This is a genomic window from Pseudomonas sp. B14(2017) (genome assembly GCF_002113255.1).
Classification (GTDB): Bacteria; Pseudomonadota; Gammaproteobacteria; order Pseudomonadales; family Pseudomonadaceae; genus Aquipseudomonas; species Aquipseudomonas putida_Z.
This window is the reverse complement of sequence record NZ_NEJY01000015.1, coordinates 115343-173013: the sequence shown is the minus strand read 5'-3', so window position 1 is coordinate 173013 and position 57671 is coordinate 115343. Positions and strand designations below refer to the sequence as shown.

Here is a 57671-nt window from a genome sequence, read left to right as displayed (position 1 = left end):
GGCGCATTATAAGGGGATTCGAAACCCCGTCAACCCTTAATTTCAAGAAACTTTAATATCGCTGAAAAACAAAGCGGGGCGGCCTGTCGGCCTCCCCGCTTCTATATAGCTACACCTACCGACTATCACTCAGCCTTGAGGGTAACCCGGGCAAACGACTTCTTGCCCGCCTGACACACATGGGTAGCACCCAGCGCAAACACGAAGTCACGATCAACCACCGCACCATCGACCTTCACCGCACCACCACTCAGCAAGTCCCGCGCCTGAGCCGAGTTCTTCACCAGGCCAGCCCGGTTGAGTACGGCAGCAATCGGTAGGCTTTCGCCCGCAGCCACTTCAATTTCCGGCAGATCTTCCGGCAGCTCGCCTTCCTTCATACGGTTACCCGCGGCACGGTGAGCATTGGCCGCAGCCTCCTCGCCATGGAAGCGCGCAACGATCTCTTCCGCCAGCTTGATCTTGATATCGCGGGGGTTGGCACCACTGGCGACGTCGGCACGGAACTGCTCGATCTCTTCCATCGAACGGAAGCTCAGCAGTTCGAAGTAGCGCCACATCAGGGTATCCGGGATCGACACCAGCTTGCTGTACATCACCCCCGGCGCTTCCTGGATACCTACATAGTTACCCAGCGACTTGGACATCTTCTTCACGCCGTCGAGCCCTTCGAGCAGCGGCATGGTCACGATGTTCTGCGCTTCCTGGCCATAGGCGCGCTGCAGCTCACGCCCCATCAGCAGGTTGAACTTCTGGTCAGTACCACCCAGCTCGACATCCGCCTTCAGCGCCACCGAGTCATAGCCCTGCACCAGCGGGTACAGGAACTCATGGATGGCAATAGGCTGGTTGGTGGTGTAGCGCTTGTCGAAGTCATCGCGCTCGAGCATGCGCGCCACGGTGTACTGCGACGCCAGGCGAATGAAGTCGGCCGGGGTCAGCTTGTCCATCCAGGTGGAGTTGAACGCGACCTCGGTCTTGGCCGGGTCGAGGATCTTGAACACCTGCTGCTTGTAGGTTTCGGCGTTTTCCAGCACCTGCTCGCGGGTCAGCGGCGGGCGCGTGGCGCTCTTGCCGCTCGGGTCACCGATCATGCCGGTGAAGTCACCGATCAGGAAGATGACCTGGTGCCCCAGGTCCTGGAACTGGCGCAGCTTGTTGATCAGCACCGTGTGCCCAAGGTGCAGGTCAGGCGCGGTCGGGTCGAAGCCGGCCTTGATGCGCAGAGGCTGGCCGCGCTTGAGCTTCTCCACCAGTTCCGACTCGACCAGTACTTCTTCCGCACCGCGCTTGATAAGCGCCAGCTGCTCTTCAACCGACTTCATAGACAAACCCGCAAGGCTCAGATTCAGGGGGAGCCAACCATACAAGATCGGCCGTCAATTACAAGTTTCGCAAAGGAATGTGACCCGAACACGGGGTTGCGGCGTCTACGCGCCCTTGCGCGAAAATGGATTTGGTTATATTTTATACAGTTATTTCATCTTCATCATGTCATTCATCTTTTCCATTTCACCTTTTTCAAAGTCACCTTGCCCATGACCAACGAACCGCCTAAAGCGCCCCCGCTTTATCCGAAAAGCCATCTGTTGGCCGCCAGCGGCATCGCCGCCCTGCTCAGCCTGGCCCTGCTGGTGTTTCCCTCCAGCGAAGTGGAAGCCAAGAAAACCACCCTCAACCTCGAGCTGGAGAGCCCTGCCGAGCAGTTGAAGGACGAATCCCGCGCTGCGCCCCTGGTGCAGGCAGAAGGTGAGCAAGGCTCGCCATTCGCCCAGATCGAAGAGGCCGCCCCCGAGACCCAGAAGGCCGAGCAGGAAGCCCCTGCCGCCGAACCGGTCGTCGAAGCCGCCAAGCAACCCAGCCACCGCGAAGTCACCGTAGCCCGGGGCGATACCCTGTCCACCCTGTTCGCCAAGGTCGGCCTGCCGACCAATGCGGTGCACGACCTGCTGGCCAGCAACAAGCAGGCCAAGCAGTTCAGCCAGCTCAAGCACGGCCAGGTGCTGCAGTTCGAGCTCGACAAGGACGGCCAGCTGGCCAGCCTGCACAGCAAGGTCAGCAACCTCGAAACCATTCGCCTGACCAAGACCGACAAGGGCTATACCTTCAACCGCGAAATCAGCAAGCCGGTAGTGCGTACCGCTTACGCCCACGGCGTGATCAAAAGCTCGCTGTCGGCCTCGGCCCAGCGCGCCGGCCTGTCCCACAGCATGACCATGGACATGGCCCGCGTGCTGGGTTACGACATCGATTTCGCCCAGGACATTCGCCCGGGCGATGAATTCGACGTGGTCTACGAGCAGAAGGTGATGGACGGCAAGGTCGTCGGCACCGGTAACATCTTGTCCGCGCGCTTCACCAACCGCGGCAAGACCTACACCGCCGTGCGCTATACCAACAAGCAGGGCAACACCAGCTACTACACCGCTGATGGCAACAGCCTGCGCAAGGCCTTCATCCGCACCCCGGTCGACTTCGCCCGCATCAGCTCGCGCTTCTCCGCCGGCCGCAAGCACCCGATCCTTAACAAGATCCGTGCCCACAAAGGCGTCGACTACGCCGCCCCACGCGGCACTCCGATCAAGGCAGCCGGTGACGGCCGCATTGAGCTGGCCGGGCGCCGCGGTGGTTACGGCAACACCGTGATCATCCAGCACGGTAACCGCTACAAGACGCTGTACGGCCACATGCAGGGCTTTGCCAAGGGCATCAAGACCGGCGGCTCGGTCAAGCAGGGCCAGATCATCGGCTACATCGGCACCACCGGCCTGTCCACCGGCCCGCACCTGCACTACGAGTTCCAGGTCAACGGTGTGCATGTCGACCCGCTGAGCCAGAAAGTGCCGATGGCCGACCCGATCGCCAGGAACGAGCGCCAGCGTTTCCTGCAGCAGAGCCAACCCCTGATCGCCCGCATGGATCAGGAAAAGGCCACCCTGCTCGCAGCGAACAAGCGCTAAGCCCATGGCGCTCTACCTAGGGGTGATGTCCGGCACCAGCCTCGATGGCCTGGACATTGCCTTGATCGAACAAGGCGAGCAGCTCGCACTGCTCGCCACCCACTACCTGCCCATGCCCGGCGACCTGCGCCAGGAGCTGCTGGGCCTTTGCAGTAGCGGCCCTGACGAGATCGCCCGCGCTGCACTGGCGGAAAACCGCTGGGCCAGCCTGGCAGGCGAAGGCATCCGCCAACTGCTGGCCAGGCAAGGGCTGCAGGCCGGAGCCATCCGCGCCATCGGCAGCCACGGCCAGACCATCCGCCACGAACCTGCACGCGGTTTTACCGTACAGATCGGCAACCCGGCGCTGCTGGCCGAGCTTACCGGTATCAGCGTGGTCGCCGACTTCCGCCGTCGCGATGTGGCCGCCGGTGGCCAAGGTGCGCCACTGGTCCCGGCCTTCCATGAAACCCTGTTCAGCCACCTGGGCCAGCGCCTGGCCATTCTCAACGTGGGCGGTTTCAGCAACCTCAGCCTGATCGAACACGACAAGCCAGTCCACGGCTTCGACTGCGGCCCGGGCAACGTGCTGCTGGATGCCTGGATCGAGCGCAAGCGCGGCCAGGCCTACGATGCGGATGGGGCTTGGGCTGCCTCGGGCGTGGTGCAGGCCGACTTGCTCAGTGCACTGCTGGCCGACCCGTTCTTCGCCGGCAGCGGCCCGAAGAGCACCGGCCGCGAAGTATTCAACCTGCCCTGGCTGGATGGTCACCTGGCCCGCCTGCCCGCATACCGCGACGAGGACGTACAGGCAACATTGCTGGAACTGACCGCACGCAGCATCATCGACTCGTTGAGCAACGCCCAGCAAGACACTGAAGCGCTGCTGGTCTGCGGTGGCGGTGCGCGCAACGGCGCCCTGATGGCACGCCTCGGCCAGTTGCTGCCCGACGCCCGTGTCGCCAGCACCGGCGCCCATGGCGTGGACCCAGACTGGGTCGAAGCCATGGCCTTCGCCTGGCTGGCCCACTGTTGCCTGGAAGGCATCGCTGCCAATCGCCCTAGCGTGACAGCGGCCAAGGGCCTGCGCGTACTCGGCGCAATCTACCCGGCCTGAACGTTACGCCAGAAAGCAAAACGCCGCGCAATTGCGCGGCGTTTTCGTATGGCCAGGCCTCAGATCGAGAACGAGGAGCCGCAGCCACAGGTGGTAGCAGCGTTCGGGTTCTTGATCACGAAGCGCGAGCCTTCCAGGCCTTCCTGGTAATCCACCTCGGCGCCGGCCAGGTACTGGAAGCTCATCGGGTCGACCACAAGGGAAACACCTTCGCGCTCGACGATGGTGTCGTCTTCGGCCACGTCCTCATCGAAGGTGAAGCCATACTGGAAGCCCGAGCAGCCGCCACCGGTGACGAACACGCGCAGCTTCAGACGATCGTTGCCTTCCTCGGAAACCAGGTTCTTCACCTTTTGCGCAGCGCCGTGGGTGAATTCCAAAGCGGTGGGGGTGAAGGTTTCGACGCTCATGTTGATTCTCCCGGCGTGGTAGCCGCCATAAAACTCGATGACGCGCATTATCCGCTTTCCCGAGAAAATCGGTCAAGAATTGTGCGGCTTTAGTCGCGACCTACAAAAAGGCCCGCACGACGCGGGCCTTTTTGAACGCTGGCGGCTTACGGCAGCAGGCCCGCGTGTGACAAGCCCATGCGCTCGTCCAGGCCGAACAGGATGTTGAGGTTCTGCACCGCCTGGCCGGACGCGCCTTTGACCAGGTTGTCGATCACCGACAGCACCACCACCAGGTCACCACCTTGCGGGCGATGAACGGCAATGCGGCAGACGTTGGCGCCGCGCACACTGCGAGTTTCCGGGTGGCTGCCAGCCGGCATCACGTCGACGAACGGTTCATTGGCGTAACGCTTCTCGAACAGCGCCTGCAGGTCGACCGAGGTGTCGGCGACGGTAGCGTACAGGGTGGCGTGGATGCCACGGATCATTGGCGTCAGGTGCGGCACGAAAGTCAGGCCGATATCCTTGCCAGCGGCCAGGCGCAGGCCCTGGCTGATTTCCGGCAGGTGGCGATGGCCCTTCACTGCGTAGGCTTTCATGCTTTCGCCGGCCTCGCAGAACAGCGAGCCCACCGCCGCACCACGGCCAGCGCCGCTGACACCCGACTTGCAGTCGGCGATCAGGCGCGACGGGTCGGCCAGGCCAGCTTCCAGCAGCGGCAGGAAGCCCAGTTGGGTGGCGGTCGGGTAGCAACCCGGCACAGCGATCAGGCGTGCCTGGCGAATCTTCTCGCGGTTGACTTCAGGCAGGCCGTATACCGCGTCCTTGAGCAGCTCTGGCGCACCGTGCGGCTGGCCGTACCACTTGCCCCACTCGGCGGCGTCCTGCAGGCGGAAGTCGGCCGACAGGTCGATCACCTTGGTACCGGCCGCCAGCAGTTCGCCAGCCAGGGCGTGAGCAACACCGTGCGGGGTGGCGAAGAACACCACGTCGCAGGCGGCCAGGGTCTTGCTGTCCGGCACGCTGAACGCCAGCCCGTCATAGTGGCCGCGCAGGTTCGGGTACATGTCCGCCACTGCAACGCCCGCCTCGGAGCGCGAAGTGATGACCGCCACTTCGGCCTGTGGATGCTGTGCCAGCAGACGCAACAGTTCGACGCCGGTGTAACCCGTGCCGCCGACGATACCGACCTTGATCATAACGCTTGCCCCTTATCAACGAGCCGTCTGGAAAGCGCACGATAATAGGGGCGCAAGGCGCCTGTAACAACTCTTCGGGTGACCCTTCGGGCGCTTGACCACTACTATCTGACGACCGTGAATACCTGAAGGAACTCCCCCATGCTTTACCTATGGATCAAAGCGCTGCATATCGTCAGCGTGGTCTGCTGGTTCGCCGGCCTGTTCTACCTGCCGCGGCTGTTCGTCTACCACGCCCAAAGCCAGGACAGCATCAGCCAGGAACGCTTCGTGGCCATGGAGCGCAAGCTGTTTCGCGGCATCATGAACCCGGCGATGATCGCCACCTACGTGTTCGGCGCGTGGATGCTCTACCTCACGCCCGGCTGGCTCAGCCAGGGCTGGCTGCATGCCAAACTGACCCTGGTCATCCTGCTGACCGTCTACCATCACATGTGCGGCGCCCAGCGCAAGCGCTTCGCCAGCGGCAGCAACACCCGCAGCCACGTCTACTATCGCTGGTTCAACGAAGTGCCCGTGCTGTTCCTGCTGGGTATCGTGATTCTGGTGGTGGTCAAACCGTTCTGACATAGCCACCCGCTCAAGGAGCCTTGCCATGTCGTTACCTGCCTCCCTCGAACAACGCCTGCGCCTGCCCGTGGTTGCCGCACCGATGTTCCTGATCTCCAACCCCAGGCTGGTACTGGCCTGCTGCTCCAGCGGCGTGGTCGGCAGCTTCCCGGCCCTGAACCAGCGCGACAGCGCCGGCTTCAAGGCCTGGCTGGAGGAAATCGAGGCAGGCCTGGCACAGCTGCAGGCGCCAGCACCCTATGCCGTCAACCTGATCGTCCACCCGACCAACCCGCGCCTGCAGGCCGACCTGGCGTTGTGCGTGGAACACCGCGTGCCGATCGTCATCACCAGCCTCGGCGCGGTGAAGGAAGTGGTCGATGCCGTGCATGGCTACGGCGGCCTGGTGTTCCACGATGTCACCACCCGCCGCCATGCCGAGAAAGCCGCCGAAGCCGGTGTCGATGGCCTGATCGCCGTTGCTGCCGGCGCAGGCGGCCATGCGGGCACCTGGAGCCCGTTCGCCCTGGCCGCGGAGATTCGCCAGTTCTTCGACAAGACCCTGCTGCTGGCCGGTTGCCTCAACCACGGCCACGAGATCCTCGCCGCGCAAATGCTGGGTGCGGACCTTGCGTACATGGGCACCCGCTTCATCGCCACCGCAGAAAGCCAGGCCCCGGACGCCTACAAGCAGATGCTGCTCGATTCCCATGCCGCCGACATCGTCCACACCCCGGCGGTGTCCGGCGTTCCCGCCAGCTTCCTGCGCCCGAGCCTGGAACAGGCCGGCTATGACATGAACGCCATCAAGGACGGCCATGAGCAAGGCAAGCTCAAGCCGATCGACGACGAAGCCAAGGCCTGGAAGACCGTGTGGTCGGCGGGCCAGGGGGTCGGCGGTATCGACGACCTGCCCAGCGCCAGCGCGCTGATCGGACGGCTGCATGACGAGTACCGGGACGCCCTGGAACGCTGCCAGGCCCTGCGCGCCCGCACCCTGTAGCAAAAGGCAACACCTTGCCCGGCCAAGCTGTACACTAGGCGCCCTCTTCAGCCCCCAGGAGCCTTGCATGACCCGTTACGCCATGATCACTGGTGCTTCCAGCGGCCTGGGCCTGGCCCTGGCGGAAGCCCTGGCGCGGCGCGGGCGCAATCTGATCCTGGTGGCACGCCAGCGTGAAACGCTGGAGCCGGTGGCCATCGAGCTGACCCAACGCTTCGGTGTCGAGGTGCTTTTCCGTGCCTGCGACCTCAGCCAGCCGTTGCGCCTGTCGGGCTTCGTGCTGGAGCTGGAGGAAGGCGAGCGGCGCATCGACCTGCTGGTCAATTGTGCCGGCCTGCGCACCTACGGGCCATTCCTGGCCCATGAGTGGGCCGACGAGCAGGACCTGCTTGAAGTCAACGTGCTGGCCCTGAGCCGCCTGTGCCACGCCATCGGTAACCTGATGGCGGTGCAGGGCGGCGGGCAGATCCTCAATGTCGCCGGCCTGGCCGGGGTGGCGCCAGGCCCGTGGATGGCCGCCTATGCCGCCAGCAAGGCCTATGTGCTGAGCTTCTCCCAGGCCTTGCGTGAAGAGCTCAAGCGCACCGGCATCAAGGTTTCGGTACTGTGCCCCGGCCCGGTGCACTCCTCGCGCCGGCGCATTCCACGGCTGGATGGCAAGCCACGCTGCCTCAGCCCCGAAGAAGTGGCGCTGTATACCGTGCGCGCGCTGGACAAGAACCGTGCACTGATACTGCCCGGCCGTCGCAACCGCTGGCTGGCGTTCGCCCCGCGCCTGCTGCCACGGTGGCTGGTGCGCAAGCTGGCAGGGGCCATCCACCGCCGCTATTGCCCGGTAGGCATGGAATAGCCACTGGGCGAGCGGCGCCCGGCTGAGTACACTCGGCCCGACCCTCACCATGGAGCAAGTGCTGTGGACGATTTATTCATCAAGATCATCAACCGGGAGATCCCGGCGAAGATCATCTACGAGGACGACCAGGTTCTGGCGTTCCACGATATCGCCCCCCAGGCGCCCGTGCATTTTCTGGTCATCCCGAAAAAGCACATCCGCACCCTCAATGACTTGACCGAAGAAGACAAAGGCCTGGCTGGTCACATCTTGTTCACCGCCCAGCGTCTGGCCAAGGAACTTGGCTGCGAGGAAGGCTTCCGCGTAGTGATGAACTGCAACGAGCAAGGCGGCCAGACCGTCTACCACATCCACATGCACGTGCTTGGCCAGCGCCAGATGCACTGGCCACCGGGCTGATCCACGGCAAGCGACCCTGCCACTATTGCGGTAAACTGTCGGGCACATTCTTGCGGAGGTGCCCGATGGCTACCGAACGTCACTACTCGCCGCTCGACCGCTTGTTGCTGCAGGCCGATACCGCCATGCGCACCTTGCTGCCCTTCAGCGGCCAACCCGCCCGCCCATCGCCGGCCATCGTCCAGCCGGACGTCGACCTGGACGAACAGCAGGCTCGTCATGTTGCCGGGCTGATGCGTATCAACCACACCGGTGAAGTCTGCGCCCAGGCGCTGTACCAGGGCCAGGCCCTGACCGCCAAGCTGCCCGAAGTGCGCAAGGCCATGGAACACGCCGCCGAGGAAGAAGTGGACCACCTGGCCTGGTGCGAACAGCGCATTCGCCAGCTGAACAGCCACCCCAGCGTGCTCAACCCGTTGTTCTACGGTATGTCGTTCGGTATCGGCGCACTCGCCGGGCTGGTCAGCGACAAGGTCAGCCTGGGCTTCGTCGCCGCCACCGAGCATCAGGTGTGCAAGCACCTCGACGAGCACCTGGAGCAGATCCCGCAGGAAGACGAAAAGTCCCGGGCCATCCTCGAACAGATGCGCATCGATGAGGAACAGCACGCCGAGTCTGCACTGGAAGCCGGCGGTTATCGCTTCCCCGCCCCTGTTCGCTTTGGCATGAGCCTGTTGGCCAAGGTCATGACCAAGAGCACCTACCGTATCTGAAGGCATCACCATGACGGACCGTTTCGACGCCAAGGACCTGGCGCGCGCCGTGCAAGCCGGCATTCTCCAGCCGGGCCAGGACCAGGCCCTGCTGGCTTTCCTGCACCAGCAGCCGGCACAGCGCGGCAGCTTCCAGCTAGCCCATGTCGCTTTCTACTTCGGCGCCATGCTGATCATGGCAGCCATGGGCTGGCTGCTCACCGAAGCCTGGATGCGCATCGGCGACTGGGCGCTGCTGGTCATCGCCAGCCTCTATATCCTGCTGCTCACGCTGTTCGCCGTTAACCTGCAACGGCGCGTACAGCCCGTCGCGGCCGGCGTGCTGGCGGCAGTCGCGGTCAGCATCGTGCCATTGGCGGTGTTCGCCATCGAACGGCTGGCTGGCTGGTGGCCAATGGATGATGCGCAGGCAAACTATCACCAGTACTACACCTACGTGCAGGGCGGCTGGCTGGCAATGGAAGCAGCCACGGTGCTTGCCGGGCTGTTGATGCTGAGGCTGATCCCCTACCCGTTCATCGTCATGCCGATTGCCGTGGCCTTGTGGTTCATGTCGATGGACCTGAGCGAATGGTTCTTCGGCTCGCCATTCAGCTGGGAACAGCGCCGCGAGGTTTCGCTGTGGTTCGGGCTCGGGTTACTGGTGGTGTTCGTCGGGGTGGACGGCCGCACCCGCGAAGACTACGCCCACTGGGGCTACCTGGCCGGGCTGGCGGCATTCTGGGGCGGGCTGACGCTGGTGGACAGCGGCAGCGAGCTGGGCAAGGCCTTGTACTGCCTGATCAATATTGCCCTGATGGGTATGGCGGTGCTGTTGCGTCGGCCGGTGTTCATGGTTTTCGGGGCGTTGGGCGTAGCGGCTTACCTGGGGTACCTGTCGTACGAGGTGTTTGCCGACTCGCTGCTGTTCCCGGTGGTGGTGACCTTGATCGGGCTGGGGGTTATCGGGCTGGGGCTGGTTTACCAGAAGCGGCGGGAGCGGTTGAGCCGGGTGATGCGCGGTTGTTTGCCGGGATGGGTGCGTGCTGCGCTGCCGGCGCTTCGCAGCTGAAATTGTCGGGGCCGCTCCGCGCCCCATCGCCGGCAAGCCAGCTCCCACCTCGACCGCATTGACCTCAAGCCATGTGCTATCCCTGTGGGAGCTGGCTTGCCGGCGATGGGCTGCAACGCAGCCCCAAAAATCTGCGGTTCAACCCAGCTCTACAATCTCGTACCCGTGGGTAATCTCAACCCCGGCACGCTCGAGCATGATCGAAGCCGAGCAATACTTCTCCGCCGACAGCTCCACCGCACGCTTGACCTGGGCCTCCTTCAGCCCACGCCCCTTCACCACGAAGTTCATGTGGATCTTGGTAAACACCTTCGGGTCTTCGCTGGCACGCTCGGCCTCCAGGAACGCCTCGCAGCTTTCTACCGCCTGGCGCGACTTCTTCAGAATGCTGACCACGTCAAAGCTGCTGCAGCCACCCAGGCCCAGCAACAGCATTTCCATCGGGCGCACGCCCAGGTTACGGCCGCCGGCCTCGGGCGGGCCGTCCATCACGACGACATGGCCGCTCCCCGATTCGCCGAGGAACATCGCCTCACCGGCCCACTGGATACGTGCCTTCATCTACCCGGACTCCTGATTTTCGGAAAAGGGTGTCAGCTTAGACCTTGTACGGCTGTGGGAAAAGCACGAGTCGTGTCGGTTTAGTACCGAAACATCCTGTAGTGTCTGATAAGCTGGCGCCAAATGACTGGCGCGTTCCGCCAGCCGACCTTTATAAAAAGCCTATGCGTCATATCGAACAGGATTTCGTGATGGTTGCTTCCGCCCTACCCGCCAAGATCAAGAACATCGACAAGCTGCTGGTGCACTGCCAGCGCCGTCGCTATACCGCCAAAAGCAACATCATCTGCGCCGGCGACCGGGCCGAGACACTGTCGTTCATCATCAAGGGTTCGGTCACCATCCTCATCGAGGACGATGACGGCCATGAAATGATCATCGCCTACCTCAACAATGGCGACTTCTTCGGCGAGTTGGGCCTGTTCGAACCGGTCGAGGGTGAACAGCAGCGCAGTGCCTGGGTGCGCGCCAAGACCGAATGCGAAGTAGCCGAAATCAGTTATGAGAAGTTTCGCGAACTGGCGCGCCAGGACCCGGAAATCCTCTATGCCCTGGGCAGCCAGATGGCCCAGCGCCTGCGCAACACCACGCGCAAGGTCGGCGACCTGGCGTTCTTCGACGTTACCGGGCGTGTCGCCCGCTGCCTGCTGGAGCTGTGCAAGCAACCCGACGCCATGACCCACCCCGATGGCATGCAGATCAAGATCACTCGTCAGGAAATCGGCCGCATCGTCGGTTGCTCGCGGGAAATGGTCGGCCGCGTCCTCAAGGACCTTGAAGAACGCAGCCTGGTGCAGGTCAAAGGCAAGACCATGGTGGTCTACGGTACCCGCTAGTCCCTGGGCAGGTCGGCCAGCACCTTGGCATAGGCCTGCGACAGCCGCTCGAACCATGGGGCCGCAGGCGCCACTTCGTGCAGGGCGATGTGCGCATCGGCGCGGCAGCGCTGTTCCAGCTCGCAGCACTCGTTGAAGCGGTTGACCGCCGCCACCATCGATTCACGCTCGTTGTCCAGCAGCAGCGCACCGTGCACCAGCACCACCGGGCGCTTGCCACCCAGCCCCTGGCGCCAGCGCTGGGCGGTGCCCACCAGTTTGCGGCCATTGAGGTTGACGTTGTAGCGGCCATCGCAGAAGGCGCCGTCGATTTCGCCCACCGACGCCACCCCGCCCCACTCGCGCAGCACGTCACACAGCGGCAGGCACAGGCGCTCGTAGGCGTTTTCGATACGGCCGTGGTCGCCTTCGCTGCGGGGGGCAACATAGACCAGGGCAACGTTCACCGTGGCGTGTGATTGCGGCACCGGCTCGCCGCCGGTTTCGCGCAGCAGCACCGGCCAGCCGGCGATCGCCAGCTCCGAGCAGGCGGCTTCGAAATTGTCCAGACGGCTCATGCGCCGGGGCATGACCAGGGCGTGGTCGGTCGGGCGCCAGAACAGCACGCCACTGTCGCGCTCGCCGCGGCAGACGGCGGCCAGCAATTCCTGTTCGGCGTGCAGGCCTTGTTCTACGGTCAGGGCCAGGGGTTGATCGGTCATTGATCCACCTTTGATGTTGTTATTCAGGGCCTCTTCGCGGGCACGCCCGCTCCCACAGGGATTACCACAGGCCCCGAGGGTGATGGAGAACCTGTGGGAGCGGGCGAGCCGAAGCGTCGGACCGCCGCGAAGGGGCCATTACAGGCATACAAAAAAGCCGGCAATAACGCCGGCTTCATTTGATCAGTCCAGTTGCTGAACAGTCTTCTTCACCTGTTCCGGGAAGAACAACCGCTGCAGCTCCAGCCCCGGCTGCTCGGCGCGCATGAACGCCTCACCGACCAGGAAGGAGTAGACCTCGTTGATCTCCATCAGCTCCACATCGGCCCGGTTCAAGATGCCACTCTCGGTAATCGCCAGGCGATCACGCGGAATACGCGGCAGCAGGTCGAGGGTGGTTTCCAGGCTGACCTCGAAGGTGTGCAGGTTGCGGTTGTTCACCCCCACCAGCGGTGTATCCAGGGTTTTCAACGCGCGCTCCAGCTCATCGCCGTCGTGCACTTCCACCAGCACGTCGAGGCCGACATCCTTGGCCGTGGCCGCCAGTTCGGCCATCTTCACGTCATCCAGCGCCGACACGATCAGCAGTACACAGTCCGCGCCCAGGGCCCGGGCCTCGACGATCTGGTACGGGTCAACCATGAAGTCCTTGCGGATCACCGGCAGCGACACCGCCGCGCGGGCCTGCTGCAGGTACTCGTCGGCGCCCTGGAAGTAGTCCACATCGGTCAGCACCGACAGGCACGTCGCCCCGCCCTTCTCGTAGCTGACGGCGATTTCCGCCGGCACGAAATGCTCGCGAATCACGCCCTTGCTCGGCGAGGCCTTCTTGATTTCGGCAATCACCGCCGGCTGCTTGCGCGCGGCTTGCTCGATCAGGGCCTTGGCAAAGCCACGCGGGGCGTCGGCAGCCTTGGCCAGGGCCTCCAGTTCGGCGAGGCTGACGCGCGCGCTGCGCTCGGCCACTTCCTGAAACTTGCGGGCGATGATCCTTTCCAGCACCGTCGGCACACTCATGCTTCGTTCTCCACCTTGAATACTGCAGTAAAGGCGCCCAGCTCCTGCAGCTTCTCCCAGGCCAGCCCGGTGTGCAGTACGTCGTGGGCCAGTTCCACACCGGCTTTCAGGCTCATGGCATGGTCAGCGGCATACAGCGCCGCGCCCGCATTGAGCACGATCATCTCGGCGGCCTTCTGGCCGTTTTCGGTCTTGCGTCGGCCCAGTGCATCGCGGATCAGCTCCAGCGACGCCTGCGGGTTCTCGACGGCCAGGCCGTGCAGGCTCTGGCTCTTCATGCCGAGGTCTTCCGGCTCTACCCAGTATTCGGTGATTTCGCCATTCTTCAGTTCGGCGACGAAGGTCGGCGCAGCCAGGCTGAACTCGTCCAGGCCATCCTTCGAGTGCACCACCAGCACGTGCTTGCTGCCCAGGCGCTGCAGTACTTCAGCCAACGGGCGGCACAGGGTCTGGGCAAATACACCGACCACCTGGTGCTTCACCCCGGCCGGATTCGTAAGCGGGCCGAGCATGTTGAACAGGGTTCGCAGCCCCAGGTCGCGACGCGGGCCGGCAGCGTGCTTCATGGCCGAATGATGGCTTTGCGCGAACATGAAGCCGATGCCCAGGCTATCGATGCAGCGGGCCACCTGGGTGGGCGTCAGGTTCAGGTAGATACCGGCGGCCTCCAGCAGGTCGGCACTGCCGCTCTTGCCCGATACCGCGCGGTTGCCATGCTTGGCCACGGTGCAACCTGCAGCCGCCAGGACGAACGACGAGGCGGTGGACACGTTGAAGATGTTGGCGCCATCACCGCCGGTACCGACGATATCGACCACGCCATCGAGGCTCTGCAGTTCGACCTTGTCGGCCAGCTCGCGCATCACCGACACCGCACCGACGATCTCGTCGATGCTTTCGCTCTTCATGCGCATGCCCATCAGGAAGGCGCCGATCTGCGCTTCGCTGCACTGGCCGGTCATGATCTGGCGCATGACGTCGCGCATTTCTTCGGTGGAAAGGTCCAGCTGGCCGACGATACGGCTCAACGCACTCTTGATATCCATGTTCGATCCTTAGCGGCGGCCGCCGGTCTGCTTGAGGAAGTTGGCGAACAGTTCGTGGCCCTGTTCGGTCAGGATCGACTCGGGGTGGAACTGCACCCCTTCGATATTCAGCGTCTTGTGGCGCAGGCCCATGATCTCGTCGACCGAACCGTCAGCATGGGCGGTCCAGGCGGTCACTTCCAAGCACTCGGGCAAGGTTTCGCGCTTTACCACCAGCGAGTGGTAACGGGTCACGGTCAACGGGTTGTTGAGGCCGGCGAACACGCCCAGGTCACGGTGATGTACCGGGCTGGTCTTGCCGTGCATCACCTGGCGGGCACGTACCACATCACCACCAAAGGCCTGGCCGATGGACTGGTGGCCCAGGCATACGCCAAGGATCGGCAGCTTGCCGGCAAAGTGCAGGATGGCCTCGATGGACACGCCTGCCTCGCTCGGCGTACACGGGCCTGGAGATACGACGATGCGCTCGGGGTTGAGGGCTTCGATCTGGGCGATGGTCATTTCGTCATTGCGAATGACCTTTACCTCGGCACCCAGCTCGCCAAGGTACTGAACGACGTTGTAAGTGAATGAGTCGTAATTGTCGATCATCAGTAACATCGGGTTAAACCTCTTGAATCTACTGACTTCAGAATTCGAACCTTTCTGCACCAGCCAACAGGCGCGGCTTTGCCACAAGGGGCGGTAGACAGGAAGGCAAACGGGGGCGGGCCGGACGGGCCGGCAGGGGATAAAGTCAGGCGCGCCAACGCCAACGGGCGTGGGCCTTGATTACGCGCATCAAGAGTTTGCTGACGATCAACACAGGATAGGTCTCGCTCATACGTCCCGGCACAGTAGCCTACCGGGACGGCGGGCGCAATATGCCTGTAAACACGGGGAAACGAATGGACTTGGGAGGGATGCACTGCGATTTGCTAAGGTCGATGGGGTTGTCCTGATAAAAACAAAGAAAAGGATGTTCCTTGATGCGAAAAGCACCGTTATTGCGCTTTACCCTCGCCTCATTGACGTTAGCCTGCAGCCAGGCCTTCGCGGCACCCTCGCCCTACTCCAGCATGATCGTGTTTGGTGACAGCCTCAGCGACGCCGGGCAGTTTGACGGGGTGCGCTTCACCAACCGCGATGCCAATGGCAATTATGCGCCAGTGTCACCGATGATCCTGGGCGGGCGGCTCGGTGTGAGCCCGACCGAGCTTGGCCCTTCCACCTCCCCGGTCAATCCGGTGCTGGGCCTTCCCGACGGCAACAACTGGGCAGTCGGTGGCTACACCACCCAGCAGATCCTGGATTCGATCACCACTACCTCCGAGACCGTCATCCCACCAGGACGCCCCGGCGCCGGGCAGGTACTGCGTGATAAACCGGGCTACCTGGCCAATGGCCTGCGCGCCGACCCCAACGCGTTGTATTACCTGACTGGCGGCGGCAATGACTTCCTGCAAGGCCTGGTCAACAGCCCGGCCGATGCCGTGGCCGCTGGCGCCCGCCTAGCCGCCAGCGCCCAGGCCCTGCAGCAAGGCGGCGCCCGTTACATCATGGTCTGGCTGCTGCCCGACCTCGGGCAGACACCGAACTTCAGCGGTACGCCGCAACAAAACCCGCTGTCGCTGCTATCCGGCGCGTTCAACCAGTCCCTGCTCAGCCAGCTGGGGCAGATCGATGCCGAAATCATTCCGCTGAACATTCCCGTGCTGCTGAGCGAAGCACTGGCCAGCCCCGAGCAGTTCGGCCTGGCCAGCGGCCAGAACCTGGTCGGCACCTGCTACAGCGGCGAAGGCTGCGTGGAAAACCCGGTGTATGGCATCAACGGCGCCACGCCAGACCCGACCAAGCTGCTGTTCAACGACTCGGTGCACCCGACCATCGCCGGCCAGCAACTGATTGCCGACTACGCCTATTCGATCATCGCCGCCCCCTGGGAACTGACCCTGCTCCCGGAAATGGCCCACGCCAGCCTGCGTGCCCACCAGGACGAACTGCGCAACCAGTGGCAGACACCCTGGCAGGCAGTTGGCCAGTGGCAAGCCTTCGTTGCCACCGGCGCCCAGGACCTGGACTTCGACGGCCAGCGCAGCGCGGCCAGCGGCGATGGCCGCGGCTACAACCTGACCCTGGGCGGCAGCTACCGCCTGAACGATGCATGGCGCCTGGGCCTGGCCGGCGGCGTGTACCGGCAGAAGCTGGAAGCCGGCGCACAGGATTCGGACTACAAACTGGACAGCTACCTTGCCAGCGCATTCGCCCAATACCGCCAGGACCGCTGGTGGGCCGACGCGGCGCTGACCGCCGGGCACCTGGACTACAGCGACCTCAAGCGCACCTTCGCCCTTGGCGTGAACGACCGCAGCGAAAAGGGCGACACCGATGGCGAGGCCTGGGCTATGTCGGGACGGCTGGGCTACAACCTGGCGGCCGAGAGCAGCAGCTGGCAGCTGGCGCCGTTCATCAGCGCCGACTATGCGCGGGTGAAGGTGGATGGCTATGACGAGAAAAGCGGGCGCTCGACGGCGCTGGGCTTCGATGACCAGGAACGTACATCACGCCGTTTGGGCGTGGGGTTGCTGGGCAGTGTGCAGGTGCTGCCGAGTACCCGGCTGTTCGCCGAGGTGGCGCAGGAGCACGAGTTCGAGGATGACCAGCAGGATGTGACGATGCACCTGACCAGCCTGCCGGCAAATGACTTCACCCTGACCGGGTATACGCCGCACAGCGACCTGACCCGGGCGAGCCTGGGGGTGAGCCATGAAGTGGTGGCGGGGGTGCATTTGCGCGGTAACTACAACTGGCGCAAGAGTGATGAATTGACGCAGCAGGGAGTGAGCTTGGGCGTCAGCGTCGACTTTTGAATTGATGGGGCCGCGTTGCGGCCCTTCGCGGGCTCGCCCGCTCCCACAGGTATTGCACAGGCCTTGCAGCATGTGATTTCCCTGTGGGAGCGGGCATGCCCGCGAAGGGCTGCAACGCAGCCCCGATCAACTTATTTGGCCGAAGTCTGCTCAGCCAACGCCACCGCGCGGAACATTGCCCGGCGCTTGTTGATGGTCTCTTCCCACTCCAGCGCCGGCACCGAGTCGGCAACGATGCCGCCCCCGGCCTGCACATGCAGCTCACCGTCCTTGATTACCGCGGTACGGATGGCAATGGCGGTATCCATGTTGCCGTTCCACGCGAAGTAACCGACGGCACCACCGTAAACCCCACGCTTGACCGGCTCCAGCTCGTCGATGATCTCCATCGCGCGAATCTTCGGCGCACCCGAAAGCGTACCGGCCGGCAGGATCGCCCGCAGTGCGTCCATCGCCGTCAGCCCTTCGCGCAGTTGGCCAGTGACGTTGGACACAATGTGCATCACGTTGGAGTAACGCTCGATCACCATCTTCTCGGTCAGGCGCACGCTGCCGGTCGAGGACACGCGACCGACGTCGTTACGGCCCAGGTCGATCAGCATCAGGTGCTCGGCAATTTCCTTGTCGTCCGACAGCAGGTCGTCTTCCAGCGCGCGGTCGGCCTCTTCGGTAGCGCCACGCGGGCGGGTGCCGGCAATCGGGCGTACGGTGACCAGGTTGTCCTCGACGCGTACCAGCACCTCGGGCGAGCTGCCGACCACATGGAAGTCGCCAAAGTTGAAGAAATACATGTACGGCGTCGGGTTGAAGCAGCGCAGCGCGCGGTACAGGTCGATTGGCGCAGCCTTGAAGTCGATCGACATGCGCTGCGACGGCACCACCTGCATGCAGTCACCGGCCAGGATGTATTCCTTGATGCGGCCGACGGCGTTCTCGTAATCCTCGCGGGTATAGCTGGAGCGGAATTCCGGCTCGGCAGCCTGCGGGCCACTCAGGTCCAGGCCACGGCGTGGGGTGATCGGCTGACGCAGGGTTTCCAGCAGGCCTTGCAGGCGTGCCTGGCCCTGTTCGAAAGCCTGCTCTTCAGCCGGGTCGACCAGCACGATCGCGTGCATCTTGCCCGCCAGGTTGTCGAACACCACCACCGCATCGGACACCATCAGCAGGATATCCGGCACCCCCAGCGGGTCCGGGTTGGGGCTGGCACCCAGGCGCTTTTCCACATAGCGCACGCAGTCGTAGCCGAAGTAGCCGACCAGGCCGCCGTTGAAGCGCGGCAGGCCAGGGATATCGGCGACCTTGTAACGGTCCTTGAATGTTTCGACAAAGGCCAGCGGGTCTTCGACATCGTGGCTTTCCACCTCCACGCCATCCTGCAGGATGCTGACGTGGTAGCCGTGCACACGCATCACCGTGCGCGACGGCAGGCCGATCATCGAGTAACGGCCCCATTTCTCGCCGCCCTGCACCGATTCGAGCAGGTACGAGTTGGGCTGGTCGGCCAGTTTCAGGTAGATCGACAGCGGCGTGTCGAAGTCGGCCAGGGTTTCGCAGGCCAGGGGAATGCGGTTGTAGCCGGCAGCGGCCAGGCGCAGGAATTCTTCGCGGGTCATGGGTAGCCTCGTGGCAAGCAGCAATAGGTCAGGCAAACGGACGGGCCGGCACGCGCCGGCAGGCTGAAGTCAGGCGCGCCAACGCCAACGGGCCAGGGCCTTGATGACTTTCATCCAGAATTTGCCGGTAACCGCCACGGTGGACTCTCTGTCTTGTGAGGCTTGAAGGTCCGCCAACGTTATCCCAGTGGCCGGGTCTGCGCAACCGGGCAGCAATGCGCGCAGGTCGTCGATCACCAGGCTGGGGGCTTCGTCGTGGATCGGCCGGCCGTGGTTGTAGCCGTAGGTCAGGCCCACGCACTGCACACCAGCCGCCTTGGCCGCCAGCACGTCACTGCGTGAATCGCCGACAAACAGCGACTGCTGCGGGGTGACACCGGCCATCTGCATGACGAACAGCAGCGCCGCAGGGTCGGGCTTTTTCTGCGGCAGGGTGTCGCCGCCGATGATCCAGCGAAAGTAGTTGCCGATCTTCATCTGGTCCAGCAGCGGGCCAACGAAGCGCTCGGGCTTGTTGGTGATCAGCGCCATTTCCACGCCCTGCTTGCGCAGCCAGCGCAGGGTGTCCTGCACACCGGGGTAGACCACGGTCAGTTCGTGGCTTTCGGCATAGGCGTCCATGAATAGCGCCAACGCCTGGTCGGCCAGCGCATCGTCCACGGCAGCGTGGTCGATGCCACCGGCCAGCGCCCGGCGCACCAGCACCTGGGCACCGTTGCCCACCCAGTGGCGCACCGCCTCCAGGCCGGCAGGCGGGCGCCCCAGTTCGAGCAGCATGCGGTCCACGGCGGCGGCCAGGTCTGGCACGGAATCGATCAGGGTACCGTCCAGATCGAACATCACCAGCCTGGGCAGCGCCCCCGGGAACAGCTGCTCGAAGCCGCTCATGGGCGGGCCTGAGCCAGTTCGGAGCGCATCCTGGCGATGACTTCCTGGTAGTCCGGGGCGTTGAAGATTGCCGAGCCGGCCACGAAGGTGTCGGCGCCAGCGGCAGCGATCTCGCGGATGTTGTTGACGTTGACGCCACCGTCGATTTCCAGGCGGATATCACGGCCGCTGGCGTCGATCAGCGCACGCGCCTCGCGCAGCTTGTCGAGGGTGCCAGGGATGAACTTCTGCCCGCCGAAGCCCGGGTTGACGCTCATCAGCAGCACCATGTCGACCTTGTCCATCACGTACTTCAGCGCGTCCAGGCTGGTGGCCGGGTTGAATACCAGGCCGGCCTTGCAGCCACCGTCCTTGATCAGCTGCAGCGAACGGTCGATGTGCTGCGAGGCTTCCGGGTGGAAGGTGATGTAGGTGGCACCAGCTTCGATGAAGTCGCCGATGATGCGGTCGACCGGGCTGACCATCAGGTGCACGTCGATCGGGGCGGTGACGCCGTACTTGCGCAGGGCGGTGCAGACCATCGGGCCGATGGTCAGGTTGGGGACGTAGTGGTTGTCCATGACATCGAAGTGGACGATGTCGGCACCCGCGGCCAATACCTTGTCGACGTCCTCGCCCAGTCGGGCGAAATCGGCGGAGAGAATGGAGGGGGCAATAGCGTAGGGCTGCATGGCGCACCTGTTGGCAGAATCACGGTGGCGCGCATTGTAACCCAGGGAAGCGGATGAAGGCTGATTAGCATCAACCTGGACCGGCCCCTTCGCGGCTAAAGCCGCTCCCACAGGGACCGCGCAGCCATCGAAAGCTGCACAAATCCTGTGGGAGCGGCTTTAGCCGCGAAGAGGCCCGCACAGGCAACATACCCTCAACCAGGCTGCTGAGTTCTCAGCTTCTCGCTACGCCCACGCAACCACTCCAGGGTCAGCAGCAACACCACCGAGAAGGCAATCAGCAAGGTCGCCGCCGCAGCAATGGTCGGGCTCAGGTTCTCGCGAATACCACTGAACATCTGCCGCGGCAGGGTCGCCTGCTCCGGCCCGGCCAGGAACAGGGTCACCACTACTTCGTCAAACGACGTGGCAAAGGCGAACAATGCCCCCGAAATCACCCCGGGCGCGATCAGCGGCAGGGTCACCCGGCGGAAAGTCAGCAGCGGCGAGGCGCCCAGGCTGGCTGCCGCGCGCACCAGGTTGTAGTTGAAGCCCTGCAAGGTCGCCGACACGGTAATGATGACGAACGGCACGCCCAGTACCGCATGCACCAGAATCAGCGAGGTGAAGCTGTTGCCCATGCCCAGCGGGGCGAAGAACAGGTAGCTGGCCACACCGATGATCACCACCGGCACCACCATCGGTGAAATCACCAGCGCCATCACCAGCGACTTGCCAGGGAAGTCGCCACGGGTCAGGCCGATGGCCGCCAGGGTGCCGAACACCATGGCCAGCACTGTGGCTGCCGGGGCGACGATGATGCTGTTCTTCAAGGCCCGCATCCACTCGGCCGAGCCGAAGAAGTCCTGGTACCACTGCAGCGAGAAGCCCTGCAGCGGGTACACCAGGAAACTGCCACTGTTGAACGACAGCGGCACGATCACCAGCACCGGCAATATGAGGAACAGCAGGATCAAGCCGCAAAGAATGCGCAGGCTGTAGAACCACACCCGCTCCACGGGCGACATGTAAGGGCTCAGCATGACAAGGCTCCTCAGCTCAGGCGCAGGCGGCTGGCGCCGACCAGCCAGCTATAGATCAGGTACAACAGCACGGTCGCCAGCAGCAACAGCCCGCCCAGTGCGGTGGCCATGCCCCAGTTGATGCTGGTGTTGGTGTAGAAGGCCACGAAGTAGCTGACCATCTGGTCATTCGGGCTGCCCAGCAGTGCCGGGGTGATGTAGTAGCCGATGGCCAGGATGAACACCAGCAGGCAACCAGCGCCAACCCCGGCGTAGGTCTGCGGGAAGTAGACCCGCCAGAAACTGGCGAACGGGTGGCAGCCCAGCGAGATCGCCGCACGCATGTAACTTGGCGAAATGCCCTTCATCACGCTGTACAGCGGCAGGATCATGAATGGCAACAGGATGTGCACCATCGAGATGTACACGCCGGTGCGGTTGAACACCAGTTCCAGCGGCTGGTCGATGATGCCCATGGCCATCAGCGCGCTGTTGATCAGGCCACCCGACTGCAGCAGCACGATCCACGCCGCCACCCGCACCAGGATCGAGGTCCAGAACGGCAGCAGCACCAGGATCATCAGCAGGTTGCTCTGCCGGGTCGGCAGGTTGGCCAGCAGGTAGGCCAGCGGGTAGGCCAGCACCAGACAGATGGCGGTAATCACCACACCCATCCACAGGGTGCGGGCGAAGATATCCAGGTAGATGGCCTGGTCCGGGGTGGCCTTGGCCAGTTCGCCAAGGTCATCGATACGGTGGTCGAGCGAAGCCAGCAGGTAGAACGAGGTGACCGTACTGGTGTTGCGGCGGATCGCCTGCCAGTAGGCCGGGTCGCCCCAACGCTCGTCGAGGGCCTGCAAGGCATCTTTATAGGAAGCGGGTTCGCTCTTGAACGGCAGCGCCCGCGCGGTCTTGGCCAACAGGCTGCGGTAACCGGCCAGCTCCATGTTCAGGCGCTTGGAAAGGTCGCCCAGGGTCTGGTTCTTGCGCGACTCGGCCAGGTCCTGGCTCAACGCCTTGTACACGTCCTCGCCCGGCAGGCTCTTGCCATCCCACTGGGTGATGACGCCCACGGTGCGCGGCAGGCCGCCAACCACTTCCGGGTTGCCGACGCTCTTGTACAGCAGCGCCGCGATCGGCACCAGGAACACCAGCAGGAGAAACAGCGCCAGCGGCGCGATCAACGCCTGCGCCTTCCAGCGGTTGACCCGCTCGGCGTGCTTGAGGCGCTGCTTGAGACTTGGACCTGCGCCTTCTTTGAGGGGCACTGCAATGGCCATGGCGAACTCCGCGATACGAACTGAAAATGGGGCTGCTGCGCAGCCCATCGCCGGCAAGCCAGCTCCCACAGGTACTGCACTGGCCTCGGGGCTTCTGATCCCTGTGGGAGCTGCCCCTACAGGTACTGCGCTGATCTCGGGGATAGCGCGGTCCCTGTGGGAGCTGGCTTGCCGGCGATGGGCCGCAAAGCGGCCCTCTACACTGGTCGTTTACTTCTTCGCCGCCCAGGCGTTGAAGCGTTGCTCCAGCTGCTCGCTGTTGTCAGCCCAGAAGGCCACGTCGATCTGCACCTGGTTGGCGATGTTTTCAGGCGTGGTCGGCATGTCCTTCTTCACCGCGTCCGACAGCAGGCTCACGGCCTTGGAATTGGCCGGGCCGTAGGCGATGTTCTCGGAGTAGGTCTTCTGCTGCTCGGGCTGCACGCTGAAGGCGATGAATTTCTTCGCTTCCTCGGCATCCTTGGCGCCTTTCGGGATGGCCCAGGCGTCGAAGTCGTAGATGCCGCCGTTCCACACCACCTTCAGGTTGCTCTCTTTCTGCACCGCAGCGATGCGGCCGTTGTAGGCAGAGCTCATGACCACGTCACCCGAGGCCAGGTACTGCGGCGGCTGGGCGCCGGCTTCCCACCACTGGATGCTTGGCTTGAGTTCGTCGAGTTTCTTGAAGGCGCGGTCCACGCCCTCTTTGGTGCCCAGCACCTGGTACACGTCCTTCGGCGCCACACCGTCGGCCATCAGGGCGAATTCCAGGGTGTACTTGGCGCCCTTGCGCAGGCCGCGCTTGCCCGGGAATTTCTTGGTATCCCAGAAATCGGCCCAGCTGGTCGGTGCGGTCTTCAGCTTGTCGGCGTTGTAGGCCAGCACCGTGGACCATACGAAGAAGCCCACGCCGCATGGCTGGATGGCACCCGGCACGTAGTCGGCCTCATTACCGAACAGGGCCGGGTCGAGTTCTTCGAACATGCCCTCGTCACAGCCGCGGACCAGTTCTGGCGACTCAACTTCCACCAGGTTCCAGGACACGCTCTTGGTGTCGACCATGGCTTTGACCTTGGCCATCTCGCCGTTGTACTCGCCTGCGACGATCTTGCCCTTGCCGGCCTTCTCCCACGGCTCGTAGAACGCCTTGACCTGGGCCGCCTTGTTGGCACCGCCGAACGAGACCACGGTGAGGTCTGCGGCCATGGCCTGGCCAGCGGCGAACAGCCCCAGGGCCAGGGCGGTCAGTTTCAACTGCTTGCGCATTATTATTCTCTCCACAGTACAGGGTTGGTGAAGCAATCCATCAATGGGCTTCGGCAATCGGATCGAGCGCGCGGGCGTGCTCCACCTCCCAGCCCAGCGGTACCACATCGCCCACGGCCAGGGCCGGGTCGAGCTCGGCAATCGGCTGTTTCACGAAGAAGTCGCCCTTGCCGCAAACTTCCAGGCGCACCCGCACGTGGTCGCCCAGGTAAATGAATTCGGCCACCCGGCCCGAGAAGCGGTTCACGCAGCTCTCGCTGTGGCCGTTCAGGCGCACGCGCTCTGGGCGGATCGACAGGGTCACCGGCTCGCCGGCCTGGCCGACATTCACCGCCAGCGCCTCGACCCGCTCGCCACGTGGCAACTGCACCTGGCAGCGCTTGCCATCACTGGCCAGCAAAGTGCCGTTGATGCGGTTGTTCTCGCCGATGAAGTTGGCGACGAAGGTGTTGCAGGGTTCTTCGTACAGCGTGCGCGGGTCGGCGATCTGCTGGATTTCACCCTGGTGGAACACGGCCACCCGGTCGGACATGGTCAGCGCTTCGCCCTGGTCGTGGGTCACGTACACCACGGTCACGCCCAGGCGCTGGTGGATGTGCTTGATCTCCATCTGCATGTGCTCGCGCAGCTGCTTGTCCAGCGCGCCCAGCGGTTCGTCCATCAGCACCAGCTGCGGCTCGAACACCAGTGCCCGGGCCAGGGCCACACGCTGCTGCTGGCCGCCGGACAGCTGGCCGGGGTAACGCTTGGCGAAGGCATCGAGCTGGACCATGTTCAGCACCCGCTTGACCCGCTCGCTGATGTCGGTCTTGCTCAGGTTGCGCACGGTCAGCGGGAAGGCCAGGTTCTCGGCCACGGTCATGTGCGGGAACAGCGCGTAGTTCTGGAACACCATGCCGATGTCGCGCTTGTGCGGCGGCACGTTGTTGATCGAGCGCCCGGCCAGCTGGATTTCACCGGCGGTGGGGGTTTCGAAGCCGGCCAGCATCATCAGGCTGGTGGTCTTGCCCGAGCCGGACGGGCCAAGCAGGGTGAGGAACTCGCCCTTGCGAATATCCAGGTTGAGGTCTTTGACGATCAGCGACTCGCCGTCGTAGCTCTTCTGCACACCACGGAAGCTGACCAGCGTTTCGCTGGTTGCAGCGTTCGACTTCGCCTCGCTCATGCCTGCACCTTCTTGTTGGATGACTGCGTAGGCAAAGACTAGACAAGCGGCAAGCGCCGGAAAATCGGGGGTGCTGAGAGAATGCCATCATCCGGATGGAAGATTTGTTGTAGGGATTCCCCTACAAAGATGGCGGGTTTGGAATGCTCATCCGAGCCACCCGCCAAACCTGTGGGAGCGGGCATGCCCGCGAAGGGGCCGGTTCAGCCATAGAGATCGGCAGGTCAGGCCCTTTCGCGGGCACGCCCGCTCCCACAGGGACCTCGGCAAGTTCCGAGAACAGGCATGTCGCATTCAGACCAGCTTGTGCTCCATCGCGTACTTCACCAGTTCAGCCAGCGAGTTCACTTTCAGCTTCTGCATCAGGCGCGCCTTGTGGGTGCTGATGGTCTTGCTCGACAGCGCCAGCTGCTGGGCAATGTCGTTGACGTTGGCGCCCTGGGCCAGGCGTTCGAACACCGAAAACTCCCGCTCGGACAGCAGCGTGTGCAACGGCCGCGACTCCGTCAGGCCCACTTCGAAGACCATGCGGTCGGCCAGCGCCGGGTCGATATAACGCCCGCCAGCGGCAACCCGGCGAATTGCGGTCAGCAACAGCGCCGGGTCGCTGTCCTTGGTGGCATAGCCCGCCGCCCCGGCCTTCAGCGCCCGCGCCGCCATCTGCGCTTCATCGTGCATCGACAGCATCAGGATCGCCGGGGCGTCGTGCAACGCGCGGATCCGCGGGATCGCCTCCAGGCCATTCACACCCGGCATCGAGATATCCAGCAGCACCACCTCGCACGGCGTGTGGCGCAGGGTTTCCAGCAACTGCTCACCGTTACCGGCCTCCCCCGCCACCTGCATGTCCTTGGCCAGGCCAATCAACTGCTTGATGCCCTCGCGGACAATGGTGTGGTCTTCGGCCACCAGCACTCGAATCACGATCGCTCTCCTACTCCAACGGTATGGCCACGCTCAGGCTGGTGCCTTCGCCCGGTTCACTGTCCAGCGCCATGCTGCCGCCCAGCATCAGCACCCGCTCACGCACCCCTACCAGGCCGAACGAGGTCGGCCGGGGCTGGTCGCGGCAAAAGCCCTGGCCGTCATCGCTGACAGTCATGCGCAATTGCCCGTGCTCACGCACCAGTTCGATCTCCACGCTGTGCGCCTGGGCATGGCGCATCACGTTGGTCAGCGCCTCCTGGAGGATACGGAACAGCCCGGTGGCCTTGGCGTCGCTCAATGCTGGCAGATTATCCGGTACTTGCACCAGGCAGGGGATCTGCGTGCGTGCTTCAAAACGCCGCGCCTGCCATTCGATGGCCGAGGCGATGCCGGCATCGAGAATCGGCGGGCGCAAGGCGGTGGCCACGTCGCGCACCAGCTGGAACAGTTGGGCGATCAGGCGCTTCATGCTGGTCAGGCGCTCGTTCAGGCCCGGGTCCAGCTCGGCGAAGGCCAGCTCGCACATCGACACCTCCAGCTTGAGCACGGTCAGCATCTGCCCCAGTTCATCGTGCACTTCCCGGGCAATGCGGGCCTTTTCTTCCTCACGCACGCTCTCCAGGTGGGCCGACAGTTCGCGTAGCTGCTCCTGGGACCTGGCCAGCGCCAACTCGGCCCGCTTGCCCTGGGTGATGTCCCACACCACGCCGTCCCACACCACCTGGCCGTTGCCCAGGCGCCGGGTGCTGGCCTTGATGTCGGCCCAGCGCTGTTCACCCTGGCGGGTGAGGATGCGCCCCTGCCAGGACCAGTCCTGGTCACTGGCCAGGGCCAGGTCCTGCACTCGGTGGTAATCGGCGCGGTCCTCGGGATGTACCAGGTTGCGCAGGCCCATCTGCGGGTGCTGGATCTCGCTGGGCGAATAGCCCACCAAGGCCTCGCTGCCCTCGCTGATGTAGGGGAATTCCAGGTCGCCCTCGGCCGGGTCGCGCTCCAGGCGGAACACCAACCCCGGCACGTTGCCGGCAATGCCCTTGAGCCGCGCCTCGCTTTCGCGCAGGGCCGCCAGGGCGCGGTGGCGCTCGGTGACATCGGCGAGGTACACCACCAGGTACTCGGAGTCACGAAAGCGCAGAAAACTCAGCGACAGCTCGACCGGCAGCAGGCTGTGGTCAGCCCGGCGGCACTGCGTCTCGAACTGGCCGACACCGCCCGCCCCGGTGCGCGCGCCCTTCCACAGCTCCAGCCAGCGGTCCATGGTCAGGCTGGGTTCAAAGTCGCTCAGCGGCCGCTCCAGCAGCGCGCCTTCGCCATAGCCCAGCATGCGCTCGGCGGCATGGTTGGCGTAGCGTACGTGGCTGTCCCAGTTGACCCAGAGGATGCCCACCGTGCTCTGGTCGATGGCAAACTGGCTCAGGCGCAACGCTTCTTCGCGCACCTGCCGCTCCACCAGGCTTTCGCGCGTGGCCAGCAGGCTGCGCTCCAGCTGGCGCTGTTGCCGACGCTGCCACACCAGGGTGGCCAGCGCGCACAACAGCAGCAAGCCGAACAGCAGGGCCAGGTTCTTCCAGAACCCTGTCGACTCGCTCAGGCGTGGGTACTTTGGCTGCAGCCAACGCTGGTGCAGTTGCTCCAGTTCCTTGGCCGGCAGTGCCTGCAGGCCACGCTCGAGCACATCGGCCAGCAGCGGCCAGTCGCGCCGCGAACCGATGCGCAACAGTTGCGGCAGGCCGATATCGCCGACCACCGCCAGTTCGCCGAACTCGCTCTCGCGCGACAGGCGGCTGAGCTGGGCTTCGTCCAGCACTGCGAAACTGGCCTGGCCGCCCACCACCAGTTGCAGGGCCTCGCGCTCGTTGGGCACCCCTTGCAGGTTGAGGTTGCTGTAGTTACCACGCAGGTAGTCCGCCAGCTGGCTGGGCATGCGCACCGCCACCCGCTGCTCGGCCTCGAGCGTTTCCAGTTCCACGGCCATGGTCCCGGTGCGCGGCCCAACCACCAGTTGCGGCACGCGCATGTAAGGGTCGCTGAACAGCCACAGACGCAGGCTGGCAGGGGTCTGGGTAAGCCCCGGGGCAAAGTCGATTTCGCCGGCCTGCAGGGCATGCTCGAGGCTGGCCTGGTCGGCGAAGTTGCGCCAGGTAAGGTCCAGCCGCAGCGCCTGCGCCAGGCTGCTCACCAGTTCCACGTTGGCCCCGTACAGCTGCTGCAGGCGCCGGTCGAACTGAGCGTAGGGCGCCTGCAACACCAGGCCGACACGCAGGCTGCGGTGCGTATCCAGCCATTGCTGCTGGGCCGGTTCCAGGGCAACCGTGGGCACCGCTTCGGGTCTGGCCAATGCAATCAAGGGCAGCCAAAAGCAGCCGATAACCAACAGGCGACGCACTCGCTTCATCTACACGCTCGTCTTGGCAAGGCGGCCATGCAGCATGGCCGTCACGGGCAAATACTATTAGGCTGCCGGTATCATTCTGGCCCTGGGTTGACTCATGTCCACACTTTATCGCACGACGCTGGCAATGTGCTGCCTGGCCTCGATCCTTCCACTCGGCGCCCTGGCCGCCGATGCCGAAAAACCATCCACCACCACCGAGGCACCCGCTGCCCAAGCCCCTCGCCCGCCGCTGCTGGAGCGCAGCCAGGAGGACGCCCAGGCGCTGGAGCGGCTGGTGCCCAAGGCCGAACAGCAGACCCTGCAGGCCGGTGCCGACAGCTTCCTGGCCCTGTGGAAACCGGCCAACGACAGCGACCCGCAGGGGGCGGTAATCATCGTCCCGGGGGCTGGCGAAACCGCTGACTGGCCAAATGCGGTCGGCCCGCTGCGGCAGAAGTTCCCCGATATCGGCTGGCACAGCCTGAGCATCAGCCTGCCCGACCTGCTTGCCGACAGCCCGCAGGCGCGGGTCGAGGCCAAGCCGGCTGCCGAGCCGCAGCCAGACAACGGCGAAAGCGCCCCGGCCAAGGACGTGCCGGCCGATGCCAATGCCAACGTTGCCCAGGCTACCGCAGCCGATGCCGACACCGCGGAGAGCACTGACGCCAAACAGGCCAGCGAGCAAACCGACCCGGCCGATGCCGAGCGCATTTTCGCCCGCCTGGATGCTGCGGTGGCCTTTGCCCAGCAGCACAACGCCCGCAGCATCGTGCTGATCGGTCATGGCAGCGGCGCGTATTGGGCGGCCCGCTACCTGAGCGAGAAACAGCCACCGCAGGTGCAGAAACTGGTGATGGTTGCCGCGCAGACACCGGCGCGCGTGGAGCATGACCTGGAAAGCCTGGCGCCGACCTTGAAAGTGCCGACTGCCGACATCTACTACGCCACCCGCAGCGCTGACCGCAATGCTGCCGGGCAGCGCCTGCAGGCCAGCAAGCGGCAGAAGGACAGCCAGTACCGGCAGTTGTCGCTGATTGCCATGCCGGGGAACAAGGTGGCCGAGCAGGAGCAACTGTTCCGCCGGGTGCGGGGGTGGATGAACCCGCAGGGTTAAGGTTTGCCATGATGGCCCCATCGCCGGCAAGCCAGCTCCCACAGGTACCCCACAGTGTTCAGGGTCTGTGCAATACCTGTGGGAGCTGGCTTGCCGGCGATAGGGCCATCAAAGCCCGCGCCGCTTGCGGATCATGGCATAAGCCTGATGCAGCTCCCGGGTCCGCTCGGTCGCTTCACGCACCTGCGCCTCACTGGCACCAGTGCCCGCCAGCTTGTCCGGGTGGTGCCGGCTGACCAGCCGACGATACGCCTGCTTGACCTTGTCGGCATCGGTATCCGCCTCGACCGCCAGCAAGCGCAACGCCGCCGCATAGGTCATGGCGACCCCTTCCGGCCCCGCCGCCTTGCGTGGTTCGTACTCCAGCGACATGGCTTGCACCTGCCGCCGGCTCAGGCCCAGTTTCTGCCCCCAATCCAGCAGCAGTTCACGCTCCTTGTTGCCCATCTTGCCGTCGGCCCAGACCATGCGCCAACAGGCACGCAGGGTGCCTTCGGCCGCATGCGGCTGCTGGCGAATGCGCCGCAGGTGCCCACTCAGCCGGTCCTTGCCCGCCTTGCCACGGTTGAACGCGGCAATCGCACGCAGCCGGGCCGCTTCGGCCAGGTCCAGGCGCACCATCTCCTGGCGCGCCTGCTGGATATGCTGCTCGCCCACCCGGCCATCGCACTTGGCCAGGCGCCCGAGCATCACGAACAGCAACTCATCGTCCTGCAAGGCCGGACGCCCGCCCAGGCGTTCACGCATGTCCTCCCAGCCTTGCAAACGCAGGCGGCGGTCCATGGCCTGGCCGAGCAACGCGCCGAGCAAGGCCCCGGGGATGCTGGCAACGGCAAAGCCGGCACCGGCACCAATCACCGTGCTTGGCCACCACATGTCAGGCGCGCTCGCCGATCAGGCGCTCGGCCTCGGCCAGGCGCTCGATAGTACCGACATCAACCCAGTGCCCACGGTAGTGCTCGCCACTGACCTGGCCCGCAGCCATGGCCTGGCGCAGCAACGGCGCCAGCTTGAAGGCGCCAGGCTGGCAGCCTTCGAACAGCGCCGGGCGCAGCACCGAAAGGCCGCTGAAGGTCAGCGTGCCAGGGGCATCATCACCATCGACCACCCGCTCGCCCACCAGGCGGAAGTCGCCGCGGCCGTGATGGCCTGGGTTATCGACCAGCACCAAATGGGCCAGGCCTTGCAGGGGAGCCTGCAGGCGCGCGAAGTCGTAGTCGGTCCAGACATCGCCGTTCACCAACAGGAACGGCGCGTCACCCAGCAATGGCAGGGCCTTGAAGATGCCACCGCCGGTTTCCAGCGGCTCGCCTTCGGGCGAATAGCGGATGCTCAGGCCGAAACGGCTGCCGTCACCCAAGTGGTCCTCGATCTGCTGGCCGAGCCAGGCATGGTTGATCACCACCTCGGTGACGCCCGCCGCAGCCAGGGCCCGCAGGTGATACTCGATCAGTGGCTGGCCGGCGACCGGGACCAGCGGCTTGGGGGTGTGCAGGGTCAGCGGGCGCATGCGCTCGCCTTTGCCCGCTGCCAATATCATTGCCTTCATGCACGCGCTCCGGCCTGCAACTCGGCAATCAGCTCACCCAGCTCCGCCAATTCGGGCCGGCGGCTGATCACTTCTTCTATATAGGCGAAGAAGCGCGGCACGTCGCCCAAGTAACGGGGTTTGCCGTCGCGGTGGCAGATACGGGCGAAGATACCGATCACCTTCAGGTGGCGCTGCACACCCATCAGGTCGCTGGCACGCTGGAACGCCTCGAAGTCGGCCTGCACCGGGATGCCGGCAGCCTGCGCCTTCTGCCAGTAGTCGCGCAGCCAGCCTTCGACCCGCGCCTGCGGCCAGCTGAGGAAGGCGTCCTTGAACAGGCAGGTGATGTCGTAGGTGACCGGGCCGTACACGGCATCCTGGAAGTCCAGCACGCCGGGGTTGGGCGTGCTCTGCATCAGGTTGCGCGGCATGTAGTCGCGGTGCACCAGTACCTTGGGCTGGGCCAATGCGCTGTCGATCAGCAGCTGGCTGATTCGTTGCCAGGTGGCTTTCTGGGCATCGCTGAAGACCAGGCCAAGCTCACGGCCCACGTACCACTCCGGGAACAACTCGACTTCACGGCGCAGCAGCGCATCGTCGTAGCTGGGCAGCGGCGCGTCCATCGGCAGGCGCTGGAACGCCAGCAACGCGTCGATGGCATCGGCGAACAGGCCGTCGGCGTTGTCGGCATCAATGATATCAAGGTATGTCTGGTGGCCCAGGTCACCCAGTAGCAGGAAGCCACGCTCCAGGTCCTGGGCATGGATCAGCGGCACATGCACGCCGGCGCTGGCCAGCAAGTGGTCGATGGCGACGAACGGTCGGCAGTTTTCCTGCGGAGGTGGTGCATCCATGATCACGAAGCTGTGGCCGGCGCCCTGCCAGCGAAAGTAACGACGGAAGCTGGCATCGCTGCTGGCCGCGGTCAGGCTGCCTGCGGGCACTTCGCCCCAGGCGTTTTTCCGGAAAAGATCATTGAGCTGCTCATCGAGCCAGACCGTCAGTTGTTGCAGGCGTACATCGTGTTCAGGCATTACAAGGGTCTCCGACGGCCCTAGCCGTCAAGCGGGTCATGCTTTATTATCCAGCATCTTTTTCAGACCATCGAGAGGCGTGCGGCCCCACACGCGGGCAGATGGCACGCAGGAAGCCCGGACTAATAAGATGGCATTGAAATCCCCCGCGTTTCGTAGAAAGTTTCCGTTGCTGGTAACCGGCGGTTTGCTGGCCCTGCAACCTCTGGCCACGTCTTACGTGGTGGCAGCCGAACAGTTCGACTGCCAAGTGTCCGCCTCCGGTGGTTGGGACTGCAAGCCCAAGACCCCAGCCAACAACCTGCCGCCGCGCCCGGTGCACGAGGGTGCTGCCGTCAGCACCGGCACCGAAGCCGCGAGCGAAGGCGAAACCGCGGACCGGCCGATGCTGGTCACCGAGGCCAAAGGCCGTGGCCTGAAGTCGCGTAGCGAAGACTACAGCCACCTGGACTGGGTTCCGCGTGAAAAGCTCACTGCCGCACAGCTGGCCGAAACCGGCCCGTACTGCGGTGGCGCCTACATCGAGCCAACCCGCCCGGGCATGGCCGACACCACGCCGAAGGACGAGTCGCCGACCTACATCAACGCCAAGGTATCCAAGTACCAGCAGGAGCAGCAGATCGCTACCCTCGCCGGTGACGTGGTGATGCGCCAGGGCAGCATGCAGGCCGAGGCCGACGAGGCCAACCTCTACCAGACCGAAAACCGTGGCGAGCTCAAGGGCAACGTCAAGATCCGTGACAACGGTTCGCTGGTGGTCGGTGACGAGGCACAGATCCAGCTCGACACGGGCGAAGCCCAGGTCGACAACGCCGAATACGTGATGCACAAGTCGCACATCCGCGGCAGTGCCCTGTACGCCAAGCGTGGCGAGAACGCCATCATCCGCCTCAAGGACGGTACGTACACCACCTGCGAACCGGGCAGCAACGCCTGGCAGCTGAAGGGCAACAACATCACCCTGAACCCGGCCACCGGTTTCGGTACCGCGACCAACGTTACGCTGCGGGTCAAGGATTTCCCGGTGTTCTACACACCGTACATCTACTTCCCGATCGACGACCGTCGCCAGTCCGGCTTCCTGCCGCCATCGTTCAGCAGCACCAGCGACACCGGCTTCATGCTGGTCACGCCGTACTACTTCAACCTGGCGCCGAACTACGACGCCACGTTGTACCCGCGCTACATGACCAAGCGCGGCCTGCTGATGGAAGGCGAGTTCCGCTACCTGACGCCTTCCAGCGAAGGCCAGTTCGGTGGTGCGTATCTCAACGACAAGAACGACGACCGCAAAGACCAGACTGACTACAAAGAGCAGCGCTGGATGGTCAACTGGCAGCACAAGGGCGGGCTGGACGAGCGCCTGATGACCGAGGTGGACTACACCGACATCAGCGATCCGTTCTACTTCCAGGACCTGGAATCCGACCAGATCGGTATTGAAACCCAGGACCTGCTGAACCAGCAGGGTGCATTGACCTACCGTGGTGACAACTACACCGCGCGGTTGAATGTGCATGCCTACGAGATGGCGACCATCTCGAAGATCACCCCGTATGATCGCCTGCCGCAGATTACCTTCAACGGTAAGCTGCCGTACGAGCCAGGTGGGCTCAATATTGCCTACGAAACCGAGGCAGTCCGTTTCGATCGTGACCTGAAAGACGACTTCGTATTGAACGAAGATGGCCTTCCCGACACTTCGGCGGGTGCGCCTGGTCGCCGCCTGGACCAGAACGTCAGCGGCATCGCTCGCGCCAACGGCAACCGTTTCAACGTCGCACCATCGATCAGCCTGCCGATGGAAGCCAGCTACGGCTTCCTGACCCCCAAGCTGAAGTATGCGTATACCCACTACGATCTGGACTTGGACAGCCAGGGTAAAACCCAGGCTATCGCGCAATCGGCCAACCCGGCGTACGGCAGCTACAACAGCTCGCTGAACCGCGACGTACCGATCTTCAGCGTGGACAGCGGCCTGTACTTCGACCGCAAAACTTCGCTGTTCGGCACCAACTACAAGCAAACCCTCGAACCGCGTATGTACTACCTCTACGTCCCGTACAAGGACCAGAAGGACATCCCGCTGTTCGACTCGGGTGAAACCCTGTTCAGCTACGATTCGCTATTCCGCGACAACCGCTTCAGCGGCACCGACCGTATCGGTGACGAGAACAAGCTGTCGCTGGGCGTAACCACCCGCTGGATCGAAGAAAACGGTTTCGAACGCCAGAACTTCAGCATCGGTCAGGCCTTCTACTTCAAGGACCGCAAAGTTCAGCTCCCTGGTATCGATTACCGTACCCGCAGCGACTCGCAGTCCGATGTGTCGCCATACGCGTTGGTGTACAACTACTACTTCAACCGCGACTGGCGCTTCAATTCGGACTTCAACTGGGACCCGGACAGCCGCAGCACCCGCTCGGGCAGCGCGATGTTCCATTACCAGCCTGAAGACAACCCGAACAAAGTGGTCAACCTCGGTTATCGCTACCGTAACGACACCATCTCCTACGACTCCACGACCGGTACCTGGAAAGTGGGCGGTGGCGACTACGGCGTCCCAGGCAGCGAGAACTACATCAAGGACTACTACAAGATCCAGCAGCATGACTTCTCGGTCATCTGGCCGATCGTTCCGCAGTGGAGCGTCATCGCTCGCTGGCAGCATGACTACAACCGCAATCGCACCCTGGAAGCCATGGGCGGTTTCGAGTACGACAACTGCTGCTGGAAGCTGCGTCTGATCAACCGTTACTGGATCGACTACGACGACTTCAGCCAAGCCCTCCCGGCAAACGAAAAAGGCGACCACGGCATCTTCCTTCAGATCGTCCTGAAAGGCCTCGGTGGTGTAGTCGGCAACAAGGTCGAATCTTTCCTCGACCAAGGCATTCAAGGTTATCGTGAACGTGAAGACCAAGCTTATTGATCGACTGCGCCCGGCGTTGCTGGGCGTTGCATTGCTGAGTGGCGCGGTGCATGCCGCGGTGCAACCTCTTGATCGCGTGGTGGCCATCGTCGACAACGACGTGGTCATGCAAAGCCAGCTGGACCAGCGTGTCCGCGAGGTCCAGCAAACCATCGCCAAGCGCGGCGGCGGCATGCCGCCTGCCGGTGCGCTGGACCAGCAGGTACTGGAACGCCTGATCGTCGAGAACCTGCAGCTGCAGATCGGCGAGCGCTCCGGCATCCGCATCACCGACGAAGAACTGAACCAGGCCATGGGCACCATTGCCCAGCGCAACGGCATGTCACTGGAGCAGTTCCGCGCCGCCCTGGCCCGTGACGGCATGTCGTTCGACGACGCCCGCGAGCAGGTCAAGCGCGAGATGATCATCAGCCGCGTGCGCCAGCGCCGCGTGGCCGAGCGTATCCAGGTCTCCGAGCAGGAAGTGAAGAACTTCCTCAACTCCGACCTTGGCAAGATGCAGATGTCGGAAGAGTACCGCCTGGCCAACATCCTGATCCCGACCCCGGAAGCGGCCAATTCGGAAGCTATCCAGGCCGCCGCACGCCAGGTTGGCGATGTGTACCAGCAGCTCAAGCAGGGCGCGGACTTCGGCCAGATGGCCATTGCCCGCTCCGCCAGCGAAAACGCCCTGGAAGGCGGCGAGATGGGCTGGCGTAAAGCCGGCCAGCTGCCACCGGACTTCGCCAAGATGCTCAGCAGCATGCCGGTTGGCGAAATTACCCAGCCTATCCGCATCCCCAACGGCTTCATCATCCTCAAGCTCGAGGAGAAGCGTGGCGGCAGCGAGAACGTGCTGCGTGACGAAGTGCACGTTCGCCACATCCTGATCAAGCCTAGCGAGATCCGCAGCGAGGCGGCCACCGAGCAACTGGCCGAACGCCTGTACGAGCGCATCAAGAACGGCGAAGACTTCGGCGAGCTGGCCAAGAGCTTCTCGGAAGACCCGGGTTCGGCGCTCAACGGCGGCGACCTCAACTGGGTTGACCCGAACAGCCTGGTACCGGAGTTCCGCGAGCAGATGGCCAACGCCGCCCAAGGCGAAGTCACCCGTCCGTTCAAGACCCAGTACGGCTGGCATGTCCTGGAAGTGCTGGGCCGTCGCGCCACCGACAGCACCGAGCAGGCTCGTGAGCAACAGGCCATGAACGTACTGCGCAACCGCAAGTACGACGAAGAGCTGCAGACCTGGCTGCGCCAGATCCGCGACGAGGCCTACGTTGAAATCAAGCTGCCTGGCGCTGACCAGGCCGCCCAGTGAAGCCCCTGCGCTTCGCCGTCACCCCCGGCGAGCCGGCCGGCATAGGCCCCGACCTGTGCCTGCTGCTCGCCGCAGACGCCCAGCCCCACCCCCTGATCGCCATCACCAGCCGTGACCTGCTCGCCGAGCGGGCCACGCAGCTGGGGCTGGCCGTCAACCTGCTGCCGGTAGCGCCGGGCCTGTGGCCCGAGCAGCCGGCGCCAGCGGGTAGCCTGTACGTCTGGGATACCCCCCTGGCGGCCCCGGTAGTGCCGGGCCAGCTCGACAAGGCCAATGCCGCGTTCGTGCTGGAAACCCTGACCCGTGCCGGGCAAGGCTGCCTGGACGGGCACTTCGCCGGGATGATCACCGCCCCTGTACACAAGGGCGTGATCAACGAAAGCGGTATCGCCTTCTCCGGGCATACCGAATTCCTTGCCGAGCTGACCCACACCGCGCAAGTGGTGATGATGCTGGCCACCCGTGGCCTGCGCGTGGCCCTGGTGACCACACACCTTCCGCTGCGCGACATTGCCGACGCCATCACTGCCGAGCGCGTCGAGCGTGTAACCCGTATCCTGCATGCCGACATGCGCGACAAGTTCGGCATTGCCAACCCGCGCATCCTGGTGTGCGGCCTCAACCCGCACGCGGGCGAGGGCGGCCACCTGGGCCGCGAGGAAATCGACATCATCGAGCCGACCCTGGCCCGCCTGCGCACCGAAGGCATGGACCTGCGCGGGCCGCTGCCGGCCGATACCCTGTTTACCCCCAAATATCTGGAGCACTGCGACGCGGTGCTGGCGATGTACCACGACCAGGGCCTGCCCGTACTCAAGTACAAAGGCTTCGGCGCTGCGGTCAACGTGACCCTGGGCCTGCCGATCATCCGCACGTCAGTCGACCACGGCACCGCCCTGGACCTGGCCGGCACCGGCAAGGTCGACACCGGCAGCCTGCGCGTCGCGCTGGAAACCGCCTACCAGATGGCCGAGAACCGACCATGAACGAGCAATACCAACACCGGGCGCGCAAGCGCTTCGGCCAGAACTTCCTGCACGACGCCGGCATCATCGACCGCATCCTGCGTGCCATCAACGCCAAGGCCGGCGAACATCTGCTGGAAATCGGCCCCGGCCAGGGCGCCCTGACCGAAGGCCTGCTGGGCAGCGGGGCACAGCTGGACGTGGTGGAACTGGACAAGGACCTGGTGCCGATCCTGCAGCACAAGTTTGCCGGCCGCAGCAATTTCCGCCTGCACCAGGGCGACGCCCTGAAATTCGACTTCAACCAGCTGGGCGTGCCACCGCGCAGCCTCAAGGTGGTGGGCAACCTGCCCTACAACATCTCCACTCCACTGATCTTCCACCTGCTCAGCCATGCCGGGCTGATCCGCGACATGCACTTCATGTTGCAGAAGGAAGTGGTCGAGCGCATGGCCGCCGGCCCTGGCGGTGGTGACTGGGGGCGTCTGTCGATCATGGTGCAGTACCACTGCCGGGTCGAGCACCTGTTCAACGTTGGCCCTGGCGCCTTCAACCCGCCGCCGAAAGTGGACTCGGCCATCGTCCGCCTGGTGCCGCACGAAGTGCTGCCGTACCCGGCCAAGGACGCAAAGCTGCTGGAGCAGGTGGTACGCGAAGCCTTCAACCAGCGCCGCAAGACCCTGCGCAACACCATGAAAGGCCTGCTCGACAGCGCGGCCATCGAAGCTGCCGGTGTGGACGGTAGCCTGCGCCCTGAACAGCTGGACCTGGCCGCCTTCGTGCGCCTGGCTGACCAGTTGGCTGACCAACAAGCCTGATATCTCCTGTACCGGCCCTATCGCCGGCAAGCCGGCTCCCACAGTTACTCCACAGCCCTCAAAATCTGCGCAGTACCTTGTAGGAGCAGCCTTGTGCTGCGAAGAAGCCAGTAGGGCGAAAGATTTTCTTCGACAGTAATGGCCTCTTCGCAGCACAAGGCTGCTCCTACAGGTGCTGTGCATGCCTTGAAACCCATGCCGGCCAGGTGGGAGCGGGTTTACCCGCGAAAGGGCCGGGACAGACAACACAATCCCCAAGCCCCTCACCGCTGGCCCTTCCCCCTCTCAATGGCCTAGACTGCATTATTGCGTCAGTTCGCCCAAGGCCCTTGCATGTCCGACCCCCGCTATCAGATCGACGTCAGCGTCGTGACCCGCTACCTCAAAGAACAATCCGACCCCGAAAACAGTCGTTTCGCTTTCGCCTACACCATCACCGTGCAGAACAATGGCTCGCTCAAGGCCAAGCTGCTGTCGCGCCACTGGCTGATCACCAACGGTGACGGCGAGGTCGAGGAGGTGCGTGGCGCCGGCGTGGTCGGCCAGCAGCCCAATATCGACCCGGGCCAGAGCCATACCTACAGCAGCGGAGCGGTCATCAGCACCCGCGTGGGCACCATGCAGGGCAGCTACCAGATGTTCGCCGAAGACGGCAAACGCTTCGATGCCGAGATCGCCCCCTTCCGCCTGGCGGTGCCCGGGGCGCTGCACTGATGGCTACCTACGCCGTCGGTGACCTGCAGGGCTGCCTGCAGCCACTCAAGTGCCTGCTCGAACGGGTCAACTTCAACCCCGCCGTCGACCGCCTGTGGCTGGTCGGCGACCTGGTCAACCGCGGCCCCGAGTCACTGGAAACTCTGCGCTTCCTTTATTCGATCCGCCAGTCGCTGGTGTGCGTGCTGGGCAACCATGACCTGCACCTGCTGGCCGCCTGGCACAACGTCGAACGCCTGAAGAAAAGCGACACCCTGCGCGAGATCATCGAAGCGCCGGACGCCGACCAGCTGTTCGACTGGCTGCGCCAGCAAAAGCTGCTGCATTACGACGAACCCCGTGGCATTGCCCTGGTTCACGCCGGCATTCCACCGCAATGGACCTTGGGCAAAGCCCTGGAGCTGGCCGCCGAGGTCGAGGAAGTGCTGCGCGACGACGAGCGCCTGAAGCTGTACCTGGACGGCATGTACGGCAACGAGCCGAACAAGTGGAGCAAGAACCTCAGCGGCATCGAACGCCTGCGGGTCATCACCAACTGCCTCACGCGCATGCGCTTCTGCACCGCCGAGGGCAAGCTCGACCTCAAGAGCAAGGAAGGCCTGAATACCGCCCCCAAGGGCTACAAGCCCTGGTACGCACACAAAGGCCGCCGCTCACGCCACGTGAAGATAATCTTCGGCCACTGGGCCGCCCTGCAGGGGCAGGTCGACGAGCCCGGCATCATCGCCCTGGACACCGGTTGCGTGTGGGGCGGTGCCATGACCCTGTACAACGTCGACAGCGGCGAATACCACCGCTGTAACTGCAGCGACGACGGCAACTTACGCCTCCCCACCCAAACGCCTACACTGAACGATCAATCCTGAAGGAAGCCGTACCCATGAGCGAATTCAAGCGCATCCCTCCCGAACAGGCCCTGGCCCTGCGCGCGCAAGGTGCGGTAGTCGTCGACATTCGCGACCCGCAGGCCTTTGCCGCCGGCCACATCACCGGTGCCAAGCATCTGGATAACCATTCGGTCGCCGAGTTCATCCGCAATGCCGACCTCGATGCCCCAACCCTGGTGGTGTGCTACCACGGCAATTCCAGCCAGAGCGCCGCGGCCTATCTGGTGAACCAGGGCTTCTCGGACGTATACAGCGTGGACGGCGGCTTTGAGCTGTGGCGCGCCACCTACCCGGCCGAAACCGCCCAGGGCACTGCCGAATAATTTTTTCATTTTTACTGCAGCCCGCGCCCCATGCGGGCTTGCGGCTTATCTGACGAACGGTCGTTCGCAACTTCTCCGCCCCTCGCCCTTGACCTTGCGGATAACCAACTATTCTTAAGCGCAGGCCATCCAGAAAAAGGGGAGAGCCGGTACACCGGCGTGCGGGTCATCGGTAGCGTTACAGGGTGTTCTGGGGGGTATACAGCAATCGGCAACCCCGGTTGCATGCCAGCATCAGCTGACTGATCCGGCGTCGTCTCCACGTATCGAGCGAGGTGACGTCATGAGTATTTTTAGCCACTTCCAACAACGTTTCGAGTCTACGCGCCAGGAAGAACTCTCGCTGCAGGAGTACCTCGAGCTGTGCAAAGAGGATCGCAGTGCCTACGCATCGGCGGCCGAACGGCTGTTGCTGGCCATCGGTGAGCCGGAGCTGATCGACACCTCAACCAACTCCAGACTGTCGCGAATCTTCTCCAACAAGGTTATCCGCCGCTATCCGGCCTTTGCCGACTTCCATGGCATGGAAGAGTGCATCGACCAGATCGTGTCCTACTTCCGCCACGCCGCCCAAGGCCTGGAGGAAAAGAAACAGATCCTCTATCTGCTGGGCCCGGTGGGCGGCGGTAAGTCGTCGCTGGCCGAGAAACTCAAGCAGCTGATGGAAAAGGTGCCGTTCTACGCCATCAAGGGCTCGCCGGTATTCGAGTCGCCCCTGGGCCTGTTCAACGCCACCGAAGACGGGGCCATTCTCGAGGAAGAGTTCGGCATCCCGCGGCGCTACCTGAACACCATCATGTCGCCCTGGGCCACCAAGCGCCTGCAGGAGTTCGGCGGCGACATCAGCAAGTTCAAGGTGGTGAAGCTGTACCCGTCGATCCTCAACCAGATCGCCATCGCCAAGACCGAACCCGGTGACGAAAACAACCAGGATATTTCGGCGCTGGTCGGCAAGGTGGATATCCGCAAGCTCGAGGAATTCCCGCAGAACGACGCCGACGCCTATGCCTATTCGGGCGCGCTGTGCCGGGCCAACCAGGGCCTGATGGAATTCGTCGAGATGTTCAAGGCACCGATCAAGGTCCTGCACCCGTTGCTCACCGCCACCCAGGAGGGCAACTACAACAGTACCGAAGGCCTCGGCGCCATCCCCTACTCCGGGATTCTGCTGGCCCACTCCAACGAGTCGGAATGGCACACCTTCCGTAACAACAAGAACAACGAGGCGTTCATCGACCGGATCTACATCGTCAAGGTGCCGTACTGCCTGCGCGTCAGCGACGAAATCAAGATCTACGACAAGCTGCTGATCAACAGTTCGCTGGCCAAGGCCCACTGCGCGCCAGACACGCTGAAGATGCTCGCCCAGTTCACCGTACTGTCGCGCCTGAAAGAGCCGGAAAACTCCAACATCTATTCGAAGATGCGGGTGTACGATGGGGAAAACCTCAAGGACACCGATCCGAAGGCCAAGTCGATCCAGGAGTACCGCGATGCCGCCGGCGTCGACGAAGGCATGAACGGCCTGTCGACCCGCTTCGCCTTCAAGATCCTGTCCAAGGTGTTCAACTTCGACCCGCATGAAGTGGCCGCCAACCCGGTGCACCTGCTGTATGTGCTGGAGCAGCAGATTGAGCAGGAACAGTTCCCGGCCGAGGTGCGCGAACGCTACCTGCGCTACCTGAAGGAGTACCTGGCCCCGCGCTACATCGAGTTCATCGGCAAGGAAATCCAGACCGCCTACCTGGAATCCTACAGCGAATACGGCCAGAACATCTTCGACCGCTACGTGCTGTACGCAGACTTCTGGATCCAGGACCAGGAATACCGCGACCCGGAAACCGGCGAAATCCTCAACCGTATCGCCCTCAACGAAGAACTGGAGAAGATCGAGAAGCCGGCCGGCATCAGCAACCCGAAAGATTTCCGCAACGAAATCGTCAACTTCGTGCTGCGTGCCCGTGCCAACAACAACGGCAAGAACCCGAGCTGGCTGAGCTACGAAAAGCTGCGGGTGGTGATCGAGAAGAAAATGTTCTCCAACACCGAGGACCTGCTGCCGGTCATCAGCTTCAACGCCAAGGCAAGCAAGGAGGACCAACAGAAACACAACGACTTCGTCACACGGATGGTGGAGCGTGGCTACACCGACAAACAGGTTCGTCTGCTGTCGGAATGGTACCTGCGGGTCAGGAAATCGCAATAAAGCGACAAGCTACCCACCGCGCGCCCAGGGCTGCTATGCCAGCCCTGGGCGGCGGCAGCTGCTTTGCTGCCTTTACGTGCAGCAGCTCGTAGCTTGAAGCGTGCAGCTGTTCCCAGCTACCGGAGGGACCATGAGCTACGTTATAGATCGACGCCTGAACGGCAAGAACAAGAGCACGGTGAACCGCCAGCGCTTCCTGCGGCGGTACCGCGAACACATCAAGAAAGCCGTCGAAGAGGCGGTAAGCCGCCGTTCCATCATGGACATGGAACATGGCGAGCAGATCAGCATTCCGGGGCGCGACATCGACGAACCGGTGTTGCACCATGGTCGCGGGGGCAAGCAGACCATCGTGCACCCAGGCAACAAGGAATTCACCGCCGGTGAACACATCCCCAGGCCACAAGGCGGTGGCGGTGGCAGCGGCCGAGGCAAGGCCGGCAACTCCGGCGAAGGCATGGACGACTTCGTCTTCCAGATCACCCAGGAAGAATTCCTCGAGTTCATGTTCGAGGACCTCGAGCTACCCAACCTGGTCAAACGTCACCTGACCGGGGCCGACACCTTCAAGACCGTGCGCGCCGGTATCGCCAACGAAGGCAACCCGTCCCGCATCAACATCGTGCGCACCCTGCGTTCGGCCCATGCCCGGCGCATTGCCCTGACCGGCAGCAGCCGCGCACTGCTGCGCGAAGCGCAGAAGGAACTCGCCCGCCTGAAGGTCGAGGAACCCGACAACTTCACCGATATCCAGGAAGTCGAACACGAGATCGAACGCCTGAAGGCACGCATCAACCGCCTGCCCTTCCTCGACACCTTCGACCTCAAGTACAACTTGCTGGTCAAGCAGCCCAACCCCAGCTCCAAGGCGGTGATGTTCTGCCTGATGGACGTGTCCGGCTCGATGACCCAGGCCACCAAGGACATCGCCAAGCGCTTCTTCATCCTGCTGTACCTGTTCCTCAAGCGTAACTACGACCGCATCGAAGTGGTGTTCATCCGCCACCACACCAGCGCTCGTGAAGTCGACGAGGAAGAATTCTTCTATTCGCGGGAAACCGGCGGCACCATCGTTTCCAGCGCCCTCAAGCTGATGCAGGAGGTCATGGCCGAACGCTACCCGGCCAGCGACTGGAACATCTACGCCGCCCAGGCTTCCGACGGCGACAACTGGAACGACGACTCGCCGATCTGCCGCGACATCCTGGCCAAGCAGATCATGCCGCATGTGCAGTACTACACTTACGTTGAAATCACCCCGCGTGAACACCAGGCGCTGTGGTACGAATACGAGCGCATCGGCGAAGCCTTCCCCGACACGTTCGCCCAGCAGCAGTTGGTATCGGCCGGCGATATCTACCCGGTCTTCCGTGAACTCTTCCAGCGCAGGTTAGCCACATGACCGCCAGAGCACAGAGACGCCAACCTATTTCCACCGGGTCCGAGTGGACGTTCGAACTGATCCAGACCTACGACCGGGAAATCAGCCGCCTGGCCGAGCGTTACGCCCTGGACACCTACCCCAACCAGATCGAGGTGATTACCGCCGAGCAGATGATGGACGCCTACGCCTCGGTCGGCATGCCGCTGGGTTATCACCACTGGTCCTACGGCAAGCAGTTCCTCAGCACGGAGAAATCCTACAGCCGTGGCCAGATGGGCCTGGCCTACGAGATCGTGATCAACTCCGACCCGTGCATCGCCTATCTGATGGAAGAAAACACCATGTGCATGCAGGCACTGGTGATCGCCCATGCCTGCTACGGCCATAACAGTTTCTTCAAGGGCAACTACCTGTTCCGCACCTGGACCGACGCCAGCTCGATCATCGACTATCTGGTGTTCGCCAAGCAGTACATCGCCCAGTGCGAAGAGCGCCATGGCATCGATGCCGTGGAAGACCTGATCGACTCCTGCCACGCCCTGATGAACTACGGCGTCGACCGTTACAAGCGGCCTTATCCGATTTCCGCCGAAGAGGAGCGGCGGCGGCAGAAGGAGCGCGAGGAGCACCTGCAGCGGCAGATCAATGACCTGTGGCGGACCATTCCGAAGAGTGCCGACAAGGGTAACGAGCGCGATGATGCGCGCTTCCCCGCCGAGCCGCAGGAAAACATCCTGTATTTCATCGAGAAGAACGCCCCGCTGCTGGAGCCCTGGCAACGTGAAGTGGTGCGCATCGTGCGCAAGATCGCCCAGTATTTCTACCCGCAGCGCCAGACCCAGGTGATGAACGAAGGCTGGGCGACGTTCTGGCACTACACACTGATGAACGACCTGTATGACGAGGGGCTGATCACCGAAGGCTTCATGATGGAGTTCCTGCAGTCGCACACCAGCGTGGTGTTCCAGCCCGGCTTCGACAGCCCCTACTACAACGGCATCAACCCCTACGCACTGGGCTTTGCGATGTACACCGACATCCGTCGCATGTGCGAAAACCCGACTGAAGAAGATCGCCGCTGGTTCCCCGACATTGCCGGCAGTGACTGGCTTTCTACCATCAAGTTCGCCATGAGCAGCTTCAAGGACGAGAGCTTCATCCTGCAGTACCTGTCGCCGAAGGTCATGCGCGATCTGAAGCTGTTCAGCATCCTCGATGACGACCAGCGCGACGACCTGTATGTACCTGCCATCCACGACGAGGCCGGCTACCGGACCATTCGCGAACTGCTGGCGGCGCAGTACAACCTGGGCAACCGCGAACCGAACGTGCAGATCTGGAGCGTCGACCGCCGCGGCGACCGCTCGCTGACCTTGCGTCACCAGCAACACAACCGCAAACCGCTGGGCGATTCTACCGATGAAGTGCTCAAGCACCTGCACCGCCTGTGGGGCTTCGACATCCACCTGGAGACCGTCCAGGGCGAGCAGGTGATGAAGACCCACCACATGCCACCGCGCGGCGAGCACGGCGAAAGTGCCGACTACGGCCGCATGGACCTGGCTGTCATCCACCACCTCTAGTGCCACGCCATGAGTGCCGACAGGGTATCCTGTCGGCAGTTATGGAGAGCTGCACATGCACATCTACAAAGTTGGCGGCGCCGTGCGCGACCGCCTGCTCGGCCGCCCTGTCAGCGATATCGACTGGCTGGTGGTCGGCGCCACGGTCGAGGAAATGCACGCCAAGGGCTTTCGCCCCGTCGGCGCTGATTTCCCGGTGTTCCTGCACCCGAAAACCGGCGAGGAATATGCCCTGGCGCGCACCGAGCGCAAGAGCGGGCGCGGCTACGGCGGCTTCACCTTCCACGCCAGCCCCGATGTGACCCTGGAAGAAGACCTGATCCGCCGTGACCTGACCATCAATGCAATGGCCGAGGACGAGACGGGTACGGTGTACGACCCCTATCACGGCCAGAGCGATCTCGATCAGCGCCTTTTGCGCCATGTTTCTCCGGCATTCGCCGAAGATCCATTGCGTGTGCTGCGTGTTGCGCGCTTTGCTGCCCGTTATGCACCGCTGGGTTTCCGGGTTGCCGATGAGACGCTTGAGCTGATGCGCCAGATCAGCGCCTCGGGCGAACTGCAAGCACTGACCGCCGAGCGCAGCTGGAAGGAAATCGAGCGGGCGCTGATGGAGGCGCAGCCGCAGGTGTTCTTCCAGGTGCTGCATGCTTGTGGAGCCCTGCGGGAGCTGCTGCCGGAGCTTGATGACGCTCCCCAGGCCCTGGCGGCGCTGGAACAGGCGGCAATGCACGAACGGCCCCTGCATGTACGCTGGGCCTGCCTGCTGCAGTCGCTGACACCGGCCGCGATCAAAGCCATCAACCAGCGCCTGAAGGCGCCGCGGGAGTGCCAGGAGCTGGCGTTACTGACGGGTGAATGCCTGAAGCTGGGCAACCAGGCGCTGGAACTGCCTGCCACGGCACTGCTGGAGCTGTTGCAGAAGTTCGATGTGTACCGGCGGCCACAGCGGTTCGAGGACTTCCTGATCGCTTGCGAGATGACAGCGCTGGGCGAGGACAAAGCAGGTTATCCACAGGCCGACTACCTGCGAGGGGCAGCGGCGGCGGCGCGGGCAGTGGATGTCAAGCCGTTGGTGCAGGAAGGGCTTACTGGCCAGGCCTTGGGTGAAGCGCTCAAAGGTGAGCGGCTGAAAGCGCTCGAGGCTTACAAGCTCGGTTGAACATACCGGCCCTTTCGCGGGCTCGCCCGCTCCCACAGGAACCGCGCATTTTCTGAGCCTCGCACCTAACCTGTGGGAGCGGGCAAGCCCGCGAAGGGCCGCAAAGCGGCCCCAATTTTCTTAACTGACCGGCATTAAGGCTCGCCCGCTCCCACAGGGATCGCATGATGCCAAGTGTCGTGCGATCCCTGTGGGAGCGGCTTTAGCCGCGAAAGGGCCGGTACAGGCTTACGCGGGAGTCAGCTGCAACCCACGCCACTCAAAGGCAACCGGGGCCAACACCTGATCAATCCGCGCCTCCTGCCACAACTGCGCCATTGTCTTGCCTACCCCCGGATGCACCAGCTCCGGCGCCAGCAGCGACAGCGGCCACAGCACAAAGGCGTTTTTCAGGATCTCGGCCCGAGGCAACACCAGCCCATCGAACGTGCCGTGCAGGCCGTCATACATCAGCACGTCGATATCCAGCGGAAGGCCCTTGCGGTCCGGGGCATAGCGACCATTGTCGGCCTCGATGAACTTCAACCGGCGGTCCAGTTCGATCAACGGCAATGCAGTCTGCCCGGTCACCACGAAGTTGATGAACGGCCCGCTCTTGATCCCCACTGCCTGGCTTTCGAACGCCGGCGAACAGCGCATGTCGGTCAGGATGCCCGCCAACGCATCGAGCCCGGCGCACAAGTGCACCTCGCGGTCGATGTTGCTGCCAAGGCCCAGGTAAACCGTGCTCAGAGACATCCGCGCTCGATCTCCACGCCAACACCACCACGGGCCGCCGGCACCGCACCCGGCTTGGTCAGTTTCAACCGCACCCACGGGATGTGGAACTCTTCCATCAACGTCGCCACCAGGCGCTCGGCGAAGGTTTCCACCAACTCGAAACGGGCCTGTTCGGCAAACGCCTGGATGCGCGCCGACACACTGGCATAATCCAGCGCCAGGTTCAGGTCGTCACCGGCCGCAGCCGGGCGGTTGTCCCAGGCAAAGCTCAGGTCCAGGCGCAAGCACTGGCGAATATCCCGCTCCCAGTCATAGGCACCGATGACGGTATCGACTTCCAGGCCTTCGATGAACACTCTGTCCAAGCACTTCTCTCCACAGCACGACAAGGGCGACTGGCGCCGTTAGAATCAGGGCGTCCTCGCCCGGAATAGTTAGCATGTTTTGGTTACTGGCGTTGCTCGCCTACCTGCTCGGCTCGCTGTCCTTCGCCATCGTCCTCAGCCGCCTTACGGGCAGCCCGGACCCGCGTTCCAGCGGTTCAGGCAATGCCGGCGCCACCAACATGCTACGCCTGGCAGGCCGCAAACTGGCGATCCTGACCCTGCTTGGCGACCTGTGCAAGGGCCTGTTGCCGGTATTGCTCGCCCGCGGTGCCGGGCTGGACCTGCACGCGCAGGCCTGGGTTGGCGTGTGCGCAGTGCTGGGCCACCTGTTCCCGCTGTACTTCCGCTTCCAGGGCGGCAAGGGCGTGGCAACCGCCGCCGGCATGCTCATGGCCCTGTACTTCCCGGCCGCGCTGCTGGCCATTGGCGCCTGGCTGCTGACCTTCTACCTCACCCGCACCAGCTCGCTGGCGGCGCTGATCGCCACACCGCTGACCTTGCCGTTGCTGGCCTGGCGCGAGCCAGAGGCCCTGCTGCCGATCACTGTGCTGACAGCGATGATCGTATGGCGCCACCGCAGCAACCTTCGCGACCTGTTCGCCGGCCGCGAACGGCACTTCTAACGCTTAAACCGGCGGCAACTGCTCCATCGGCCAACGTGCCTGCACGCTGATTGCCAGGTCCTGCTTTTGCCCGGCCAACAACCGCTGGCAGCCGGCATAGGCGATCATCGCGCCGTTGTCGGTGCAGAACTGCGGGCGCGCGTAGTACACGTTGCCCTTGATGCTGCCGAGCATGCCCTCGAGGGACGCACGCAGGGCCTTGTTGGCGCTGACGCCACCAGCAATGACCAGGCGCTTGAGGCCAGTCTGCTTCAACGCCCGCTTGCACTTGATGGTCAAAGTCTCCACCACCGCCTGCTGGAATGCCAGGGACAGGTCGCAACGGGTTTGCTCACTGTCGTCGCCGGCATCGCGGCACTGCTGCCAGGTGTTCAGGGCAAAGGTTTTCAGGCCGCTGAAGCTGAACTCCAGGCCCGGGCGGTCGGTCATCGGCCGCGGGAACACGAAGCGGCCAGGCACGCCGCGCTCGGCCAGGCGGGCGATTTCCGGGCCACCGGGGTAGTTCAGGCCGATCAGCTTGGCGGTCTTGTCGAACGCTTCGCCAGCGGCGTCGTCCAGGCTCTCGCCCAGCAGCTCGTACTGGCCGATGCCATCGACCCGCACCAACTGCGTGTGGCCACCGGAAACCAACAAAGCGACGAACGGAAACTCCGGCGGGTTTTCTTCCAGCATGGGTGCCAGCAGGTGGCCTTCCATGTGGTGTACGCCAATCGCCGGTATGTCCCAGGCAAAGGCCAGCGCCTGAGCGCAGGAGGCCCCCACCAGCAGGGCACCGACCAGGCCAGGGCCCGCGGTATAGGCGATGGCGTCGATCTCGGTGGCGACGCAGCCGGCCTCATCCAGCACCTGGCGGATGAGTGGCAGCATGCGCTTGACGTGGTCACGCGAGGCAAGCTCTGGCACCACACCGCCGAACACGCGGTGCAGGTCGATCTGGCTGAACAGCGCGTCGGCCAACAAACCGCGTTCGCTGTCGTATAATGCGACGCCAGTTTCGTCGCAGGATGTTTCCAATCCCAGTACTAGCATGGGTTCGTCCCTTGTGGGGGCTGAATTCGAAGCCGCGCATGATAGTCCCCGTGTCGGATGCCGACCAGCGGTTTTCGATCAGAGGCTTTGCATTCCGGCTTGCTAAGGGTTAACATCCGCAACCCTTGAAAACCGACGTTCTCCAGCACACCTTTGTTTTGCCAGGAGCACGTCTACCCCGGTAATGAATTAAGGTAGCCCTGGATGCCAGCCGTCAAAGTTAAAGAGAACGAACCCTTCGACGTAGCTCTGCGTCGTTTCAAGCGCTCCTGCGAAAAAGCCGGTGTACTGGCTGAAGTTCGTAGCCGCGAGTTTTACGAGAAGCCGACCGCCGAGCGGAAGCGCAAAGCAGCTGCTGCTGTTAAGCGTCACGCCAAGAAAGTTCAGCGCGAACAGCGCCGCGCCGTTCGTCTGTACTAATACAGACGTTCTACGCAAAGCTTCTGCCCTGCCCGGCTAACCGCCGGGCGATGGCAGTGGTCGTTTCAAACTTGAGCAGCTAGCTCAAGGCCCTGCACAAGCTTCATGCGAACTGCACATGGGCAACCTGCCTGAAACGTCAGAGCTGGTCCTCCTTGTTGTATGACCAGACGTGCACGTCCGACTGACGGGCCCTCAGGGGCCGGCGACGAGCACACATTCCCTCGCACTTTCCCAAGCGGCACTCGCCCCATTCGGCGCGTGAGCGATTAGACTTGCCAGCTGCCAGATGACGAGACTGCCATGGCCGGGCTGATTCCCCAGAGTTTCATCGACGACCTTATCAACCGCCTCGACATCGTCGACGTGGTGAGTTCGCGCGTCCAGCTGAAAAAAACCGGCAAGAACTACTCCGCCTGCTGCCCGTTCCACAAGGAAAAGACCCCTTCCTTCACGGTCAGCCCCGACAAGCAGTTCTACTACTGCTTCGGCTGCGGTGCCGGCGGCAACGCCCTGGGCTTCGTCATGGACCACGACAACCTGGACTTCCCCCAGGCCGTCGAGGAGCTGGCCCGCGCCGCTGGCATGGAAGTGCCCCGCGAGCAAGGCCGCCGCGACCACAAGCCGCGCCAGCCAACCGACTCGCCACTGTACCCGCTGCTGGACGCAGCCTCGGAGTTCTACCGCCAGGCCCTGCGCAGCCACCCGACCCGCAAGGCGGCGGTGGATTACCTCAAGGGCCGTGGCCTGTCCGGGGAAATCGCCCGCGACTTCGGCCTGGGCTTCGCCCCGCCAGGCTGGGACAACCTGCTCAAGCACCTGGGTGCCGACACCCTGCAGCAGAAGGTGATGATCGATGCCGGCCTGCTGATCGAGAACGCCGAAAGCGGCAAGCGCTATGACCGCTTCCGCGACCGGGTGATGTTCCCGATCCGCGACAGCCGCGGGCGCATCATCGCCTTCGGTGGCCGGGTGCTCGGCGACGACAAACCCAAGTACCTGAACTCCCCGGAAACCCCGGTGTTCCACAAGGGCCAGGAACTCTACGGCCTGTACGAAGCACGCAAGCACAACCGCAACCTCGACGAAATCATCGTCGTCGAGGGCTACATGGACGTGATTGCCCTGGCCCAGCAGGGCCTGCGCAACGCCGTGGCCACCCTCGGTACCGCCACCAGCGAAGAGCACCTCAAGCGCCTGTTCCGCGTGGTACCCAGCGTGCTGTTCTGCTTCGACGGTGACCAGGCCGGGCGCAAGGCCGCCTGGCGCGCCCTGGAGTCGACCCTGTCGAACCTGCAGGACGGCCGCCGCGCGCGCTTCCTGTTCCTGCCCGAAGGCGAAGACCCGGACAGCCTGGTGCGCGCCGAAGGCACCGATGCCTTCATGGCCCGCATCAACCAGCACGCCCAGCCGCTGGCCGATTACTTCTTCGAGCAACTGGGCGTCGAAGCCGACCCGCGCTCGCTGGAAGGCAAGGCGCATATGGCGACCCTGGCCGCACCGCTGATCGAAAAGATCCCCGGCGCCAACCTGCGCCAGCTGATGCGCAACCGCCTGAAGGAAATCACCGGCCTCGACCCGCAGCAGGTCGAACAACTGGCGCAACACGCCCCGGCCGCCAGCAGCGTGCCGGACTACGACCCTGGCTACGACTACGACGCCATGGCCAGCTACACCCCCGACTACGGCGACATGCCGCAGCACGACTTCGCCCCCGTTCATCAGGAACAGGAGTGGAAGCCGAACAAGGGCGCTGGCAAGAAGCAGTGGAGCGACAAACCCTGGGACAAGAACCGCAAGGGTGGCAAGCCATGGCAGCAACGTGACGAAGCGCCACCACGCGTACCGGCCCCGGTCGAGCCGCCCACCCTGGCCGCCCTGCGCACCCTGCTGCACCACCCGCTGCTGGCCGGCAAGGTGGAGGATGCCAGCCACTTCGCCGACGAAGAACACCTGTACAGCCAGCTTCTGGTGGCACTGATCGAAGCCGCACAGAAAAATCCTGGGCTAAGCTCAATGCAGTTGATCGCACGTTGGCACGGCACCGAACAGGGGCGCCTGCTGCGGGCTCTGGCGGAAAAGGAATGGCTGATCGTGGCCGACAACCTTGAACAACAGTTTTTCGACACTATAACTAGCTTGTCCGCCCGCCAACGCGAGCGCAGCCTGGAACAACTGCTCAGGAAATCACGTCAAAGCGAATTGACCAGCGAGGAAAAAACCCAGCTCCTCGCCCTGCTGAGCCGGAATGTTCCCGCACAAACGCCGACCTCATCTGGCGCGTGAGGCCCATGCTCGGGTATAATCCTCGGCTTGTTTTTTGCCCGCCAAGACCTTCAGTGGATAGGGTGTTATGTCCGGAAAAGCGCAACAGCAGTCTCGTATCAAAGAGTTGATCACCCGCGGTCGTGAGCAGGGCTACCTGACTTACGCGGAGGTCAACGACCACCTGCCTGAGGATATTTCAGATCCGGAACAGGTGGAAGACATCATCCGCATGATCAACGACATGGGGATCAACGTATTCGAGAGTGCTCCGGATGCGGATGCCCTTCTGTTGGCGGAAGCCGACACCGACGAAGCCGCGGCCGAAGAAGCCGCTGCTGCGTTGGCGGCAGTTGAAACCGATATCGGCCGCACGACCGACCCGGTGCGCATGTACATGCGCGAAATGGGTACCGTCGAGCTGCTGACCCGCGAAGGCGAGATCGAAATCGCCAAGCGTATCGAGGAAGGCATCCGTGAAGTCATGGGCGCCATCGCCCACTTCCCGGGCACTGTCGACTACATTCTCGGCGAATATGACCGCGTCACCACCGAAGGTGGCCGTCTGTCCGACGTTCTCAGCGGTTACATCGACCCTGATGACAATATCGCCGCGCCGACCGAAGAAGTGCCGATCCCGGGCACCAAGGCCGCCGCCGCGAAGGAAGAGTCCGACGACGACGAGGAAGAATCCGAAAGCGGTGACGACGAGGAAGAGGCCGAGAGCGGCCCGGACCCGGAAGTCGCTCGCCAGCGTTTCGGTGCGGTCAACGATCAGCTTCAGGCCACCAACAAGGTCCTGAAGAAGAACGGTCGCGCCCACAAGGAAAGCATCGACGCCCTGCAGGCCCTGGCCGACCTGTTCATGCCGATCAAGCTGGTACCGAAGCAGTTCGAGGTACTGGTAGAGCGTGTTCGTGACGCCCTGAACCGCCTGCGCCAGCAGGAACGCGCCATCATGCAGCTGTGCGTGCGTGATGCCCGCATGCCGCGTGCCGACTTCCTGCGCATGTTCCCGAGCAACGAAACCGACCAGACCTGGAGCGGTGACCTGGCCAAGCGCAACACCAAGTGGGCTGCCGCCCTGGGTGAAAAGGACGCTGCCATCGTCGCTTGCCAGCAGAAGCTGATCGACCTTGAGACCGAAACCGGCCTGACCGTTGCCGAGATCAAGGAAATCAACCGTCGCATGTCGATCGGTGAAGCCAAGGCCCGCCGCGCCAAGAAAGAAATGGTCGAGGCGAACCTGCGTCTGGTGATCTCCATCGCCAAGAAGTACACCAACCGTGGCCTGCAGTTCCTCGACCTGATCCAGGAAGGCAACATCGGCTTGATGAAAGCGGTGGACAAGTTCGAATACCGTCGCGGCTACAAGTTCTCGACCTACGCCACCTGGTGGATCCGCCAGGCGATCACCCGTTCGATCGCCGACCAGGCGCGCACCATCCGTATTCCGGTGCACATGATCGAGACGATCAACAAGCTCAACCGTATTTCCCGCCAGATGCTGCAGGAAATGGGTCGCGAACCGACCCCGGAAGAGCTGGGCGAGCGCATGGAAATGCCTGAGGACAAGATCCGCAAGGTACTGAAGATCGCCAAAGAGCCGATCTCCATGGAAACCCCGATCGGTGACGACGAAGATTCGCACCTGGGCGACTTCATCGAGGACTCGACCATGCAGTCCCCGATCGACGTGGCCACGGTCGAAAGCCTCAAGGAAGCCACCCGTGACGTGCTCTCGGGCCTGACCGCACGCGAAGCCAAGGTGCTGCGCATGCGTTTCGGTATCGACATGAACACCGACCACACCCTCGAAGAGGTCGGCAAGCAGTTCGACGTGACCCGCGAGCGGATCCGTCAGATCGAAGCGAAGGCGTTGCGCAAACTGCGCCACCCGACTCGCAGCGAGCATCTGCGCTCCTTCCTCGACGAGTGATGACAAACCCCGGCCCAGGCCGGGGTTTTTCTTTTCCGGCCCTGCGCGATCCCCGTGGGAGCCGGCTTGCCGGCGATGGGCTGCGCAGCAGCCCCATTTCCTCGTTACCTCCCCCTTCCGACAGCCAGAACACAAAGCCCGCCCTTCCACCGCACACCTGCAGCAATGCCCGTCTACACTCGACTTCATACCACTTGAATGTGAGGCCGCTATGCCGCTGATGCCGGCCATCCTGTTGCTGCTCCTGATTTTGTGGAACACAGCGGCCGGCGCCCTGACCCTGACAGACGAGGAGAAAGCCTGGTTGGCTGCCCACCCGCAGCTGAGCCTGGGTGTAGACGCCTCTTGGCCACCGTTCGAGTTTCGCGACCAGGAGGGCCGATACCAGGGATTGGCCGCCGATTACATCGCCACGATCCAGCAACGCCTGGGTGTGACGCTCAAACCGGTCGAACCCAGCAGCTGGACCGAGGTACTGGCGCAAGCCCGCGAAAGCCGCATCGACCTGCTGCCCGGCATCATGTCCACCCCCGAACGCCAAGGCTACCTGGCCTTCACCCGGCCGTACCTCGACTTCCCCATCGTCATCCTCGCCCACAAAGGCGGCGCACAGCCGCGCAACCTGGACGACCTGTACGGCCTGAAGATTGCAGTGGTCGAAAACTACGCCCCGCACGAACTGCTGCGCACCCACCACCCGGACCTCAACCTGGTGGCCCTGCCCAACGTCAGTTCCACCCTGCAGGCCCTGGCCACCGACGAAGTGGACGCGGTGGTCGGCGACCTCGCTTCAAGCATCTGGAGCCTGCGCCAGCTCAAGCTCGACGGCCTCTACGTCAGCGGTGAAACGCCCTACCGCTACCAGCTGGCCATGGCCGCCCCGCGCGACAAGAAGGTGCTGGTCGGCATTCTCGACAAAGTGATGGCCGACATGAGCAGCGGCGAAGTCAGCCAGATCCAGCAACGCTGGGTGGGCAATGTGGTCGACCAACGGATGTTCTGGTCCGACCTGCTGGTGTATGGCCTGCCCGCGGTGCTGGTATTGATGGCTGTGCTGGCAGTGGTCATCCGCATCAACCGCCGGCTCAGTTCGGAAATTTCCCGGCGCATCGCCCTGGAACAGGAACTGCGCAGCAGCGAGTACCACTATCGCAGCCTGGTAGAGAGCCTGTCCGCCATCGCCTGGGAGGCCGACGCCAACGACTTCACCTACAGCTACGTCTCACCCCACGCCGAAGGCCTGCTCGGCTACCCATTGGCCGACTGGCTCAAGCCCGGTTTCTGGCGCAGCATCCTGCACCCGGAGGATGCCCTCTGGGCCCAGGCCTACTGCGACAGCGAAACTGCCGCCGGGCGCGACCACAGCCTCGACTACCGGGTAATCCGGGCCGATGGCCAGCCATTGTGGGTACGCAACATCGTCAGCATGATCGAGCATGGCCACCAGCCGGTGATGCGTGGCCTGATGATCGACATCAGCGAGACCAAGCGCACCGAGGACGCCCTGCGCCTGTCCGAGCAGAAGTTCGCCTCGGTGTTCCAGCAGTGCCCCGACATCCTGCTGATCGCCCGCCACAGCGACGGCTGCCTGCTGGAGGTGAACGAAGCCTTCGAAGAGCAGATCGGCCTCACCCCGGGCCAGGTAATCGGCCGCACCGCCACCGAGCTCAACCTGTGGGGCGTCGAAGGCACCGGCCCGCGGCTGCTCGAACGCCTGCACCGGGGCGGTATCCGCAACCTGGAAATGAGCTTCCGCCGTAGCAACGGCCAACTGTTCACCGGCCTGACCTCGGCCGAAACCTTCGAGCTCGACGGCAACCTCGCGCTAGTGGTGGCGGTACGCGACATCAGCCAGCTCAAGGAAACCCAGGAGCAGCTGCAGATCTCGGAAGAGAAATTCGCCAAGGCCTTCCATGCCTCGCCCGATGGCCTGCTGCTGTCGCGCCAGAGCGACGGCTTGCTGCTTGAAGTGAACGAGGGCTTCTGCCGCCTGACCGGCTATGACCTCAGCCCGACCCTCGACCAGACCTCGCTGGACCTGGGCATCTGGGTCGACCTCAACGAGCGCAAACGCCTGGTCGAACAGCTCAACCGCGACGGTTTCGTACGCGACTTCACGTGCCACCTTCGCCGCAGTGATGGGCAGATTCGCCTCTGCGAGCTCTCTGCACGGCCGCTGCCGATTGCTGGCGACGACTGCATGCTGACCATCGCCCGCGACATCACCGAGCGCCACCTGATGCAGGAAAAGCTGCAGCTGGCCGCCACCGTGTTCGAGAACACCGCCGAAGGTGTACTGATCACCGACATCGACCAGCGCATCAGTGCCGTCAACCGCGCCTTCAGCGAAATCACCGGCTACAGCGAGATCGAAGCCCTCGGCCAGACCCCGCGCCTGCTTGCCTCCGGCCAGCACGACAGCGCGTTCTATGTCGCCATGTGGCACCAGCTGACCGACGAAGGCCACTGGCAAGGCGAGATCTACAACAAGCGCAAGAACGGCGAGCTGTACCCCGGCTGGCTGACCATCAGCGCCGTGCGCAACAGAGAACGCGAGATCACCCACTTCGTCGCCGTGTTCGCCGACATCTCCAGCCTCAAGCATGCCCAGGCCAAGCTCGACTACCAGGCCCACCACGACCCGCTGACCGGCCTGCCCAATCGTGCCCTGTTCGAGAACCGCCTGCAGGCCGCGCTCACCTGCTCGCAAGTGTCCAACCGCAAGGGCGCGGTGCTGTTCCTCGACCTCGACCGTTTCAAGCACATCAACGACAGCCTCGGCCACCCGGTCGGCGACCTGCTGCTCAAGGGCATCGCCCAACGCCTGAAGGAGCAGGTGCGTGATGTCGACACCGTGGCCCGCCTGGGTGGCGACGAGTTCATCATCCTGCTGCCCGGCTTGCACAAACCCAGTGACGCCAGCGCCATCGCCAACAAGCTGCTGGCCTGCTTCAACGCGCCGTTCCAGGCCGGCGAGCACGAGTTCTTCACCAGCGCCAGCATCGGCATCAGCCTTTATCCACAGGACGGCACCGACGTTGCCACACTGATTCGCAACGCCGACGCAGCCATGTACCGCTCCAAGGCCAAGGGCCGTAACCGCGTCGAAGCCTACACCCTCGACCTCACCGCCCAGGCCAGCGAACGCATCGCCCTGGAGCACGAACTGCGCCGCGCCATCGAGCGCAACGAACTGAGCCTGTGCTTCCAGCCCAAGCTCAGCCTCAAGACCCAGAGCCTGGTCGGCGCCGAAGCGCTGATCCGCTGGAGCCACCCGACCTTTGGTGAAGTGCCGCCAGAGCATTTCATCCACCTGGCGGAAGAGAACGGCACCATCCTCCAGATCGGCGACTGGGTACTGGAACAGGCCTGCCGGCAGATGCAGGCCTGGAAGATGCACTACGACCCCTTCGGCCCGCTGTCGATAAACCTCGCCGGCGCCCAGCTGCGCCACCCCCACCTTGCCCGGCGCATCGAACAGTTGCTGAAGCACTACCAGCTCAAGGCCGGCGACCTGCAGCTGGAAATCACCGAAAACTTCATCATGAGCCAGGCAGAGGAAGCCCTGGCCGTGCTGCACCAGCTGAAGAAGCTGGGCGTGCAGCTGGCCATCGACGACTTCGGCACCGGTTATTCATCGCTGAGCTACCTCAAGCGCCTGCCGCTGGACATCCTCAAGATCGACAAATCGTTCATCCGCGGCCTGCCCGACGACCCCCACGACGCCGCCATCGCCCGCGCGATCATCGCCCTGGGCCGCAGCATGCAGCTGACCATCATTGCCGAGGGTGTGGAAAACCAGGCCCAGCAACGCTTCCTGGCGGCTGAAGGCTGTGAGCAGATCCAGGGCTACATCGTCAGCCTGCCCCTGCCCCCGGACGACTTCGCGGCGACGTTTCTTCGCATAGCACTATCGGATCTTTCAGATGGCACAGGTGCGAAAC

At 63.5% G+C, this 57671-nt stretch carries 50 protein-coding genes (1 of these 50 cut by a window edge); 27 read left to right on the top strand and 23 right to left on the bottom strand.

What is annotated here, in order from left to right:
- Window positions 1–125: 125 nt before the first annotated feature.
- Complete coding sequence (tyrS, locus tag CAG34_RS17205; protein WP_085591411.1) at window positions 126–1325, bottom strand: tyrosine--tRNA ligase; 1200 nt, start codon at window positions 1323–1325, stop codon at window positions 126–128.
- Window positions 1326–1538: 213 nt separating this feature from the next.
- On the opposite strand from tyrS, the gene CAG34_RS17200 reads away from it, so the two are divergent.
- Together CAG34_RS17200 and CAG34_RS17195 are read left to right on the top strand one after the other, a co-directional pair.
- Window positions 1539–2960 carry a peptidoglycan DD-metalloendopeptidase family protein gene (locus tag CAG34_RS17200; RefSeq protein ID WP_085591409.1) on the top strand — a complete coding sequence of 474 codons (1422 nt, stop codon included), beginning with the start codon at window positions 1539–1541 and terminating at the stop codon, window positions 2958–2960.
- Between the two features lie 4 nt (window positions 2961–2964).
- Window positions 2965–4056 carry an anhydro-N-acetylmuramic acid kinase gene (locus CAG34_RS17195; protein WP_085591407.1) on the top strand — a complete coding sequence of 364 codons (1092 nt, stop codon included), beginning with the start codon at window positions 2965–2967 and terminating at the stop codon, window positions 4054–4056.
- A gap of 59 nt (window positions 4057–4115) precedes the next feature.
- Here the strand turns inward: CAG34_RS17195 and erpA are convergent, their stop codons facing one another.
- Together erpA and argC are read right to left on the bottom strand one after the other, a co-directional pair.
- Window positions 4116–4466: an iron-sulfur cluster insertion protein ErpA gene (gene erpA / locus CAG34_RS17190; protein WP_015268740.1), complete on the bottom strand. Its 351-nt coding sequence runs from the start codon at window positions 4464–4466 to the stop codon at window positions 4116–4118.
- Window positions 4467–4612: 146 nt separating this feature from the next.
- Window positions 4613–5647: an N-acetyl-gamma-glutamyl-phosphate reductase gene (gene argC / locus CAG34_RS17185; protein WP_013970618.1), complete on the bottom strand. Its 1035-nt coding sequence runs from the start codon at window positions 5645–5647 to the stop codon at window positions 4613–4615.
- Window positions 5648–5788: 141 nt separating this feature from the next.
- On the opposite strand from argC, the gene hemJ reads away from it, so the two are divergent.
- From hemJ to CAG34_RS17155, 6 genes are all read left to right on the top strand, one after another.
- Window positions 5789–6214, top strand: coding sequence for a protoporphyrinogen oxidase HemJ (gene hemJ, locus CAG34_RS17180; RefSeq protein WP_085591405.1), 426 nt, complete (start codon window positions 5789–5791; stop codon window positions 6212–6214).
- A gap of 28 nt (window positions 6215–6242) precedes the next feature.
- Window positions 6243–7199 carry a nitronate monooxygenase family protein gene (locus CAG34_RS17175; RefSeq protein ID WP_085591403.1) on the top strand — a complete coding sequence of 319 codons (957 nt, stop codon included), beginning with the start codon at window positions 6243–6245 and terminating at the stop codon, window positions 7197–7199.
- Between the two features lie 67 nt (window positions 7200–7266).
- Entirely contained in the window at window positions 7267–8049 is a 783-nt protein-coding gene (locus CAG34_RS17170; RefSeq protein WP_085591401.1) for an SDR family oxidoreductase, read from the top strand.
- Window positions 8050–8112: 63 nt separating this feature from the next.
- Window positions 8113–8451: a histidine triad nucleotide-binding protein gene (locus CAG34_RS17165; protein WP_013970615.1), complete on the top strand. Its 339-nt coding sequence runs from the start codon at window positions 8113–8115 to the stop codon at window positions 8449–8451.
- Window positions 8452–8516: 65 nt separating this feature from the next.
- On the top strand, window positions 8517–9164 hold the full coding sequence (coq7, locus tag CAG34_RS17160; protein ID WP_025337477.1) for a 2-polyprenyl-3-methyl-6-methoxy-1,4-benzoquinone monooxygenase: 648 nt from the start codon (window positions 8517–8519) through the stop codon (window positions 9162–9164).
- A gap of 10 nt (window positions 9165–9174) precedes the next feature.
- The gene (locus CAG34_RS17155) at window positions 9175–10215 is read left to right on the top strand and encodes a DUF2157 domain-containing protein (RefSeq protein WP_085591399.1); all 1041 of its coding nucleotides are present in this window, start codon (window positions 9175–9177) and stop codon (window positions 10213–10215) included.
- Window positions 10216–10353: 138 nt separating this feature from the next.
- Here the strand turns inward: CAG34_RS17155 and CAG34_RS17150 are convergent, their stop codons facing one another.
- Window positions 10354–10776 (bottom strand): OsmC family protein, encoded by a 423-nt coding sequence (locus CAG34_RS17150; RefSeq protein ID WP_004376171.1) that lies wholly within the window; start codon window positions 10774–10776, stop codon window positions 10354–10356.
- A gap of 191 nt (window positions 10777–10967) precedes the next feature.
- On the opposite strand from CAG34_RS17150, the gene crp reads away from it, so the two are divergent.
- Window positions 10968–11612, top strand: coding sequence for a cAMP-activated global transcriptional regulator CRP (gene crp, locus CAG34_RS17145; protein WP_012270218.1), 645 nt, complete (start codon window positions 10968–10970; stop codon window positions 11610–11612).
- Here the strand turns inward: crp and CAG34_RS17140 are convergent.
- The 4 genes from CAG34_RS17140 to CAG34_RS17125 form a co-directional block, all read right to left on the bottom strand.
- Entirely contained in the window at window positions 11609–12313 is a 705-nt protein-coding gene (locus CAG34_RS17140; RefSeq protein WP_025337473.1) for a lipoate--protein ligase family protein, read from the bottom strand. The genes crp and CAG34_RS17140 overlap by 4 nt on opposite strands.
- A gap of 183 nt (window positions 12314–12496) precedes the next feature.
- The gene (gene trpC, locus CAG34_RS17135) at window positions 12497–13330 is read right to left on the bottom strand and encodes an indole-3-glycerol phosphate synthase TrpC (RefSeq protein WP_025337472.1); all 834 of its coding nucleotides are present in this window, start codon (window positions 13328–13330) and stop codon (window positions 12497–12499) included.
- A complete protein-coding gene (gene trpD / locus CAG34_RS17130; RefSeq protein ID WP_013970609.1) occupies window positions 13327–14376 on the bottom strand; it encodes an anthranilate phosphoribosyltransferase in 1050 nt (349 codons plus the stop codon). Before trpD ends, trpC begins: the two co-directional genes overlap by 4 nt.
- Before the next feature lie 9 nt (window positions 14377–14385).
- Complete coding sequence (locus CAG34_RS17125; protein ID WP_003259809.1) at window positions 14386–14979, bottom strand: aminodeoxychorismate/anthranilate synthase component II; 594 nt, start codon at window positions 14977–14979, stop codon at window positions 14386–14388.
- Between the two features lie 368 nt (window positions 14980–15347).
- Here CAG34_RS17125 and estP point away from each other — a divergent pair, with 368 nt between their 5' ends.
- Window positions 15348–17228, top strand: a complete 1881-nt coding sequence (estP, locus tag CAG34_RS17120) for an esterase EstP (protein ID WP_085591397.1) — start codon at window positions 15348–15350, stop codon at window positions 17226–17228.
- A 131-nt stretch (window positions 17229–17359) separates the two neighbouring features.
- Here estP and trpE read toward each other — a convergent pair whose 3' ends face one another.
- The 9 genes from trpE to CAG34_RS17075 form a co-directional block, all read right to left on the bottom strand.
- Complete coding sequence (gene trpE / locus CAG34_RS17115; protein WP_013970606.1) at window positions 17360–18841, bottom strand: anthranilate synthase component I; 1482 nt, start codon at window positions 18839–18841, stop codon at window positions 17360–17362.
- 69 nt (window positions 18842–18910) lie between these two features.
- Window positions 18911–19729, bottom strand: a complete 819-nt coding sequence (locus CAG34_RS17110; RefSeq protein WP_025337470.1) for a phosphoglycolate phosphatase — start codon at window positions 19727–19729, stop codon at window positions 18911–18913.
- Window positions 19726–20400: a ribulose-phosphate 3-epimerase gene (gene rpe, locus CAG34_RS17105; RefSeq protein WP_075044416.1), complete on the bottom strand. Its 675-nt coding sequence runs from the start codon at window positions 20398–20400 to the stop codon at window positions 19726–19728. The genes CAG34_RS17110 and rpe overlap by 4 nt, the downstream gene beginning before the upstream one ends.
- 194 nt (window positions 20401–20594) lie before the next feature.
- The gene (locus CAG34_RS17100; RefSeq protein ID WP_013970603.1) at window positions 20595–21422 is read right to left on the bottom strand and encodes an ABC transporter permease; all 828 of its coding nucleotides are present in this window, start codon (window positions 21420–21422) and stop codon (window positions 20595–20597) included.
- Window positions 21423–21433: 11 nt separating this feature from the next.
- Entirely contained in the window at window positions 21434–22681 is a 1248-nt protein-coding gene (locus CAG34_RS17095) for an ABC transporter permease (RefSeq protein ID WP_013970602.1), read from the bottom strand.
- A gap of 210 nt (window positions 22682–22891) precedes the next feature.
- Complete coding sequence (locus CAG34_RS17090; RefSeq protein ID WP_085591395.1) at window positions 22892–23926, bottom strand: ABC transporter substrate-binding protein; 1035 nt, start codon at window positions 23924–23926, stop codon at window positions 22892–22894.
- A gap of 40 nt (window positions 23927–23966) precedes the next feature.
- A complete protein-coding gene (locus CAG34_RS17085; RefSeq protein ID WP_012270208.1) occupies window positions 23967–25091 on the bottom strand; it encodes an ABC transporter ATP-binding protein in 1125 nt (374 codons plus the stop codon).
- A gap of 294 nt (window positions 25092–25385) precedes the next feature.
- A complete protein-coding gene (locus CAG34_RS17080; protein ID WP_170929296.1) occupies window positions 25386–26018 on the bottom strand; it encodes a response regulator transcription factor in 633 nt (210 codons plus the stop codon).
- 7 nt (window positions 26019–26025) lie between these two features.
- The gene (locus CAG34_RS17075; protein WP_085591393.1) at window positions 26026–28413 is read right to left on the bottom strand and encodes a PAS domain S-box protein; all 2388 of its coding nucleotides are present in this window, start codon (window positions 28411–28413) and stop codon (window positions 26026–26028) included.
- Window positions 28414–28507: 94 nt separating this feature from the next.
- Between CAG34_RS17075 and CAG34_RS17070 the strand changes: the two genes are divergently transcribed.
- The gene (locus tag CAG34_RS17070) at window positions 28508–29506 is read left to right on the top strand and encodes an alpha/beta hydrolase family protein (RefSeq protein ID WP_085591391.1); all 999 of its coding nucleotides are present in this window, start codon (window positions 28508–28510) and stop codon (window positions 29504–29506) included.
- Between the two features lie 108 nt (window positions 29507–29614).
- Here CAG34_RS17070 and CAG34_RS17065 read toward each other — a convergent pair whose 3' ends face one another.
- The 3 genes from CAG34_RS17065 to CAG34_RS17055 are packed head-to-tail and all read right to left on the bottom strand — an operon-like array spanning window position 29615 to window position 32071.
- Complete coding sequence (locus tag CAG34_RS17065) at window positions 29615–30382, bottom strand: TerB family tellurite resistance protein (protein ID WP_025337464.1); 768 nt, start codon at window positions 30380–30382, stop codon at window positions 29615–29617.
- Between the two features lies 1 nt (window position 30383).
- Window positions 30384–31055, bottom strand: coding sequence for an N-acetylmuramate alpha-1-phosphate uridylyltransferase MurU (gene murU, locus CAG34_RS17060; RefSeq protein ID WP_085591389.1), 672 nt, complete (start codon window positions 31053–31055; stop codon window positions 30384–30386).
- Window positions 31052–32071: an aminoglycoside phosphotransferase family protein gene (locus CAG34_RS17055; protein ID WP_085591387.1), complete on the bottom strand. Its 1020-nt coding sequence runs from the start codon at window positions 32069–32071 to the stop codon at window positions 31052–31054. The genes murU and CAG34_RS17055 overlap by 4 nt, the downstream gene beginning before the upstream one ends.
- A gap of 130 nt (window positions 32072–32201) precedes the next feature.
- On the opposite strand from CAG34_RS17055, the gene CAG34_RS17050 reads away from it, so the two are divergent.
- The 11 genes from CAG34_RS17050 to CAG34_RS17000 all read left to right on the top strand — a co-directional run bounded on the left by CAG34_RS17050 (window position 32202) and on the right by CAG34_RS17000 (window position 46345).
- Window positions 32202–35003 carry an LPS-assembly protein LptD gene (locus CAG34_RS17050; RefSeq protein ID WP_085591385.1) on the top strand — a complete coding sequence of 934 codons (2802 nt, stop codon included), beginning with the start codon at window positions 32202–32204 and terminating at the stop codon, window positions 35001–35003.
- Entirely contained in the window at window positions 34984–36303 is a 1320-nt protein-coding gene (locus CAG34_RS17045) for a peptidylprolyl isomerase (RefSeq protein WP_085591413.1), read from the top strand. Before CAG34_RS17050 ends, CAG34_RS17045 begins: the two co-directional genes overlap by 20 nt.
- Window positions 36300–37289 (top strand): 4-hydroxythreonine-4-phosphate dehydrogenase PdxA, encoded by a 990-nt coding sequence (gene pdxA, locus CAG34_RS17040; RefSeq protein WP_075044408.1) that lies wholly within the window; start codon window positions 36300–36302, stop codon window positions 37287–37289. The genes CAG34_RS17045 and pdxA overlap by 4 nt, the downstream gene beginning before the upstream one ends.
- Window positions 37286–38086 carry a 16S rRNA (adenine(1518)-N(6)/adenine(1519)-N(6))-dimethyltransferase RsmA gene (gene rsmA, locus CAG34_RS17035; protein ID WP_025337458.1) on the top strand — a complete coding sequence of 267 codons (801 nt, stop codon included), beginning with the start codon at window positions 37286–37288 and terminating at the stop codon, window positions 38084–38086. The genes pdxA and rsmA overlap by 4 nt, the downstream gene beginning before the upstream one ends.
- Window positions 38087–38419: 333 nt before the next feature.
- On the top strand, window positions 38420–38800 hold the full coding sequence (gene apaG / locus CAG34_RS17030) for a Co2+/Mg2+ efflux protein ApaG (protein ID WP_012270198.1): 381 nt from the start codon (window positions 38420–38422) through the stop codon (window positions 38798–38800).
- A complete protein-coding gene (locus CAG34_RS17025) occupies window positions 38800–39666 on the top strand; it encodes a symmetrical bis(5'-nucleosyl)-tetraphosphatase (RefSeq protein WP_085591383.1) in 867 nt (288 codons plus the stop codon). The genes apaG and CAG34_RS17025 overlap by 1 nt, the downstream gene beginning before the upstream one ends.
- A gap of 14 nt (window positions 39667–39680) precedes the next feature.
- Window positions 39681–40010 (top strand): thiosulfate sulfurtransferase GlpE, encoded by a 330-nt coding sequence (gene glpE / locus CAG34_RS17020; RefSeq protein ID WP_061303896.1) that lies wholly within the window; start codon window positions 39681–39683, stop codon window positions 40008–40010.
- A gap of 283 nt (window positions 40011–40293) precedes the next feature.
- Window positions 40294–42216, top strand: a complete 1923-nt coding sequence (locus CAG34_RS17015) for a PrkA family serine protein kinase (protein ID WP_015268718.1) — start codon at window positions 40294–40296, stop codon at window positions 42214–42216.
- A gap of 130 nt (window positions 42217–42346) precedes the next feature.
- A complete protein-coding gene (locus tag CAG34_RS17010; RefSeq protein ID WP_013970586.1) occupies window positions 42347–43618 on the top strand; it encodes a YeaH/YhbH family protein in 1272 nt (423 codons plus the stop codon).
- Entirely contained in the window at window positions 43615–45183 is a 1569-nt protein-coding gene (locus CAG34_RS17005; protein WP_025337455.1) for a SpoVR family protein, read from the top strand. The genes CAG34_RS17010 and CAG34_RS17005 overlap by 4 nt, the downstream gene beginning before the upstream one ends.
- A gap of 55 nt (window positions 45184–45238) precedes the next feature.
- Window positions 45239–46345, top strand: coding sequence for a multifunctional CCA addition/repair protein (locus CAG34_RS17000; protein WP_085591380.1), 1107 nt, complete (start codon window positions 45239–45241; stop codon window positions 46343–46345).
- Window positions 46346–46573: 228 nt separating this feature from the next.
- On the opposite strand, the gene folK is transcribed toward CAG34_RS17000, so the two are convergent.
- Complete coding sequence (gene folK / locus CAG34_RS16995; RefSeq protein WP_025337453.1) at window positions 46574–47083, bottom strand: 2-amino-4-hydroxy-6-hydroxymethyldihydropteridine diphosphokinase; 510 nt, start codon at window positions 47081–47083, stop codon at window positions 46574–46576.
- Window positions 47074–47430: a dihydroneopterin aldolase gene (folB, locus tag CAG34_RS16990; protein WP_004375185.1), complete on the bottom strand. Its 357-nt coding sequence runs from the start codon at window positions 47428–47430 to the stop codon at window positions 47074–47076. Before folB ends, folK begins: the two co-directional genes overlap by 10 nt.
- Before the next feature lie 74 nt (window positions 47431–47504).
- Between folB and plsY the strand changes: the two genes are divergently transcribed.
- The gene (plsY, locus tag CAG34_RS16985) at window positions 47505–48074 is read left to right on the top strand and encodes a glycerol-3-phosphate 1-O-acyltransferase PlsY (protein WP_013970581.1); all 570 of its coding nucleotides are present in this window, start codon (window positions 47505–47507) and stop codon (window positions 48072–48074) included.
- Between the two features lie 3 nt (window positions 48075–48077).
- Here the strand turns inward: plsY and tsaD are convergent, their stop codons facing one another.
- Window positions 48078–49103, bottom strand: coding sequence for a tRNA (adenosine(37)-N6)-threonylcarbamoyltransferase complex transferase subunit TsaD (gene tsaD, locus CAG34_RS16980; protein ID WP_085591378.1), 1026 nt, complete (start codon window positions 49101–49103; stop codon window positions 48078–48080).
- Window positions 49104–49307: 204 nt separating this feature from the next.
- Here tsaD and rpsU point away from each other — a divergent pair, with 204 nt between their 5' ends.
- From rpsU to CAG34_RS16960, 4 genes are all read left to right on the top strand, one after another.
- Entirely contained in the window at window positions 49308–49523 is a 216-nt protein-coding gene (gene rpsU, locus CAG34_RS16975) for a 30S ribosomal protein S21 (protein WP_003255575.1), read from the top strand.
- Window positions 49524–49826: 303 nt separating this feature from the next.
- Window positions 49827–51809, top strand: a complete 1983-nt coding sequence (gene dnaG, locus CAG34_RS16970) for a DNA primase (RefSeq protein ID WP_025337451.1) — start codon at window positions 49827–49829, stop codon at window positions 51807–51809.
- A 67-nt stretch (window positions 51810–51876) separates the two neighbouring features.
- Window positions 51877–53727, top strand: coding sequence for an RNA polymerase sigma factor RpoD (gene rpoD / locus CAG34_RS16965; RefSeq protein ID WP_025337450.1), 1851 nt, complete (start codon window positions 51877–51879; stop codon window positions 53725–53727).
- A gap of 211 nt (window positions 53728–53938) precedes the next feature.
- Window positions 53939–57671, top strand: partial view of an EAL domain-containing protein gene (locus CAG34_RS16960; protein WP_085591376.1) — the 5' portion only. The gene runs 11 nt beyond the window's last position; the window shows 3733 of its 3744 coding nt (coding positions 1–3733); it begins with the start codon at window positions 53939–53941; its stop codon lies beyond the right edge, outside the window.

Bases quoted from the DNA above. Each gene is read 5' to 3' on its own strand.
- CAG34_RS17150 (WP_004376171.1), bottom strand. From the start codon at position 10,776: ATGAAGGCACGTATCCAGTGGGCCGGTGAGGCGATGTTCCTCGGCGAA.
- CAG34_RS17095 (WP_013970602.1), bottom strand. From the start codon at position 22,681: ATGGCCATTGCAGTGCCCCTCAAAGAAGGCGCAGGTCCAAGTCTCAAG.
- CAG34_RS17015 (WP_015268718.1), top strand. From the start codon at position 40,294: ATGAGTATTTTTAGCCACTTCCAACAACGTTTCGAGTCTACGCGCCAG.
- CAG34_RS17085 (WP_012270208.1), bottom strand. From the start codon at position 25,091: ATGAGCGAGGCGAAGTCGAACGCTGCAACCAGCGAAACGCTGGTCAGC.
- CAG34_RS17155 (WP_085591399.1), top strand. From the start codon at position 9,175: ATGACGGACCGTTTCGACGCCAAGGACCTGGCGCGCGCCGTGCAAGCC.
- folK (WP_025337453.1), bottom strand. From the start codon at position 47,083: ATGTCTCTGAGCACGGTTTACCTGGGCCTTGGCAGCAACATCGACCGC.
- coq7 (WP_025337477.1), top strand. From the start codon at position 8,517: ATGGCTACCGAACGTCACTACTCGCCGCTCGACCGCTTGTTGCTGCAG.
- tsaD (WP_085591378.1), bottom strand. From the start codon at position 49,103: ATGCTAGTACTGGGATTGGAAACATCCTGCGACGAAACTGGCGTCGCA.
- dnaG (WP_025337451.1), top strand. From the start codon at position 49,827: ATGGCCGGGCTGATTCCCCAGAGTTTCATCGACGACCTTATCAACCGC.
- rpoD (WP_025337450.1), top strand. From the start codon at position 51,877: ATGTCCGGAAAAGCGCAACAGCAGTCTCGTATCAAAGAGTTGATCACC.
- CAG34_RS17000 (WP_085591380.1), top strand. From the start codon at position 45,239: ATGCACATCTACAAAGTTGGCGGCGCCGTGCGCGACCGCCTGCTCGGC.
- CAG34_RS17065 (WP_025337464.1), bottom strand. From the start codon at position 30,382: ATGTGGTGGCCAAGCACGGTGATTGGTGCCGGTGCCGGCTTTGCCGTT.
- CAG34_RS17050 (WP_085591385.1), top strand. From the start codon at position 32,202: ATGGCATTGAAATCCCCCGCGTTTCGTAGAAAGTTTCCGTTGCTGGTA.
- murU (WP_085591389.1), bottom strand. From the start codon at position 31,055: ATGAAGGCAATGATATTGGCAGCGGGCAAAGGCGAGCGCATGCGCCCG.
- CAG34_RS17110 (WP_025337470.1), bottom strand. From the start codon at position 19,729: ATGAGCGGCTTCGAGCAGCTGTTCCCGGGGGCGCTGCCCAGGCTGGTG.
- CAG34_RS17170 (WP_085591401.1), top strand. From the start codon at position 7,267: ATGACCCGTTACGCCATGATCACTGGTGCTTCCAGCGGCCTGGGCCTG.
- CAG34_RS17005 (WP_025337455.1), top strand. From the start codon at position 43,615: ATGACCGCCAGAGCACAGAGACGCCAACCTATTTCCACCGGGTCCGAG.
- CAG34_RS17025 (WP_085591383.1), top strand. From the start codon at position 38,800: ATGGCTACCTACGCCGTCGGTGACCTGCAGGGCTGCCTGCAGCCACTC.
- CAG34_RS17090 (WP_085591395.1), bottom strand. From the start codon at position 23,926: ATGCGCAAGCAGTTGAAACTGACCGCCCTGGCCCTGGGGCTGTTCGCC.
- CAG34_RS17200 (WP_085591409.1), top strand. From the start codon at position 1,539: ATGACCAACGAACCGCCTAAAGCGCCCCCGCTTTATCCGAAAAGCCAT.
- CAG34_RS17070 (WP_085591391.1), top strand. From the start codon at position 28,508: ATGTCCACACTTTATCGCACGACGCTGGCAATGTGCTGCCTGGCCTCG.
- rpsU (WP_003255575.1), top strand. From the start codon at position 49,308: ATGCCAGCCGTCAAAGTTAAAGAGAACGAACCCTTCGACGTAGCTCTG.
- estP (WP_085591397.1), top strand. From the start codon at position 15,348: ATGCGAAAAGCACCGTTATTGCGCTTTACCCTCGCCTCATTGACGTTA.
- CAG34_RS17195 (WP_085591407.1), top strand. From the start codon at position 2,965: ATGGCGCTCTACCTAGGGGTGATGTCCGGCACCAGCCTCGATGGCCTG.
- CAG34_RS17125 (WP_003259809.1), bottom strand. From the start codon at position 14,979: ATGTTACTGATGATCGACAATTACGACTCATTCACTTACAACGTCGTT.
- rsmA (WP_025337458.1), top strand. From the start codon at position 37,286: ATGAACGAGCAATACCAACACCGGGCGCGCAAGCGCTTCGGCCAGAAC.
- CAG34_RS17140 (WP_025337473.1), bottom strand. From the start codon at position 12,313: ATGACCGATCAACCCCTGGCCCTGACCGTAGAACAAGGCCTGCACGCC.
- CAG34_RS17010 (WP_013970586.1), top strand. From the start codon at position 42,347: ATGAGCTACGTTATAGATCGACGCCTGAACGGCAAGAACAAGAGCACG.
- CAG34_RS17075 (WP_085591393.1), bottom strand. From the start codon at position 28,413: ATGAAGCGAGTGCGTCGCCTGTTGGTTATCGGCTGCTTTTGGCTGCCC.
- apaG (WP_012270198.1), top strand. From the start codon at position 38,420: ATGTCCGACCCCCGCTATCAGATCGACGTCAGCGTCGTGACCCGCTAC.
- rpe (WP_075044416.1), bottom strand. From the start codon at position 20,400: ATGCAGCCCTACGCTATTGCCCCCTCCATTCTCTCCGCCGATTTCGCC.
- erpA (WP_015268740.1), bottom strand. From the start codon at position 4,466: ATGAGCGTCGAAACCTTCACCCCCACCGCTTTGGAATTCACCCACGGC.
- CAG34_RS17100 (WP_013970603.1), bottom strand. From the start codon at position 21,422: ATGCTGAGCCCTTACATGTCGCCCGTGGAGCGGGTGTGGTTCTACAGC.
- glpE (WP_061303896.1), top strand. From the start codon at position 39,681: ATGAGCGAATTCAAGCGCATCCCTCCCGAACAGGCCCTGGCCCTGCGC.
- trpC (WP_025337472.1), bottom strand. From the start codon at position 13,330: ATGAGTGTGCCGACGGTGCTGGAAAGGATCATCGCCCGCAAGTTTCAG.
- tyrS (WP_085591411.1), bottom strand. From the start codon at position 1,325: ATGAAGTCGGTTGAAGAGCAGCTGGCGCTTATCAAGCGCGGTGCGGAA.
- trpD (WP_013970609.1), bottom strand. From the start codon at position 14,376: ATGGATATCAAGAGTGCGTTGAGCCGTATCGTCGGCCAGCTGGACCTT.
- CAG34_RS17055 (WP_085591387.1), bottom strand. From the start codon at position 32,071: ATGCCTGAACACGATGTACGCCTGCAACAACTGACGGTCTGGCTCGAT.
- trpE (WP_013970606.1), bottom strand. From the start codon at position 18,841: ATGACCCGCGAAGAATTCCTGCGCCTGGCCGCTGCCGGCTACAACCGC.
- plsY (WP_013970581.1), top strand. From the start codon at position 47,505: ATGTTTTGGTTACTGGCGTTGCTCGCCTACCTGCTCGGCTCGCTGTCC.
- CAG34_RS17175 (WP_085591403.1), top strand. From the start codon at position 6,243: ATGTCGTTACCTGCCTCCCTCGAACAACGCCTGCGCCTGCCCGTGGTT.
- hemJ (WP_085591405.1), top strand. From the start codon at position 5,789: ATGCTTTACCTATGGATCAAAGCGCTGCATATCGTCAGCGTGGTCTGC.
- crp (WP_012270218.1), top strand. From the start codon at position 10,968: ATGGTTGCTTCCGCCCTACCCGCCAAGATCAAGAACATCGACAAGCTG.
- argC (WP_013970618.1), bottom strand. From the start codon at position 5,647: ATGATCAAGGTCGGTATCGTCGGCGGCACGGGTTACACCGGCGTCGAA.